The sequence below is a fragment of the Thermococcus sp. JCM 11816 genome (assembly GCF_055396515.1).
The window spans coordinates 436,327-492,200 of record NZ_AP043741.1 but is presented as its reverse complement, the minus strand read 5'-3'; the positions used below and the strand labels follow the sequence as shown (position 1 = coordinate 492,200).

The 55,874-nt window shown below is 51.9% G+C and carries 58 protein-coding genes (2 of these 58 only partly in view); 33 read left to right on the top strand and 25 right to left on the bottom strand.

Annotation, left to right across the window (positions count from 1 at the left end):
- The 14 genes from ACZ5TN_RS02745 to ACZ5TN_RS02680 all read left to right on the top strand — a co-directional run.
- On the top strand, positions 1-60 hold the end of the coding sequence (locus ACZ5TN_RS02745; RefSeq protein WP_011249589.1) for a methyl-accepting chemotaxis protein. It extends 2,184 nt beyond the left edge of the window; 60 of the gene's 2,244 nt are visible here — the last part of the coding sequence; its start codon lies off the left edge, out of view; its stop codon occupies positions 58-60.
- Between the two features lie 43 nt (positions 61-103).
- A complete protein-coding gene (locus ACZ5TN_RS02740) occupies positions 104-589 on the top strand; it encodes a chemotaxis protein CheD (protein WP_011249590.1) in 486 nt (161 codons plus the stop codon).
- Between the two features lie 17 nt (positions 590-606).
- Complete coding sequence (locus ACZ5TN_RS02735; protein WP_232500634.1) at positions 607-1,356, top strand: hypothetical protein; 750 nt, start codon at positions 607-609, stop codon at positions 1,354-1,356.
- 21 nt (positions 1,357-1,377) lie between these two features.
- On the top strand, positions 1,378-2,403 hold the full coding sequence (locus ACZ5TN_RS02730; RefSeq protein WP_464917083.1) for a CheF family chemotaxis protein: 1,026 nt from the start codon (positions 1,378-1,380) through the stop codon (positions 2,401-2,403).
- Positions 2,404-2,413: 10 nt separating this feature from the next.
- Positions 2,414-2,659 carry a KEOPS complex subunit Pcc1 gene (gene pcc1, locus ACZ5TN_RS02725; RefSeq protein WP_054840313.1) on the top strand — a complete coding sequence of 82 codons (246 nt, stop codon included), beginning with the start codon at positions 2,414-2,416 and terminating at the stop codon, positions 2,657-2,659.
- A 70-nt stretch (positions 2,660-2,729) separates the two neighbouring features.
- A complete protein-coding gene (locus ACZ5TN_RS02720) occupies positions 2,730-3,083 on the top strand; it encodes a prefoldin subunit beta (protein ID WP_011249594.1) in 354 nt (117 codons plus the stop codon).
- 43 nt (positions 3,084-3,126) lie between these two features.
- Positions 3,127-3,441 carry a DUF3194 domain-containing protein gene (locus tag ACZ5TN_RS02715; RefSeq protein ID WP_464917476.1) on the top strand — a complete coding sequence of 105 codons (315 nt, stop codon included), beginning with the start codon at positions 3,127-3,129 and terminating at the stop codon, positions 3,439-3,441.
- Positions 3,442-3,476: 35 nt separating this feature from the next.
- A complete protein-coding gene (locus ACZ5TN_RS02710; RefSeq protein WP_464917475.1) occupies positions 3,477-3,797 on the top strand; it encodes a nucleotidyltransferase domain-containing protein in 321 nt (106 codons plus the stop codon).
- Positions 3,798-3,878: 81 nt separating this feature from the next.
- The gene (locus ACZ5TN_RS02705) at positions 3,879-4,862 is read left to right on the top strand and encodes a DHH family phosphoesterase (RefSeq protein WP_464917082.1); all 984 of its coding nucleotides are present in this window, start codon (positions 3,879-3,881) and stop codon (positions 4,860-4,862) included.
- Positions 4,863-5,189, top strand: a complete 327-nt coding sequence (locus ACZ5TN_RS02700; RefSeq protein ID WP_054840310.1) for a hypothetical protein — start codon at positions 4,863-4,865, stop codon at positions 5,187-5,189.
- Positions 5,190-5,229: 40 nt separating this feature from the next.
- Positions 5,230-6,414: a tetratricopeptide repeat protein gene (locus tag ACZ5TN_RS02695; protein WP_464917081.1), complete on the top strand. Its 1,185-nt coding sequence runs from the start codon at positions 5,230-5,232 to the stop codon at positions 6,412-6,414.
- Positions 6,320-6,997: a tRNA-binding protein gene (locus ACZ5TN_RS02690; RefSeq protein WP_464917080.1), complete on the top strand. Its 678-nt coding sequence runs from the start codon at positions 6,320-6,322 to the stop codon at positions 6,995-6,997. The genes ACZ5TN_RS02695 and ACZ5TN_RS02690 overlap by 95 nt, the downstream gene beginning before the upstream one ends.
- 128 nt (positions 6,998-7,125) lie before the next feature.
- Entirely contained in the window at positions 7,126-7,650 is a 525-nt protein-coding gene (locus tag ACZ5TN_RS02685; protein ID WP_011249601.1) for a ferritin family protein, read from the top strand.
- Positions 7,651-7,740: 90 nt separating this feature from the next.
- Positions 7,741-8,550, top strand: coding sequence for a ZIP family metal transporter (locus ACZ5TN_RS02680; protein ID WP_464917474.1), 810 nt, complete (start codon positions 7,741-7,743; stop codon positions 8,548-8,550).
- A gap of 105 nt (positions 8,551-8,655) precedes the next feature.
- Here ACZ5TN_RS02680 and ftsY read toward each other — a convergent pair whose 3' ends face one another.
- From ftsY to ACZ5TN_RS02660, 4 genes are all read right to left on the bottom strand, one after another.
- Complete coding sequence (ftsY, locus tag ACZ5TN_RS02675; protein WP_464917473.1) at positions 8,656-9,684, bottom strand: signal recognition particle-docking protein FtsY; 1,029 nt, start codon at positions 9,682-9,684, stop codon at positions 8,656-8,658.
- A gap of 67 nt (positions 9,685-9,751) precedes the next feature.
- On the bottom strand, positions 9,752-11,005 hold the full coding sequence (locus ACZ5TN_RS02670) for an RNA-guided endonuclease InsQ/TnpB family protein (RefSeq protein WP_464917079.1): 1,254 nt from the start codon (positions 11,003-11,005) through the stop codon (positions 9,752-9,754).
- Entirely contained in the window at positions 10,998-11,627 is a 630-nt protein-coding gene (locus ACZ5TN_RS02665) for an IS607-like element ISTko1 family transposase (RefSeq protein WP_054840307.1), read from the bottom strand. Before ACZ5TN_RS02665 ends, ACZ5TN_RS02670 begins: the two co-directional genes overlap by 8 nt.
- 109 nt (positions 11,628-11,736) lie before the next feature.
- Complete coding sequence (locus ACZ5TN_RS02660) at positions 11,737-12,195, bottom strand: hypothetical protein (RefSeq protein ID WP_464917078.1); 459 nt, start codon at positions 12,193-12,195, stop codon at positions 11,737-11,739.
- A 183-nt stretch (positions 12,196-12,378) separates the two neighbouring features.
- On the opposite strand from ACZ5TN_RS02660, the gene ACZ5TN_RS02655 reads away from it, so the two are divergent.
- The 4 genes from ACZ5TN_RS02655 to ACZ5TN_RS02640 are packed head-to-tail and all read left to right on the top strand — an operon-like array spanning position 12,379 to position 17,176.
- Positions 12,379-13,671: a BMP family ABC transporter substrate-binding protein gene (locus ACZ5TN_RS02655; protein ID WP_464917077.1), complete on the top strand. Its 1,293-nt coding sequence runs from the start codon at positions 12,379-12,381 to the stop codon at positions 13,669-13,671.
- 39 nt (positions 13,672-13,710) lie between these two features.
- Positions 13,711-15,237, top strand: a complete 1,527-nt coding sequence (locus tag ACZ5TN_RS02650) for an ABC transporter ATP-binding protein (RefSeq protein WP_011249609.1) — start codon at positions 13,711-13,713, stop codon at positions 15,235-15,237.
- Positions 15,234-16,268, top strand: a complete 1,035-nt coding sequence (locus ACZ5TN_RS02645) for an ABC transporter permease (protein WP_464917076.1) — start codon at positions 15,234-15,236, stop codon at positions 16,266-16,268. Before ACZ5TN_RS02650 ends, ACZ5TN_RS02645 begins: the two co-directional genes overlap by 4 nt.
- Positions 16,265-17,176 (top strand): ABC transporter permease, encoded by a 912-nt coding sequence (locus tag ACZ5TN_RS02640; RefSeq protein WP_011249611.1) that lies wholly within the window; start codon positions 16,265-16,267, stop codon positions 17,174-17,176. Before ACZ5TN_RS02645 ends, ACZ5TN_RS02640 begins: the two co-directional genes overlap by 4 nt.
- Positions 17,177-17,182: 6 nt before the next feature.
- On the opposite strand, the gene ACZ5TN_RS02635 is transcribed toward ACZ5TN_RS02640, so the two are convergent.
- The gene (locus ACZ5TN_RS02635) at positions 17,183-18,184 is read right to left on the bottom strand and encodes a metal ABC transporter solute-binding protein, Zn/Mn family (protein ID WP_464917075.1); all 1,002 of its coding nucleotides are present in this window, start codon (positions 18,182-18,184) and stop codon (positions 17,183-17,185) included.
- A 96-nt stretch (positions 18,185-18,280) separates the two neighbouring features.
- On the opposite strand from ACZ5TN_RS02635, the gene ACZ5TN_RS02630 reads away from it, so the two are divergent.
- Positions 18,281-20,413 carry a CGP-CTERM sorting domain-containing protein gene (locus ACZ5TN_RS02630; protein ID WP_464917074.1) on the top strand — a complete coding sequence of 711 codons (2,133 nt, stop codon included), beginning with the start codon at positions 18,281-18,283 and terminating at the stop codon, positions 20,411-20,413.
- Positions 20,414-20,427: 14 nt separating this feature from the next.
- Here ACZ5TN_RS02630 and ACZ5TN_RS02625 read toward each other — a convergent pair whose 3' ends face one another.
- Together ACZ5TN_RS02625 and ACZ5TN_RS02620 are read right to left on the bottom strand one after the other, a co-directional pair.
- Entirely contained in the window at positions 20,428-20,724 is a 297-nt protein-coding gene (locus ACZ5TN_RS02625) for a hypothetical protein (RefSeq protein ID WP_048053674.1), read from the bottom strand.
- A 12-nt stretch (positions 20,725-20,736) separates the two neighbouring features.
- Complete coding sequence (locus tag ACZ5TN_RS02620) at positions 20,737-21,384, bottom strand: phosphoribosyltransferase (protein WP_011249615.1); 648 nt, start codon at positions 21,382-21,384, stop codon at positions 20,737-20,739.
- Between the two features lie 219 nt (positions 21,385-21,603).
- Between ACZ5TN_RS02620 and acs the strand changes: the two genes are divergently transcribed.
- A complete protein-coding gene (gene acs / locus ACZ5TN_RS02615) occupies positions 21,604-23,001 on the top strand; it encodes an acetate--CoA ligase alpha subunit (protein ID WP_011249616.1) in 1,398 nt (465 codons plus the stop codon).
- Positions 23,002-23,043: 42 nt separating this feature from the next.
- Here acs and ACZ5TN_RS02610 read toward each other — a convergent pair whose 3' ends face one another.
- Positions 23,044-23,601: a hypothetical protein gene (locus tag ACZ5TN_RS02610; protein ID WP_232500608.1), complete on the bottom strand. Its 558-nt coding sequence runs from the start codon at positions 23,599-23,601 to the stop codon at positions 23,044-23,046.
- Between the two features lie 301 nt (positions 23,602-23,902).
- Between ACZ5TN_RS02610 and ACZ5TN_RS02605 the strand changes: the two genes are divergently transcribed.
- Positions 23,903-24,610 carry a metallophosphoesterase family protein gene (locus tag ACZ5TN_RS02605; protein ID WP_464917073.1) on the top strand — a complete coding sequence of 236 codons (708 nt, stop codon included), beginning with the start codon at positions 23,903-23,905 and terminating at the stop codon, positions 24,608-24,610.
- On the opposite strand, the gene ACZ5TN_RS02600 is transcribed toward ACZ5TN_RS02605, so the two are convergent.
- The 5 genes from ACZ5TN_RS02600 to ACZ5TN_RS02580 all read right to left on the bottom strand — a co-directional run bounded on the left by ACZ5TN_RS02600 (position 24,607) and on the right by ACZ5TN_RS02580 (position 30,465).
- Positions 24,607-24,942, bottom strand: coding sequence for a PRC-barrel domain-containing protein (locus tag ACZ5TN_RS02600; protein WP_011249619.1), 336 nt, complete (start codon positions 24,940-24,942; stop codon positions 24,607-24,609). The two genes, ACZ5TN_RS02605 and ACZ5TN_RS02600, sit on opposite strands and share 4 nt — an antisense overlap.
- Before the next feature lie 85 nt (positions 24,943-25,027).
- Positions 25,028-27,535, bottom strand: coding sequence for a CDC48 family AAA ATPase (locus ACZ5TN_RS02595; protein WP_464917072.1), 2,508 nt, complete (start codon positions 27,533-27,535; stop codon positions 25,028-25,030).
- A complete protein-coding gene (locus ACZ5TN_RS02590; RefSeq protein ID WP_464917071.1) occupies positions 27,532-28,290 on the bottom strand; it encodes a hypothetical protein in 759 nt (252 codons plus the stop codon). The genes ACZ5TN_RS02595 and ACZ5TN_RS02590 overlap by 4 nt, the downstream gene beginning before the upstream one ends.
- Before the next feature lie 78 nt (positions 28,291-28,368).
- On the bottom strand, positions 28,369-29,382 hold the full coding sequence (locus tag ACZ5TN_RS02585) for a deoxyhypusine synthase (RefSeq protein ID WP_464917070.1): 1,014 nt from the start codon (positions 29,380-29,382) through the stop codon (positions 28,369-28,371).
- A 36-nt stretch (positions 29,383-29,418) separates the two neighbouring features.
- Positions 29,419-30,465, bottom strand: coding sequence for an FAD-dependent oxidoreductase (locus ACZ5TN_RS02580; protein ID WP_464917069.1), 1,047 nt, complete (start codon positions 30,463-30,465; stop codon positions 29,419-29,421).
- A gap of 172 nt (positions 30,466-30,637) precedes the next feature.
- On the opposite strand from ACZ5TN_RS02580, the gene ACZ5TN_RS02575 reads away from it, so the two are divergent.
- The 4 genes from ACZ5TN_RS02575 (at position 30,638) to ACZ5TN_RS02560 (ending at position 35,398) form a co-directional block, all read left to right on the top strand.
- Positions 30,638-31,444: an SDR family oxidoreductase gene (locus ACZ5TN_RS02575; RefSeq protein ID WP_464917068.1), complete on the top strand. Its 807-nt coding sequence runs from the start codon at positions 30,638-30,640 to the stop codon at positions 31,442-31,444.
- A gap of 55 nt (positions 31,445-31,499) precedes the next feature.
- The gene (locus tag ACZ5TN_RS02570; protein ID WP_464917472.1) at positions 31,500-31,904 is read left to right on the top strand and encodes a nucleotidyltransferase domain-containing protein; all 405 of its coding nucleotides are present in this window, start codon (positions 31,500-31,502) and stop codon (positions 31,902-31,904) included.
- Positions 31,905-32,403: 499 nt separating this feature from the next.
- Positions 32,404-33,741: a radical SAM protein gene (locus ACZ5TN_RS02565; RefSeq protein WP_464917067.1), complete on the top strand. Its 1,338-nt coding sequence runs from the start codon at positions 32,404-32,406 to the stop codon at positions 33,739-33,741.
- Positions 33,734-35,398: an ABC transporter ATP-binding protein gene (locus ACZ5TN_RS02560; RefSeq protein WP_011249627.1), complete on the top strand. Its 1,665-nt coding sequence runs from the start codon at positions 33,734-33,736 to the stop codon at positions 35,396-35,398. The genes ACZ5TN_RS02565 and ACZ5TN_RS02560 overlap by 8 nt, the downstream gene beginning before the upstream one ends.
- Before the next feature lie 53 nt (positions 35,399-35,451).
- On the opposite strand, the gene ACZ5TN_RS02555 is transcribed toward ACZ5TN_RS02560, so the two are convergent.
- Positions 35,452-36,324, bottom strand: coding sequence for a zinc metalloprotease HtpX (locus tag ACZ5TN_RS02555; protein WP_464917066.1), 873 nt, complete (start codon positions 36,322-36,324; stop codon positions 35,452-35,454).
- Positions 36,325-36,459: 135 nt separating this feature from the next.
- On the bottom strand, positions 36,460-38,106 hold the full coding sequence (gene thsB / locus ACZ5TN_RS02550; protein WP_011249629.1) for a thermosome subunit beta: 1,647 nt from the start codon (positions 38,104-38,106) through the stop codon (positions 36,460-36,462).
- A 488-nt stretch (positions 38,107-38,594) separates the two neighbouring features.
- Between thsB and ACZ5TN_RS02545 the strand changes: the two genes are divergently transcribed.
- Positions 38,595-39,260 carry a Kae1-associated kinase Bud32 gene (locus ACZ5TN_RS02545; protein WP_464917471.1) on the top strand — a complete coding sequence of 222 codons (666 nt, stop codon included), beginning with the start codon at positions 38,595-38,597 and terminating at the stop codon, positions 39,258-39,260.
- 50 nt (positions 39,261-39,310) lie between these two features.
- On the opposite strand, the gene ACZ5TN_RS02540 is transcribed toward ACZ5TN_RS02545, so the two are convergent.
- The 3 genes from ACZ5TN_RS02540 to ACZ5TN_RS02530 all read right to left on the bottom strand — a co-directional run bounded on the left by ACZ5TN_RS02540 (position 39,311) and on the right by ACZ5TN_RS02530 (position 43,359).
- Positions 39,311-41,041 carry a MutS-related protein gene (locus ACZ5TN_RS02540; protein WP_464917470.1) on the bottom strand — a complete coding sequence of 577 codons (1,731 nt, stop codon included), beginning with the start codon at positions 41,039-41,041 and terminating at the stop codon, positions 39,311-39,313.
- Positions 41,042-41,119: 78 nt separating this feature from the next.
- On the bottom strand, positions 41,120-42,121 hold the full coding sequence (gene gyaR / locus ACZ5TN_RS02535) for a glyoxylate reductase (RefSeq protein WP_464917469.1): 1,002 nt from the start codon (positions 42,119-42,121) through the stop codon (positions 41,120-41,122).
- A gap of 47 nt (positions 42,122-42,168) precedes the next feature.
- Positions 42,169-43,359, bottom strand: coding sequence for an aromatic amino acid transport family protein (locus ACZ5TN_RS02530; RefSeq protein WP_464917065.1), 1,191 nt, complete (start codon positions 43,357-43,359; stop codon positions 42,169-42,171).
- Between the two features lie 149 nt (positions 43,360-43,508).
- Here ACZ5TN_RS02530 and cobB point away from each other — a divergent pair, with 149 nt between their 5' ends.
- The 6 genes from cobB to ACZ5TN_RS02500 all read left to right on the top strand — a co-directional run bounded on the left by cobB (position 43,509) and on the right by ACZ5TN_RS02500 (position 48,640).
- Entirely contained in the window at positions 43,509-44,282 is a 774-nt protein-coding gene (gene cobB / locus ACZ5TN_RS02525) for an NAD-dependent protein deacetylase (RefSeq protein ID WP_464917064.1), read from the top strand.
- 36 nt (positions 44,283-44,318) lie between these two features.
- On the top strand, positions 44,319-45,047 hold the full coding sequence (locus ACZ5TN_RS02520; RefSeq protein ID WP_011249637.1) for a TIGR02253 family HAD-type hydrolase: 729 nt from the start codon (positions 44,319-44,321) through the stop codon (positions 45,045-45,047).
- A complete protein-coding gene (locus ACZ5TN_RS02515; RefSeq protein WP_011249638.1) occupies positions 45,004-45,585 on the top strand; it encodes an ASCH domain-containing protein in 582 nt (193 codons plus the stop codon). The genes ACZ5TN_RS02520 and ACZ5TN_RS02515 overlap by 44 nt, the downstream gene beginning before the upstream one ends.
- A gap of 175 nt (positions 45,586-45,760) precedes the next feature.
- Positions 45,761-46,255, top strand: coding sequence for a phosphatase PAP2 family protein (locus ACZ5TN_RS02510; protein ID WP_464917063.1), 495 nt, complete (start codon positions 45,761-45,763; stop codon positions 46,253-46,255).
- On the top strand, positions 46,239-46,700 hold the full coding sequence (locus ACZ5TN_RS02505) for a COG2426 family protein (protein WP_464917062.1): 462 nt from the start codon (positions 46,239-46,241) through the stop codon (positions 46,698-46,700). Before ACZ5TN_RS02510 ends, ACZ5TN_RS02505 begins: the two co-directional genes overlap by 17 nt.
- Positions 46,700-48,640: a molybdopterin-dependent oxidoreductase gene (locus tag ACZ5TN_RS02500; RefSeq protein ID WP_464917061.1), complete on the top strand. Its 1,941-nt coding sequence runs from the start codon at positions 46,700-46,702 to the stop codon at positions 48,638-48,640. The genes ACZ5TN_RS02505 and ACZ5TN_RS02500 overlap by 1 nt, the downstream gene beginning before the upstream one ends.
- Here ACZ5TN_RS02500 and ACZ5TN_RS02495 read toward each other — a convergent pair.
- The 7 genes from ACZ5TN_RS02495 to ACZ5TN_RS02465 all read right to left on the bottom strand — a co-directional run bounded on the left by ACZ5TN_RS02495 (position 48,610) and on the right by ACZ5TN_RS02465 (position 55,593).
- Positions 48,610-49,689, bottom strand: coding sequence for a DUF835 domain-containing protein (locus tag ACZ5TN_RS02495; RefSeq protein ID WP_011249642.1), 1,080 nt, complete (start codon positions 49,687-49,689; stop codon positions 48,610-48,612). The genes ACZ5TN_RS02500 and ACZ5TN_RS02495 overlap by 31 nt on opposite strands.
- 95 nt (positions 49,690-49,784) lie before the next feature.
- A complete protein-coding gene (locus tag ACZ5TN_RS02490; protein ID WP_464917060.1) occupies positions 49,785-50,489 on the bottom strand; it encodes an ABC transporter permease in 705 nt (234 codons plus the stop codon).
- A complete protein-coding gene (locus ACZ5TN_RS02485; RefSeq protein ID WP_054840292.1) occupies positions 50,486-51,187 on the bottom strand; it encodes a fluoroquinolone export ABC transporter permease subunit in 702 nt (233 codons plus the stop codon). The genes ACZ5TN_RS02490 and ACZ5TN_RS02485 overlap by 4 nt, the downstream gene beginning before the upstream one ends.
- Positions 51,184-52,035: an ABC transporter ATP-binding protein gene (locus ACZ5TN_RS02480; RefSeq protein ID WP_011249645.1), complete on the bottom strand. Its 852-nt coding sequence runs from the start codon at positions 52,033-52,035 to the stop codon at positions 51,184-51,186. Before ACZ5TN_RS02480 ends, ACZ5TN_RS02485 begins: the two co-directional genes overlap by 4 nt.
- Positions 52,036-52,107: 72 nt before the next feature.
- On the bottom strand, positions 52,108-52,767 hold the full coding sequence (locus tag ACZ5TN_RS02475; RefSeq protein ID WP_464917059.1) for a helix-turn-helix domain-containing protein: 660 nt from the start codon (positions 52,765-52,767) through the stop codon (positions 52,108-52,110).
- A gap of 71 nt (positions 52,768-52,838) precedes the next feature.
- The gene (locus ACZ5TN_RS02470) at positions 52,839-54,161 is read right to left on the bottom strand and encodes a TldD/PmbA family protein (RefSeq protein ID WP_464917468.1); all 1,323 of its coding nucleotides are present in this window, start codon (positions 54,159-54,161) and stop codon (positions 52,839-52,841) included.
- A 10-nt stretch (positions 54,162-54,171) separates the two neighbouring features.
- Positions 54,172-55,593 (bottom strand): TldD/PmbA family protein, encoded by a 1,422-nt coding sequence (locus ACZ5TN_RS02465; protein WP_464917058.1) that lies wholly within the window; start codon positions 55,591-55,593, stop codon positions 54,172-54,174.
- A 132-nt stretch (positions 55,594-55,725) separates the two neighbouring features.
- Between ACZ5TN_RS02465 and ACZ5TN_RS02460 the strand changes: the two genes are divergently transcribed.
- Positions 55,726-55,874, top strand: the 5' portion of a protein-coding gene (locus ACZ5TN_RS02460; protein WP_011249651.1) for a MazG nucleotide pyrophosphohydrolase domain-containing protein. Its footprint extends 145 nt past the window's final position; only the first 149 of its 294 coding nucleotides appear in the window; the start codon lies at positions 55,726-55,728; its stop codon lies off the right edge, out of view.

Below are 55,874 nucleotides of genomic sequence, written 5' to 3'. Positions count from 1 at the left end.
GACGAACTCAAGAAGATCGTTGACGAGCTCCGTAGGCAGACGAGCAACTTTAGGCTCTGAGATCTCCCTTCATCCTTTTATTGTTTGAACGGTGGTGACAAGAGTGGAGGTCAAGGTCGGCATCGGGGACTACGCAGTGGCTAAGAAGACCGGGATAATAAGCACGTACGGGCTAGGTTCCTGCGTGGGCATCACCCTATACGACCGTCTGAACAGGGTAGGCGGCCTGCTTCACGCGCTCCTCCCTGAGAGCGCCCGCTACGGTGGCAGAGGAAACCCAGCAAAGTACGTGGACACCGGGCTGGAGCTCCTGATAAAGGATATGATGAAGCTGGGTGCATCGCCGAGAAGGCTTGAGGCAAAGCTCTTCGGGGGGGCGCACATGTTCACCAACGTCAGCAACGAGAACCTAATGGTAGGGAAGAAGAACGTTGAAGTTGCAAAGAGGGAGCTCAAAAAACGCGGTATAAGGCTGGTCGCTGAAGACACTGGTGGAAAGGGTGGAAGAACCATATACCTGGACGTCAGCACTGGGAAGGTTAGGATGAGGAAAGTCTCAAACGGTAAGGTTATCGAGGCCGTGTTTTAGGGGGTGGTATCTTGGACGTGATAACACTGGTGGTGCTCCTAATAGGCATCGTCGTTGCAGTTGGTATCTCGGCGTTCCTGGTAAGCCGGATGATGCAGTCTTACACCAGGGAAATCTACCAGGTTCTTGAGAGCACCATTGCGGAGTCCAGAAGTGTGGCACCAGTTCAAACGGCTCCCGAGGTGACGGAGGGGGCAAACGAGAGCGAACTTAAACTCAAAACCCCACAGAAGACCAAGGTCACCAAAAATGAGGAAGAACTACTTGAACAGCTTAGGAGCATCATAAACGAGAGGATGGGGAAGATACTCGACGAGGCGAAGGAAAAGAAGAAGCGCATACTCACTCTGCTGGACTTTGCGAGGGGTTATGCCCTCGGATACGTCACGGAGGACGACTACAACGCTTTTCTCGTCAAAGTGCTCAACGAGCTTGAGGAGTTCAAGAGGCTCTGGCTCATGAAGTTTCCGGCCAAGAAAGACAAAGAACAGCTTGAGCTTATGATCACATACGTCTCAAAGACAAAGCTTCCGCTGGCTATAAAGACCAAGGACAAGGGTACTATTGTCCTGAAGCACGAGGAAGCGTTGATAAAGATGACTGAGTACATAAACAGCGCCGTCAGCATCCTCGACGACCTGATCGAAAAGCGCGGCGGAGACCCGGCGGTTACTCCACTGGAGATAAGACTGAGCAACGAGGTACGGAAACTTCAGGAGAAAGTTAAAAAACTTGAGGCCCGTCTTGAGGAGTTGAGTGCTATATGAAACTGAAAGAGGATGAGAGCTATGACAATCGCCCAGGTTAGGGTCAAGGCTACCATACAGTCAACTTGGAAGGGATCGACCTCAATAAAGTGGAGGGACGCGATGGCCTACTTGGAAAACGACAGGATTACTCTGAGGTACCTTAGAATGGGCCAGGTAGTTGGTGAGGACGTGTTTCCATTTTCTTCATTAATAGACATCGGTATTAAAATACCGGATGAGCTTAAGCTCGATCCCCAGCTCCCGCATTTTGGGATGAAGTTCTACGTTCCTGGCTCCGGGGAGAAGACCCTCGTTCTGACCATCGGGAGTAACCTTCTGATTTATGATGAGAAGGCCTTTAAGACTTTCATTCACAGAGTGTTTGAGGTTCTGATCAACGGGGTTAAAGTTAAGCTCCTTCTCGCGAGGATGCGCGGCGGTGCGCTCAACATGGACGCCAAGTGGGAGGATGGTACACTCCGTATTGTAACCGTGAGATCAGTTAGGAAGAACAGGCGCGAGAGGAACATCATAGTCCTGACTTCCGAAGGGAAGCCCGTACCCCTCTTTTCCGATATGGAAGACCTAGACATAGAAGAGATAGAGATGGACAACAAAAAGGTCGAGGCCTGGAAAATAAAGCACTTCTATGAGAAAGAGAGCGTCGTTTCATACCTCTTTGTTGAGGACAAGAAGATCCGCCTTTACATTCTGAGGTACCTTCTCACATACAGGAAGGATTACGTTGAGCTTTTAATAAAGGCCTCCGAAGAGTTCCCAACGATCAAGGCAGAGTTCCAAGAGGAGCTTGAGAGGGAGCTCAAGGAACTCGGTGGACTCGATGAAATGGAGCAGCAGGTCCTCATGGCCCTCTACTCTGGTATGGATCCTCTAACCCTCCACGAGATGTTTGGAATAAGTGAGAAAGAGATAGAGGACATCTATGATCGTCTAATAGATAAGGGGCTCCTCAAGCTGGTCATGATAAGGAAGGTAGTTGACCTAACCAGAGACGGAAGAAAGCTCGTCAACAAGCTTATGAAGTACAACATGGGTGTCATGTGAGGGGATCTTAATGAGGAACCCAATAGAGGCTGTAATTGAACTGGAGTTTCCCAATGAGGAAGTCGCCAGGGTGGTTTACGAAAGTGTCAGGATAGAGCACGATACCGTTCCATACAGGAGGACGAAAGGTGAGTTCGTTCTCGACGGAAGGAAGATAAGGCTCAAGTTCATCGCGGAGGACAACTCGGCCCTAAGGGGAACTCTCAACTCCTACCTGCGGTGGATAAAGGTGGCTATGGACTCCATTGAAGTCTGAGTTTCTTCACCGAAACTATTTAAAGCCCCTCCCTTATTCTCACAGGGATTACGATTACGGAGGTGTTGGTATGCAAAACATTCCGCCGCAGGTTCAGGCGATGTTGGGCCAGCTTGAGAGCTACCAGCAGCAGCTCCAGCTCGTCGTTCAGCAGAAGCAGAAGGTACAGCTTGAGCTCACCGAGGCCAAGAAGGCCCTCGATGAGATAGAGAGCCTTCCCGATGATGCCGTCGTTTACAAGACCGTCGGCACGCTCATCGTCAAGACCACCAAGGATAAGGCCGTTGCGGAGCTGAAGGAGAAGATAGAGACCCTTGAGGTTCGCCTGAATGCCCTTGAGAGGCAGGAGAAGAAGCTCAACGAGAAGCTCAAGGAGCTTACCGCCCAGATACAGTCGGCCCTGAGGCCGCCGACAGCTGGCTAACCCTCTTCTTTCTTACAGATTATTTCCGTCAGCGGTGATGACTATGGAGAGCGAGGGAAGGAGAGTAGTCCACATAGGCCTGCCGGAGCTTACCGAGGAGCAGATAATCGAGGTAGGTGAGCTCGCACAGAGAGTCGTGATAAAGCACGTCTTTGATGCCCTCAACAGGAGCGACGTGAAGGACATAGAGGTAACGACGAGGATAAACAGGGGCGAGACCCTCGACCTTGAGCTTGAGGTCTACCTCGAGGTTCCAGTTTTCGTGAAAGTTGACGTGGAGAGGCTGATTGACGAGGCGGTCGAGAAAGCCTACGCGGCCGTTGAGAAAAAGCTGAGGGAGATCGCAGGAAAAGGTTAAATCACCAAAAGGAGCAAATTACACTGGTGTGTGTTATGGATTACCGCAAAATAGCCAAGGAATTCGCAGAGGAAGTAAAAAACTCTCTTGGAGACCTGGTTAAAGATGTGATACTCTTCGGCTCCGTGGCCAGGGGAGATTATAGAGAGGAGAGCGACATTGACGTTCTCATTGTTGTTGATGCCGACCCATGGGAGATTCAAAAGAAGGTTTCTGAATTAGTTGTGATGTACCTCTTGGAATACGGGACATACATCTCGGTTAAAGTCGTGAGCGTCGAGGAGTTTGAGTTCATGAAGAACATCAACACCGCGTTCTATACCAACATCCGCAGGGAGGGAGTTTCGCTTGGTTAGCGACGAAGTCGCCCTTCTCATGGAACATGCCTACGCTAGAAGGTTCGTGGAGAGAGTGGAGAAAGCCCTGGAGGAGTTGAAATGAGGGGCAAGATAAAGCTTAGACGCTTCCTTGAGACAGCTGGGGACAAGTCGTTCCTTCTCCTCTGCCACCACAACGCCGATCCCGATTCCCTCGGCTCTGCAATAGCGTTTGCCCGTTTTCTAAAGGCGAGGGGAGTTGAAAGGGTTAGAATTGGCGTCGCCCAGAGCGTTTCCTCCTACGCGAAGAGACTTCTCAGGCTTTCTCCCGTTCCTATTGAGAAGAACCCCTCCGTTGATGAAGACGTAGTTGTTATATTCGACACATCTTCCCTCGAACAGCTTGAGCCGATTGAGATTCCAAAGGATAAGTTTACAATCTTAATAGACCATCACGTCGAGAAGAAGAACCCGATAACAGCAGATATTTCTGTCGTTGATTCAACGCGAACATCCACGGCTGAGATCGTATGGGAGCTCTTTAAGTACCTTGGGTTTGCCGATGAGCCCTCTGTTAAAGCCCTCCTTGCCGGGATAGTGACCGATACTGCCAACTTCAGGTTCGCGAACTCGAAAACGTTCAAGTCCGTATCCGAGATGCTTGAGGCTTTTCCGATTCAGATGGGAGAGATTTTCCAGCTGGTTGCCCCGGTGAACGACGAGAACATTGACCAGGCAAAGAGAATGGCCGTGCTGAAGGCCTGCCAGAGGATGGAGATAAGGAAGTTCAGAAAGTACATAATAGCCGTCTCAAAGGTTTCGGCCTACGAATCCCTTGCCTGCAAGGTCTTCCTCCAGCTTGGGGCGGATATAGCCATCGTTGGGAGCGAGAAGAACGGCGTCAGGATTTCCGCAAGGGCCAGGGAAAGCCTCGTCAGGAAGGGTCTCCACCTCGGGAAGATAATGGAAAAAGTAGGGCCAATCATTGACGGCTCGGGTGGGGGGCACGCAGGAGCCGCTGGAGCGAATGGCAAGAAGAACCTTGATGATGCAATCAAGCTGATACTTAAGGAGATTGAGAAGTTTTTGAGGGAGGTGGGTTGAGTGGCCAGATGCCCTCTCTGTGGAAAGGCCCTCGATTGGGCAGAGCTGATAAACCAGATGCTCGAAAAGGGTGTTAGTGAGGACGTTTTCAAAGACAGAGATAAGTTCATGGAGACCTTCAACGACTTCGTTTTCAAATGCCCTCACTGCGGTGAGGAGTTCTATGGAAGAAACCTTCCAGCTTCGGAAGCCGAAAAGGTGTTCGAGCTGTTGAACGACTTCAAAGGCTCAATAGATTGGGACAACAAAAGGGTACGCCTCAGGCTCAACAGCCTTCTGGCGCTCGATTCAATGCTCGAGAACTGGAACAGGAAGATGAAGGGTTAGGCTTTTAGGCTCTATGCATATTTTCTTCTTGGTGGTTTCTGTGGAAGCTGTAAAAAGGTACCTCTCACGAAAGGACTTCAAGAGCGCACTCAATTCTGCACTTAAAATTGAGGATAGCTTTGAGCGTCTTCTTGCACTCCTGAGAATCTTCGATGAGTTCCCGAGAGAGGAGGTTCTCTCCGAGATGCTCCAAGCCCTTGAGGGCATCGAGGACAAGAGGGAAAAAGCGCTCGCCTATTCCATAGTGGGGAGGGCCTTCTATCAGCTCGGACGCGAGAGCGCAGGGGAGAGGTACATGATACTGGCGGTTTCCCTCGCCAGGGAGTTCTCCTCCCCCAGGATTAGAGGAGAGCTTCTGGCGGGCATTGCCAGAAACCTTGCCATCTCAGACAGGTATAGAGACGCTTATCTGCTCTTCTGGGAGGCCGTTGAGACCCTCCAGTCTGCGAGGGGCCTGTCTTCAGCAGTCCTGTCATCCCTTCTCAGCGTCGCCAGGCTGATTGAAAAAACCGCCGATGAGATAAACGCTCCCATCGCCCTCGACTACTATCGCCTGGCAAAGGAAGTATATGAGTCCCTATTCTTCAACCTCCAGGCAAAAGAGCTTTCCGAGAAAATAGAGCTTATAGAAGAGGTTCTCCGCAGGGGAAAAACCGTTGTTGATTCCCTCGTGGAGAAGGGAGACGTTGAAAAGGCAGTAGACTTAATCCGATTCTTAGACCTCAGGGAGAGGGCCTCGGAAATGCTGAAGCTCAGCTACTGGCTCTTCCTCCACGAGAGGCCGGACCTCGGAAGGAGAGTCTTTGAAGACGCCATGAACCTCATACTCGTTGGAAAGTTCAGACCCTCCGACGAGGAGCTTTTCAAAATAGCAAAGAGAATGCTCCGCATCGGCCTCGTCGAAGAGCCGCTTGTCCTCGCGGGCATCATTGATGACTCCCACCTCGCCTCTGAGCTTTTAGGAGAAGTGGCCATCGCCTACAGGCGGATGGGAGAGCTCTCAAAGGCCCGCTCGATAGCGGAGGGAATTCCCGACGAAAGTGTTAAGAACCGCGTTTTGAAGGCACTGGAAGGTGGTGAAGATGTGGGACACGAGCAAGGATTACCGCTTACTGGTCGCGGAGAAGAGCGTGGAGCTGTTCCTGAAGACGATAGAGGGAGCGAAGTTCAAGGGGAAGTGGGACAAGAAGAGGACAATCCAGCTGGCGAAGGAGATGATTCCTGAGATACAGGCCATGCGCTACAGCTACATTGATCCAAAAGAGCTAGTCGATACACCCCAGATGAAGGCCCTGAAGGAAAAGGCCCTCGGGATAATCGAAGCTCTTGGCGGGGAGGACTGGCACCACAAGTTTCTCAGCTTAGCGGACAAGAGCGAGCGCGAGAAGGTAGAGGAAGCCGTTGCGAAAGTTCGCTTCTTCCTGAATACGATCCTTGGCCTTGACAGGAGACTGGCCTTAGGGAAGATAAACGACCCCGTCATAGCGGTGGACATCAAGGTCGGAGAAGTCATGAGCGTCGCAAAGCACCCGAACGCTGACCGCTTGCTGGTTACGAACGTCAACATCGGCGACAGGGCGATAACAGTCGTTACAAACGACCTCACCGTTAAGGAAGGCAACCGCGTTGCCGTTGCGCTGCTACCACCAGCAAACTTCCGCGGAATAGTGAGCGAAGGTATGTTCTTAGGAGCTGGGGAGGGCGTTTTGAAGGACGTCAAGGGTGAAATCGGCGGCCTTCCGAAGGGAATCCCGCTTGAAGCCCTCAACGAGACGAGGAACATCGTCGAGGCGTTTTTGAAGGGGTGAAACCTTTTCTTTCTTTTTATTAGGAGATTTAGTTTTGGTTGTTCTCAGATCACTCAAAAAGGAAGGTTTAAGAGGGTTGAAGTCTATAATGAGATTTGGACTGTTGCTTGACGAATGGGGTGATAAATATGGTTCCGCCTGAGCTGGAAGAGGGGCTTCCCCTCGAAAAGATGAAGGACTTCTCCCTTGAGGAGCTTCTTGGGATGGCCATCAAGGCCGAGATAGGCGCGAGAAAGTTCTACGAGAGCCTTGCCGAGAGGATTGACATCCAGGAGCTTAAGGAAAAGATAGAGTGGCTCGCCGGAGAGGAGAAGAAGCACGAGGAGCTTTTGAGAAAGATCTACGCCAATATGTTCCCTGGGAAGGAGGTTGTCTTTCCCAAGGAGCACATAGGACCGGAGCTCCAGCCCGTCGCGAGGAAGCTTAACGGCGTGCAGGACATCATAGATCTCATCCGCTGGGCCATGAAGGCCGAGGAGATAGCGGCGCAGTTCTATGCGAAGCTTGAGGAGATGGTTGACACCGAGGAGAAGAAGAGGCTCATGCGCTACCTCAGCGATATGGAGTGGGGCCACTACTACAACCTGAAGGCCGAGTACGAGCTCCTCCTTGACTGGGAGATGTACGGTCAGATGATGCACGTTGGGCCGTGAGCCCTTTCATCTTAACTTTGAACGCTAAACGCGATAGAGCAAAAGATTTATAAAATTCGACAATCCCAATGTTTTTAGGTGAACCTAACAATGCTGGAAGGATTCATAGCGAACCTCTCATCGTGGCTGCTGAGCATCTCCGGCGGCAGCCTGATAATGGTGGCAGTGTATGCAGGTGTATTCGTGGCGGTGATGACTACCCTCGGTGCCCTTCTTGCCATCTTCGCCAACAGAATGCCGGACTGGGGAGTGGACGTCAGCCTCTCCTTCGCCGCTGGAGTCATGATAGTGGCAAGTTTTACAAGCCTGATACTCCCGGCCATAGAATCAACGGGTACTTTCACACCGGCGGGCATTGGAATCCTGCTTGGGGTCATACTCATTTACCTTATAGACCGATTCATTCCCCACGAACACCTCGTTAAGGGCTACGAGGGGCCGAAGGAGTTCAAGGAGAAGCTTCGCGTCGTTTGGCTTATCGTCTTAGCGGTTATCATCCACAACCTCCCTGAGGGGATGGCAGTCGGGACTTCGCTCGTCTACGACCTGAAGACGGGCCTCATAACGGCGATAGCCATTGGAATCCAGGACTTTCCGGAGGGAACCGTCGTTTCTCTCCCGCTGGCGACCCTCCAGAAAAAGCGCCTCATGCCCATAGTGATGGGTGCACTTAGCGGCGTGGCAGAGATGGTGATGGTCATCCTCGGTGCGTTCCTCTTCACTGTCTTCCACTCGCTATTGCCCTACGGACTTGGAATGGCCGGCGGGGCGATGCTCTACGTTACAGTGAAGGAAATGATACCCGAGATATACAAGAGGGAGGAGAACGAGACGCTGGTCACTCTCGGCTTCTTCCTGGGGTTCTACGTGATGCTGTTCCTCGACTCGATGCTCGGCTGAGTAAGTGCATTTGTTTTTTCTCTTCTCCTGAGCCTTACAGCAAAATCTGAGAAGTTGGATGATAGAAAAGAGCGGAATAATTTTCAGGGGCTAAAAGACTAAAAATCAGTCCTCCCCGAAAATCCTATCCACGAACCACTTCTCGTCGAAGGGTCTGAGGTCTTCGTAGCCCTGTCCAACGCCGACGAAGAGTATGGGCGCGCCGATTGCATGGCTTATGCTCAAGGCTGCCCCTCCCCTCGCGTCTGCATCGAGCTTGGTGAGTATAACTCCGTCTATCCTCACGGCCTCGTTGAACTGCTTGGCCTGTTCGACAACGGCGTTGCCTCCGAGCGAGTCCCCAACGAATATCACCAGATCGGGCTTGGTGACCCTTGCTATCTTCTTCATCTCGTCCATGAGGTTCCTGTTCAGTTCGTTTCTTCCAGCCGTGTCTATCAGGACGACATCAATTCCCCTCGCCTTTGCGTGCTGGATGGCGTCGTAGGCAACCGCGGCAGGGTCTGCGCCGTAGTCATGCTTGATGACCTTGACGCCGACCCTCTTCGCGTGCTCTTCAAGCTGTTCTATAGCACCCGCCCTGAAGGTGTCGCTGGCAGCTATTACAACGCTGAACCCGTTCTTCTTGAGCCAGTGGGCGAGCTTCGCTATGGTGGTTGTTTTTCCAGAGCCGTTGAAGCCGACGAAGGCTATGACGAAGGGCTTATCCTCTTTCGATTTTATCATCTGGAGCAAGTCGATTTTCTTTTCGGGAGTCAAGATTTCGAGAATAGCCTCTTTCAGGGCTTCCTCTATAATCTTACCTTTATTCGTACCTATCCTGACTTTTCTCCCCACGAGCTTTTCCTTTATCTTCTCGCGGAGGGCTTCGACGGTCTCAAGGGCAACATCGGCCTCAAGGAGTTCAATTTCAAGCTCGTCGAGGGCATCTTCGATGTCCTTCTCCTTTATCTCCACCTGGAGGAGTCTTCCAAGGAATCCGGGTTTTTCTCCCTCTGTCTCTGTGGACTCCTGAACAGCCTTCTGTATTTCTTCCCCAGCCATTGGAGCCTCAACGGCCTTTTCTTCCTCTTCTATTTTCTCCTCAACCTGCTTTGTGAACTTTTTGAGCTTCTCCCTTAGCTTTCCGAACATCTTCACCACCGGTTGGAAAGGGTGTATATCATTATATATGACTATCGGGGTCTGTCCGTCGTGAGTTTTAGGGAGGAACGTGAGTGAACCTCCCTCCATTTAAATCAACCCTCACGACGGACTTGGGCTTCATCACGTTCAGTTCCCCTCTGGGTTCATTGGGGAGCAAATCATCAAGCTCAGCCCCGCTCAGGGCGACCCCAAGTCCCCGCACGAAAACGTTGAACGAACCAACAAACTGCCTGTCAGCCTCAAAACCACAGTTATGACAAACCACCCGCCCGTTTCGGGACTCCAACCAACTCCCACACACCGGGCAGGTGGACGAAGTGTAAGCAGGATTAACAAACTCGACAGGAACACGATAGGAAAGCTTTCCAACGATTTTCTTCCAAGTAGCACGGGAGAGCTTCCTGTTGAACTTCCTCGAACCGTTCTGGAGCATTTTGAACTTGTTTAAATCCTCGAAGACAAAAACTGCATCAGGGAACTCTCTTGAAAGCTGGACTGCAAGCTTGTTCAAATAATCCTCAATCCTGTTCCTTCTCCTCGTCCAGTATTTTTTAAGGAGAACTCCAATCCTCTTTGGAGCTTTCCGCTGAACGCTCTTCAGCCCGTCAATAATCCTGTCATAAGTCTCGACAATCCTGTGTAGCTCGCTCAAGTCCACCCTAATCCAGCCTTTTTCAGGGTGAAAAATATCGAGGCTCGTTAAGTTACTATCAATACCGATTTTGATTCTTCCAGAGAACTCGACTTCTTTTGAGAACGTTAGTAGAACGTCGTTCTCCCTGATTATTAGTTCACCGACCTTCCAGTCCTTAACCCTTTCATAGAACCACTCCTTTGAGAAGTCCAGCTCGAGGTATTCCTCACGAGGCTTAACTGTGATTCGTATCCTTGAGCCTTCAACCTTCATTAGAGTTGTTTTCACCCTCATGAACTTTCTCTTAACGACTGGCTTCGCTCTTTTTCTCTTCCCTTTGAGGTAGTTCCCTCTCCAGCTTTTGAGGATTGAATAAGCGGTCTTTATAGCAGAATCAACGTAGTGCTTGGCGAAAGGCCAGTCCTTGAGGAGTTTGTTCCTTAATTCTCGCTTAAACTCATTCGACTGTGGAAAATACGGGATTAGGCGGGTCGTCTCATAGTAGTGATAATTCCTGCTTCCAACGGAATACCTGTGCGTGACTTTCTTCTCTCTCCAAGTCGTGTTCTCCGATATTTCATCAATTGCCCTCTGGAGAAGTCTTTGGTATTCTTTTAGGAACGAATTAACGTTCCAGTTGTGAGACATTCTGTATGTGAGAACAAGTTTAGTCATTCTCGACCTCCTCGATTAGTTTTTTCACGCCCTTCTTGAGCTTTTTGTATTTGTGAGAACGCATTCCGTAGAGCTTTCCAGCGAAGTGCGAGATTATGGTTATCAAGTCTTCAATGAGTTCTTCTCGTGGGGGTTTTTCTTTCTCGTTGATTACGATTATCTCTGAACCGTTTTCCTTGAAGAAGAATTCGAGAGTTTTGAAGCCAAAGCGGGTGAGCCTATCTGGATGTGTGATGATGACTTTTGAGACTTCTCCTTTTGCGACGAGTTCGAGGAGCTTGCGATAATTTTTCCTCTTCTCGTTCAATCCTGAACCGATGTCTTTGAGTATTTGGACTTGCCAGCCTCGTTCTTTTGCGTATTGCTTGATAGCTTCAACCTGTCTTTCCAAGTCGTCTTTTTGTGTGTGGCTTGAGACTCTCGCATAGCCAATGATTAGGCCTTTTTCTTCGCTTATGCCGAGAAGTCTTTTTATTTCGCTTTCTGGTATTCTCCTTCGCCCGCCGGGTGTTCTAATGGTTTTGATTTTCCCTTCCTTATCCCATTTTTGGATTGTTTTTGGATGAACTCCGAGGATTTCGCTCGCCTGCTTAACCGTGTAAAGCTTCTCTTTCACTACCATATACTCACAATTAATCACAAAAACATTTAAAGTTTTTGGTTAAGAGAAATAGTTAAAGAAGGCCTCAGCGATAGCTGGTGTCCTCACCGCTCGGACCCGAAGCCACTCATCACGGGCCTCTTCTCCGGATGAAATCCTTGGACTCAACCACTCTGCCATTTTCAATGCGGTACAGCTTTATAACCTCTGCCCCAAGGGTCTCCCTGCGGTAGGCGAGGAGGTAGTCTATGAAGTTCCGTATCTGATAGCGGGTTATTGAGTCCCCGACGTATTTGGGCTCATAGAGAAGGATGAGCTTGTCCCGATTTTCTTCTAGCCAACCGTAAAGCTTTTTCCGTTCTTCTTTCGAGCGAGAGAGCGGGTTTAATATTAGATACGCATCAAAGCCTGGATTCTCAAGGGGGTCGCCGATGAAGACATCTCCATCAACAACGAACGGAAGTCCTTCCGCCAGAATTTTGTATCCCTCTCTAGCCCACTCATTGATGAATATCCTCGCTATTCTCCGAGGGCTTCCCGTCATCAGGATTCTCCCCGATTTAAGATAAACGAGATCACTCAGCTTCATTCCAATCGGGAGTTACTCCTTGAACATAGTTAAAAAGGTTTTCTAGCACATAAAATATATTCTAAAAACGCTTCAAGTTATTGGAAAATCGTCAAGAATCTTTCAGAATACCTTAACAGACCACAAACTATATATTTCCCCCTAGACCCACACCATAATGACAAACCTTTCAGGGGTGTTCCCATGAAGAAAGCTGTCTTTGCCCTGTTGTTGATAGGGCTTGTGGGATTCAGCGTAGTGGCCAGCGGCTGTATCGGCGGTGGCGGAGGCGGATCCGAGAAGATAAAGATTCTGTACACGTACACGGGGTCCTTTGGAGACGCGGCCAAGGGTAAGCAAGCGACTCAAGCACAGCTTCAGCAGGGGGCCTGGGTGATCTACCAGGTTGCTGGAGGAACGGGTCTGGGCGTTTTTGAAGCCATTAACGATTATCTCAAGGCTAACAACAAGAAGATGGGTCCCCCGTTCGCTATTGGTGTTGATTCAGCCCAGGATTGGATCAAACCCGGTGCAATAATAGCCAGCATGATGAAGCGCGTTGATGTCGGTGTTTACAACGCCGTCAAACAGGCAGAAGAAAACAAGTTCGAGGGTGGCGTCGTTGAGCTCGGTCTCAAGGAGGGTGGCGTTAAGCTCTCCACAATAGACGATGTAAAGGCCATGTTCAACGCCCTCCCCGAAGACACCAAGAAGAAGAAGCTCCAGGAACTTGGCTTCAACAGCGAAGATGAGCTCTTCCAGTTCCTTGAGGAGACGAGAAACCAAGTTCCCGACTGGATATGGCAGGCCGTTGATGAGCTTCAGAACAAGATAATAAACGGGGAGATAGTTGTCCCCAAGGCCACAAATAAGGACCAGATAGAGCAGCTCAGGAACGCCGAGGACTGGGCGGCTATGGAGAACCTCGCCAAGGAATGGGCAAAGAACGAGCCCAAGGCACAGACCTACTTCAACGAGACCCTCAACCAGAGGAAGAACACCAAGAAGATAGCGATCGTTTATGATGTTGGTGGCAGGGGTGACCTGAGCTTTAACGACATGGCCTACCTGGGCGCCTCAAGGGCCGCAAAGGACTTCGGACTTCAGATTACTGAGCTCCAGAGCAACAGCGAGAACGACTACCTCCCCAACCTCAGGAGCCTTGCCAAGAGCGGTGAGTACGACATAATCATCGCAGTCGGCTTCATGATGACCAACGCCGTAAAGCAGGTCGCTCAGGAGTACCCGAACCAGAGGTTCGTCATTATAGACGGCTACGATCCAGAAATGCCACACAACGTCCAGATGGTTCTGTTTAAGGAGAACGAGGGATCTGCCCTTGCGGGGGCTCTGGCTTCGCTCATAGCCCTCAACGACGGCAAAGATACCATCGGAATAGTCCTCGGCATGGAGATTCCGGTCCTCTACAAGTTCGAGGGAGGCTACCGCTTCGGTGCTTACTGGGGACTTGACTACTACGAGAACCACAAGAAGTGAACCCTTTTCTTTTTCTCTTTCCTTGGTGGGGGTGATAGCATGGAAGAAAAAACGCCGATACTTGAGATGAGGGACATCGTCAAGGTTTATCCCGACGGCACTAAAGCCCTTCACGGGGTTACCGTTCAGGTTTATGAGGGCGAGATACTTGGTCTCCTCGGTGAGAACGGTGCTGGAAAAACGACTCTTATGAAGATCCTCTTTGGAATGCTCAAACCAACAAATGGTAAAATCTTTCTCAGGGGGAAAGAGGTTCGGTTTAAAAGCCCCGCCGACGCCATAGCGAACGGTATCGGCATGGTTCACCAGCATTTCACGCTCGTTGATGTTTTTACAGCCCTAGAGAACATTATCCTAGGTATGGAGGGTCACGGCTTATTCTCCAAGATAGACCTAGAAAAAGCGCGTGGAGAGATCAAGGCCCTCATGGACGAGCTGAACTTTCAGGTCCCCCTCGATGTCCCAGTGGAGAACCTCCCCGTCGGCGTTCAGCAGAGGGTCGAGATACTGAAGATGCTCTACCGAAACGTGGACATACTGATCCTCGACGAGCCCACGGCTGTTCTAACGCCAATAGAGGTCAAGGAGCTCTTCGCTGTTCTAAGGAAGCTAAAGGCCCAGGGCAAGACTATAATCTTCATCAGCCACAAGCTCAATGAGGTCATGGAGATAACGGACCGCGTCACAGTTATAAGAAAGGGCAAGGTGATCGGGACTGTTAAGACGAGCGAGGCAACTCCTCAGCTTCTAGCGAGAATGATGGTCGGCAGGGACGTAGTCCTTAGAATACAAAAGCCTCCAAAGGAGCCTGGAAACACGGTTCTTAAAGTTGAGAACCTGTGGGTCAAGGGAGATCGCGGAGAGGAAGCCGTAAGGGGAGTTTCCTTTGAGGTCAGAGCGGGGGAGATATTTGGAATAGCGGGTGTTGAAGGCAACGGTCAGAGCGAACTGATAGAGGCCATATCTGGCCTTAGGAGAGTCGAAAAGGGTAGGATATACCTCAATGGAGTCGACATAACCGGCAAAAGTCCCAGGGATCTCTACGACATGGGTTTTGCACACATACCGGAGGATAGAACCCACATGGGGCTCGTAATCGAGATGAGCGTAATGGAGAACTCGATTCTCGGAATGCACTGGAGAAAGGAGTTCTCACGTGGCTTTGGGCTTATAGACTGGGGCAGGGTCAAGAAACACGCTAGTGAGCTTATAGAGGAGTTTGAGATAAGTGCCCCTGGTGTAAATGCACCAGCGAAGAGCTTAAGCGGTGGAAACCAGCAGAAACTCATCGTTGCCAGAGAAGTCAGCAAAAAGCCAGAGTTTATAATCGCGGCACAGCCTACAAGAGGCGTTGATGTGGCTTCAACCGAGTACATCAGGAACTACCTCGTGAAGCTCAGAAACGAGAACAAGGCGGTTCTCCTCGTCTCGGCTGATCTCGACGAGGTTCTCCAGCTGAGCGACAGGATGGCAATCATGTACGAGGGGCAATTTATGGGGGTTGTTAAGCCCGAGGAAGTTACCGAGGAGCAGATCGGCCTTATGATGGGAGGTGTGAAAGCATGAACGTCAAAGGGTACTGGAAGCCCCTGGCAGAGAGTATCCTGGCAATCCTGATAGGGGCAGTGATAGGGGCCATAGTCCTCTGGCTAAGCGGATACAGCGCCAGTTCTGCGTACTACTGGCTTATAGTTGGCTCCCTCGGTTCTCTCGACGGCATAGCCGAAACCCTGGCAAAGTCCGCCCCGATAATGCTCACGGCCATAACGTTCGCGCTGGGCGCAAGAACGGGTCTTTTCAACATCGGTGCAGAGGGATCCGTTTACTTTGGGGCAATCGCTGCGATAATAACAACGCAGTACATTCCCAACCCACTCATGGGGCTCCTGGCGGGTCTGATAGTCGGCGCGCTCTGGCTCCTCCCTGCCGCGATCCTCAAGGTTTATCGGGGGGTCCACGAGGTCATATCGACAATAATGCTCAACTGGATAGCCCTCTATCTCGTCAGCTGGCTGGCTGTAAGCGTCTACTACAATCCGAGGGATCCGAACAGTACCCTCTCGATTCCCCCGAGCGCTAGGCTCCCGCTCTTAATGGAGGGCACGAGCCTTTCCCTCGCCTTCATAATAGCCGTATTCACCGCTATAATTGTGTATGTGATAATGTGGCACATGAAGCTGGGCTACGAACTCAGGATAAGCGGACAGAACCCGAGGGCCGCCGAATACGGCGGAATCAGTCCAAAGAAGGCTACGATATGGTCTTTCCTGCTCGGGGGTATGACCGCGGGTCTGGCAGGGGCCGGGATTGTGATGGGAACACCTCCGAGCTACGCTATAACCCAGGGATTGGCCAACATCCAGAACTACGGCTTTGATGGAATAGGCGTGGCCCTCGTGGGCAGGAATCATCCACTTGGGATAATATTCTCTGGAATCCTCTTCGGTGCATTGAGCGCCGGAGCGACCGCAATGCAGCAGCATGCCCACGTTCCACTCGAGATGATCAAGGTCATTGAGGGAATAATCATCATTGCCGTGGCGGTTCCTGGTCTCTACGACCTGACAACCAGGTGGTTCAGGAGGGAGAGGGCATGAACGAGACGATGATAATAAGCCTCGTCCTTGGTTCCCTCTCAGCAATGGTTCCAATAGCACTGGTCAGCATAGGGGCGACGATAAGCGAGAGGGCTGGCGTGGTCAACATCGGATACGAGGGAATCCTGATGTTCTCGGCCTTCTTTGGAACGATGATAGCCGAGTGGGCCGGCAATGGATGGGTTGGACTCCTGGGAGGAGCGCTGGTTGGACTCCTCCTCGGTGCACTACATGGTTTCCTGACGGTCTACCTTAAGGGTGACCATGTCATTCCTGGAATCGGCCTGAACCTCTTAGGCTACGGTAGCGTGGCCTTCGGAATAATGGCCTATTGGGGAACGGCAGGACAGCATCAAGTTCCCGACACAGTCAAGGTCGAGCCGCTCTGGAGGGACGCATTCGGCAACTCACTGAGCCCAATGGTGGTGATAACCATAGCAATAGCCATCGTCTCCTGGTGGGTTCTGTTTAAGACCCCCTTTGGGTTGAGGATCCGCTCCGTTGGAGAGAATCCCGAAGCCGCCGACGCCCTGGGAATAAACGTTGAGCTGTACCGGTTCACAGCGGTTTTAATAGCCTCCGCCTTAGCGGGAGTGGGGGGAGCATACCTCAGCGTGGACTGGCTCGGGACGGTTACCAAGAGCATAGCAGCCGGAAGGGGATTCATAGGACTGGCGAACATGGTGTTCAGCAACTGGAACCCGCTGGTAGCCCTTGGTGGGGCGTTCCTGTTCGGTTTCTTTGACAACCTGTCATTCTACATCCAGAACAATCCCTGGCTTGCTGGAACGATACCGTGGCAGTTCATAGCGACACTCCCCTACGTGGTTACTCTCCTGGTGGTCGCGGGAATAATAGGAAAGGCAAAACCGCCGAAGGCGGACGGAAAACCGTACAAGAGGGAGTGATGCCCTTTACTTTTTCATTATTACCCCAAGGGCAGTCCCAAGCACTATCCCCGTGAGCAGCGAAAGCAGGATGTACCGTTCGGTGTTTGTTCCCGTTTCTTTTCTGGTTTCCTGAGGTGTTTCTCTGAGGCTTTCGCCTTTGAGGGCCTCTATGATGGCAGCTGTATTCTTCACCAGCCAGTCCGTATAGTTGCCTGAGCTCCAGAAGACGGTTATCCCAGCGAGCGGCTTCCCGCTCTTCTCGGCCAGCTCCATCATGGCCTTCTTCATTTGATCCGGACTGTCGAGGCCGTAAACAAGGATGTCTGCCCCCTTGGCTTTCTCAACGAGCGTGTCAACACCCTTGGCCGGGACTTCCTCCTCAGGCTTCAGGGCCTCAACGGCCTTAATTCCAAGCCACTCAAGGGCGTACTGGTCGGGCGGCATCTGAATGACTGCGGTGGCGTTTGAGTTGATGAGGGCCCTGTACGCCTCAACTATCCCCAGGACTCTTGCTTTAAACGCCTCAAACTGGAGCAGGTACTCGTTTTCCCTTGCAGGATCAGTTTGAATCAGTGCTTCCTCTGTTGCCTCTGCTATCGCAATGGCGTTGTATGGGTCGAGCCAGACGCCGTGTGGGTTGTCCTTCTCGTTGTACCAGTGCTCCTTGAGGTATCTGAAGCCGTATTTTTTGTAGTCGTCCACGAGGAGTATCTTTCCAGCAATCTCGCCGTTCTCCTTGAGTTCCACCATCCGCTTCTCGACCGGAAGGTGGCCACCGGTGGTCACTATCACACTGGCCCTCTGGACGAGTTCAACCTGCTCCGCTGTCATCTGGTAGTCGTGGGGGTCGACGCCGGGGGGTATTAGGACCACTACGTCAACCCCAGGGAAGGCCTCCCTGACTATCGAGCCAAGCGGCCCTATCGTGGCCACTACCAGTGGCTTCTCTCCGCTGGCCGTTGCTGGGGGAAAGAAGAGCCCGCTTAGAGCGATTACAACGGCTACAATTACCAGTGCCCTGCGCATGTTAGATCACCCTAATCCACCATAGCGCCCCCCCTTTAAAAGCCTTCCACAAAAAACATAAAAACTTCAGTTTTTCAATTTATACTCGGTGATAACATGAAGAAAGTATTTGCTGCAATAATAATTCTGGCAATACTGGGAATTAATTCAACCCTTGCCGCGCCCGTTGAGAACGGCACTGTGTACATAAGCGAGAACGTAAAGGTTCAGATACACCCAAACGAGGAACTTCTTGGAATAGTCTACTACCTGGCTTTCGGCAACGACACCTTTGTTATAGACAGGGGGGACTATATAGACGAAGTGGAAGCCCATTTCGGGAAATACAGGAACTCAACGGCTGTGATTCTCCTTAGGGACTACCTCTCACGTTCTAATAGATTTACATGGAAGGACACGTACTTAGCCCGAATTGAGATGCTGCTCGTACGCTGTTCAGAGCCCCCGGAGCTTAAGATACCCGAATATTTGGAAGAGTATTATTCTGAAGAGGATGTACCAGAGTATTACCGCGAGTATTTCAACTGGTTTAAGAACGAATTCCTGCCGGCCCTGAGAGAGTTTGCCAACGAAACCGACTTCATGGAGTTTTACAGGACTCATCAGGATTACTACATGGAAGACCTAAGGCTCTACGGAGGAGCTCTTTCACTCATTCCGCCCGACGAGTTTATGGAGGAGCACGCCGGTGTCTCCAACGTCACGTACGTCTTCTTCCACCCGTATCTGGTTGCCATCCATGGCCACAGCCTGACAACCACGGAAAACAACAGGACGGCATGGGGGGCTGCGGGATTCCTTCCGCTCGTGAGGAGGGACCCTCAGAGGACGGTGTGGAGCTACAAAACCGCCCGCGACACCATGATGGGACTCCCCCTCAACAGGGACCTCATAAACAGCACCGGCCTCGACGAACTGCTCTATCTGAACTTCATCTACCACGAGCTGGGACACGACGTCACCATTCCTGTACTAAACACCCTGGACCTGTATACCTACTCTTACGTGATAGACGCCGCGAGGGACGATATGCCTTACCTCACCACCTACGACGGTCACTATGTCGGCCTTACTATGATCTACGAGGGCTTTGCGGATGCTTGGGCAGATTACGCCATAAGCCACGTCAACCACAACTACACCCTCCTTGCGATGCAGATGCAGAAGGCGTGGGGAGAGTTCTGGGTCGAATGGCTTTACAACGAGATTCAGAGCTGTGCTCTCGACGTTAAAAGCGGGGAGCTCAAAAACATCTCCGTCTGCGTTCCCCGCGCGCTGGAGTCCCTTGAGAAGTTCGCGTCCCCCGAAAACGTCACCAAGGTATACAACCTTGAGGTGCCGGTTACCCCCGTAAGGGCCCTCGATAAAGGATGGTTTGGTAACAGAGTCGTTGTAATCTATGGAACGGCCAACCTAAGCCCAACTGAAAGTAGAAACATCAAAAGCTTCGCCGATGAGGTTGCGGAAATCCTGAGGAAATTCTACAGAAGAAACGGCGGAATAGACGACGTTGTAGTCAAAGCCGACGTGAACGTTACCCCTTCGGATTTAAGTTCCCACCTTGTACTAATCGGAACCCCCTCGACCAACAGGATCGTTGACATCTTCGACGACTACTTCCCGATTCGGCTTGAGAGGGCCGGCGAGGGATGGAGAGTAATCCGCGAGAACAACGTCACCAGTTTCCTCCTCCTTGACGAGGAAAGCCCCCTCAGGGCAGTCTACGGCAATACCTCCGTCGCGGCTGGTGGGTTCCAGACGGTCGACAAAGCGGCCCTTTTGATGGCGTCCGTAAACCCATACAACACGTACTATTACGTGGTCTGGATCGCGGGAACGGACGAAAACATGACTAAGTTGTTCAAAAACCCCACCTACTACCTGAGCAGCTACGAGATATGGACGCCCGGGGCCATTGAGGTCGGGTTCTACAACAAACCCCTCGCGGAGAGGCTCAGCGAGTCGTTCAACGCAACCCTTCTATTAAGCCCGCAGACGACCACAACGACCACAACAACCGTCAGGACTGACACTACCACAGTGCCCGAAACAACCACTACGTCCGTCGATTCCTCAACCACAACAACTCCCACGACCTCGCCATCTAAAAGTCAAACAACGAGCCCGGTAGAGACTTCAAGAACTACCGCGACGGACAAAAACATGTGCGGACCAGCGGCCCTCGTTGGCCTAGCAATAATACCGCTTCTCATCAGAAGGAGAAGGTAAAGAAGTGGAAAAGTTCATTCCTTCTCTTTTTTTCCGTTTCCGTTGCTCTTGATGTGCGGCTTGCCGATGGCTATCGTGAATCCCTTGAAGCTGTCGTCCTTCCTGTGGAACTCTATCGCCAGGGGAAGGTCGTTGTCCTCGTTGAAGACTATCCTCACGATCCTAGCGCGGGAGTGGTCGTTGAGGTAGGTCTCCTTGAGCTCCTCGTAGTTCTCTATTACCTCGTCGATGCTCTCGCTGTGCATTTCGTATATCTCGCGGGAGTAGACGCTGTGGTTCTTGATCTCCTCAACCTTCTTCTCCCTGTCCAAGCTACCACTCCCTCAGGCTTTGAGCCACTTCCCTTCCCTGAACTTAAAAACCTTCCTCATTTCAGCCATCCTGAGGGCCTCTTCGAGCTTGCCCTTCGGGACTTCGAGACCGTGGAGCTCCTTGAAGAGCTCGATTATCTCGTCGGTGCTTACCGCTTCCTTTTCCTCAAGAATGTTGCTCACGAGGTTTATCATATCCTCGACGAAGTTCCACGGGAAGACTATCCAGGCCCAGTCTATCTCCTCTCCGTAGTACTCGGGCTTAAAGCGGGAGCCTCTGATCGTCAGGAGTGTTGCAGTCCTGACTTCCGCAGGGCTCTTGCTCTCGACGTAGTTTTTGGCCAGCGTCAGGCTCTCACCAGTATCGCTGATGTCGTCGACGATGAGAACCTTTTTCCCACTGAGGTCGTAGTTCGTGCCGTACTTGAGCTTGGCCTTGCCGTCCGGAGTAGCGGTTACTCCCCAGTGCTCCACCTTGAGGCTTACAAGGTCTTTGATTCCCAGGTAGTCGCAGTAGAGTCTCGCCGCGACCCAGCCGCCCCTGGCGAGACCAACCACCACATCTGGCTTCCAGCCTTCTTCCAGAATCTTCCAGGCGCCTTCCTTCGCCCACCTTTCAATGTCTTCCCAAGAAGCGAGCCTTGCAGGAAACTTCTTCATTGGATTTCCCTTAACGGGGCGAGGTGAATGTTATATTTAAGGTTTTTGGATAACGTGAATTGCCATGGATGTGACTATTGTGTTCTGGGGCTCTAATGGAGGGTGTTGTTTGGCTGGGTTTTGAACAGTCGCCGATTTTCCTATCGTCAAAACGAGAAGAGAAACGTTTTAACTGCTTTTACAGACGTAAAACTGTGAATGTCATCAGAGGTGATAAAAATGGCTGACCCCAAGATAGAGGCACTGTTCAGGCCCAAGAGCGTAGCAGTTATAGGCGCTTCTGGAAAGCCTGGGAAGATAGGATACGCAATTATGAAGAACCTCGTCGATTACGGATACGAAGGAAAGATATACGCCGTCAACGTTAAGGGCGGCGAAATTGAGATCAGCGGAAGGAAGTTCCCCGTCTACAAGAGCATTCTCGATGTTCCCGACGAGGTTGATATGGCCGTCATCGTTGTCCCTGCCAAATTCGTTCCGCAGGTCGTTGAGGAGTGCGGCCAGAAGGGCGTTAAGGTTCTCCCGATCATAAGTTCGGGCTTCGGTGAGCTCGGTGAGGAGGGCAAGAAGGTTGAGCAGCAGCTCGTCGAAACTGCCCACAAATACGGCATGAGGATTCTCGGCCCGAACATCTTCGGTGTCGTTTACACTCCCGAGAAGCTCAACGCAACCTTCGGTCCGACCGACGTTCTCCCAGGCCCGCTTGCCCTCATCAGCCAGAGCGGTGCCCTTGGAATAGCCCTTATGGGCTGGACAATCCTTGAGAAAGTCGGTCTCTCCGCTGTAGTTAGCGTTGGAAACAAGAGCGACATCGACGACGCTGACCTCCTCGAGTACTTCAAGGAGGATGAGAACACAAGGGCAATCCTCATCTACATGGAAGGTGTCAAGGACGGAAGGCGCTTCATGGAAGTGGCCAAGGACGTCAGCATGGTCAAGCCAATAGTCGTCATCAAGGCGGGAAGGAGCGAGCGCGGTGCTAAAGCAGCCGCTTCCCACACTGGTTCACTCGCCGGTAGCGACAAGGTCTTTGACGCCGCCTTCAAGCAGAGCGGCGTCATAAGAGCCTACACCATTGGAGAGGCCTTCGACTACGCGAGAACCCTCAGCAACCTGCCCGAGCCCGAGGGAGAGAACCTCGTCATCCTCACCAACGGCGGTGGAATAGGCGTTATGGCTACCGACGCGGCAGAGGAAGCCGGTCTGCACCTCTACGACAACCTCGAAGACCTCAAGGTCTTCGCCAACCACATGCCACCGTTCGGCTCCTACAAGAACCCCGTTGACCTCACCGGTATGGCCGGTGCCGAGAGTTACGAGGGTGCCATAAGGGACGCCCTTGCCAACCCGAACATGCACAGCATAGCGGTTCTCTACTGCCAGACCGCCGTCCTCGACCCGAGGGACCTCGCCGACATAGTCATCCGCGAGTACAACGAGAGCGGCAGGAAGAAGCCGCTCGTCGTTGCCATCGTAGGCGGTATAGAGGCCAAGGAAGCCATCGACAGGCTCAACGAGGAAGGAATACCTGCCTACCCAGAGCCGGAGAGGGCAATAAAGGCTCTCGCGGCGCTCTACCGCTGGAGCAGGTGGAAGAAGAAGCAGAAGAAGGAGTGATCTCCTTCCCATTCATTTTTTGGTCTTGAGACACCACACGTATCACTCGTAGACGAGTTTTAGATTTTTGGTTGTGTTCAGTAACTCATCAGCAAGTTCCTCCGGGATATCTCGCGGATCACCGTATTTCCCAATCTTTCTTGCTATGCGAGAAATCTCCCTAAAGGTTTCAATATTCGTCCGGATAGTCTCGGTCCTATTGACTCCCCTCTTGGAGCGTATGTCAATAAAGAATCTTTCAAGGTTCCCGAAGGCCCTTCCAATCTTGTAATACTTGAAATACCCCTCGTATAACTCATAGCTTAAGAAGATGAAAACCCTCTCAACATGCCTAGCCATAAGGTAATAAGCACCCGCGTATTCGACTATCTCATCTTCGGAAGCATTTTTCTCAAGGAGATCCTCAAAGGCTCTATCCATGTAACCAAACTCAAAGATATCCTCGGCTACTGTCAAGTACACCCTACCCCAGCTCTCCTCACGAACCGTTCTGGAGAGTTTCAGGTCTTCCTCAGCTTTGTGCCACGAGTACGTGGTGAAGAGGGCAACCAAAACCAACGCACCAATTGCTAGAGCACATAGTCTCTTCAATGAACTCACCTAATAACATATAGGCTCAAATGCTTATTAATGTTTCAGATATTGTGGTATAGTCATGTTCCCAGATCCCCAAAGATTTCAGAGGCTTCAAAATTCATACAACTATGGCTATACACGGAGGAAACGAAACCTATGAACCATACGGGAAACATTCGACGGGAAGAGCTTGTGTTCAGCATAATCCCGCTCTGGATGTTCGTTTACGGCCTCATCAATGCACCACTCTAGTTGTAATAGCTCCACTTCCATGGTCTCGAGATAACATATAAATTCCAATAGCATCACTTAAAACGGTGATACCATGCTCATCGCCCTAATCTCAGACATCCACTCCAACTGGGAGGCCCTTCAGGCGGTGTGGAAAGAGGTAAAGCACGCCGATGTGATACTCTGCATGGGGGATCTCGTCGGCTATGGGGCGAGTCCGAACGAGGTCGTTGAGTTCACCAGAAAGCTGATGGAGAAGAGGACTTTTCTCTGCGTCCGGGGCAACCACGACAACGCGGTGGCATTTGGGGCGGACTGGGGGTTCAATCCCTACGCGAGGGAAGCAGTTAGATGGCACCAGTGGGTTATGAAGAGCGAGAACATAGAGTTCCTCAGAAGACTTCCAGTGAGGCAGCTTTTTACCGACGATGCTGGCAGGACTTATCTACTCATTCACGGCTCCCCGAGGGCACCTCTGGATGAGTACCTCTTCCCATGGCTTCCAGAGAGCGAGTTCAGGGCTGTTCTTACCTACATCAGGCAGGACGACCTTCTGGTGGGTCACACTCACATTCCGATGCTCAAAGTCATAGAAGGACGAAGAATAATTAACCCAGGCTCCGTAGGCCAGCCGAGGGACGGGGACTGGCGGGCAAGCTACGCCATCATAGACACAAGCGAAGAACCCCCAGAGAACGTGGAGTTCCACAGGGTGGAATACGATGTGGAAGAAGCGGCAAGAAAAATAATCGAAGAGGGCCTTCCAAGGTTCCTGGCAAATAGGCTGTTTGAGGGCCTTTAACCCTTTCTTTGAAGGCCGCCGCCAAGCCTCTTCTCCCGTGCAGTTGCAGTCACGCTTGGAAGGTGCTTGAGCTTTGACTTAACGGCCAGTTTGCTGGAGTCTATTATTATGACTTCACCAATGCTCTTCACTGCACTGATTGGGATCAGAAGGAGTCCTTCCTGGTCCGTGACAAACTCGCTGACGTCGAGATCCTCGTCGGGCTCTGCAACGATGACGAGTATTTCCCCTGTCTCCTCATCGAAGCTCAGGTCGTAGACCCATCCAAGCCTTATTCCCGTGTCGGTTATCAGCTCAACGTCCCTAAGTTTTGATGCCATTATCTTTACCATTATCAGCCACCTCTGGAGTTGTTCCCACCGTTATTGGGCATCGGTGTATAAAACCTTTTCCAAAATAATAATAAAGGTGGGAGCGTCAGAAGGTATAGTAGTCTGGGCCACTCCTCTCCTTCCCTGCCTGCTTCTTTCTGTTCTCCTCAAAGCTCCTGTAGTACTCCATCATGTACGGCGTGACGCTCGGTTTGACCTTCTTCATGGCCATCTCGAAGTCCTTCTTCGACACCTTCAGCCTCTCAAGGAACTCCTCGGACTCGCTTTCAACCACCTCGCGTGGGAGCCCCCTCATTATCCTGCGCATCGCTATCAGGGCCGCCTCCCTGACGAGCGCGGCTATGTCCGCACCCGTGTAGCCTTCGGTCTTCTTGGCGAGCTCCCTAAGGTCAACATCACCTGCAAGCGGTACTCTTCTGGTGTGGACTTTGAATATTTCGAGCCTGGCCTTCTCGTCTGGCGCTGGAACGAGTATCAGCCTGTCGAACCTTCCCGGCCTGAGGAGTGCTGGATCAATAATGTCCGGCCTGTTGGTTGCACCAATGACGACCACGCCGCTGTTCTCCTGAATACCATCCATCTCGGTGAGCAGCTGGTTAATCAGCCTGTCAGTGACCCTGTCCCCCTCGGATCCCCTGGCCGGTGCTATTGCATCGATCTCGTCTATGAACACCACCGTCGGAGCAGCCTGGCGAGCCTTCCTGAAGATTTCCCTAATCCTCTTCTCGGTCTCACCGACCCACTTTGAGAGAACCTCTGGCCCCCTTATCGCTATGAAGTTGGCCTGGCTCTCGTTGGCTACTGCCTTGGCGAGGAGAGTCTTACCCGTTCCTGGCGGGCCGTAGAGGAGTATTCCCTTCGGCGGCTCAATGCCGAGCCTCTCAAAGGCCTTGGGGTACTTGAGCGGCCATTCTACTGCTTCTCTGAGCTCCTGCTTGACATCTTCAAGGCCCCCGATGTCCTCCCAGCGGACGTTCGGGACTTCGATGAGCACCTCTCTGAGGGCGCTTGGCTCAACCATCTTGAGGGCCTCGTAAAAGTCGTCCCTTCTAACGCGGAGCTCCTGGAGAACCTCTGGTGGGATTCTCTCCTGCTCGGGGCTTATCTTGCCCTCTTTGATGAGCCTCCTGAGAACGACCATGGCCGCTTCTCTTGCAAGGGCAGCTAAATCAGCACCGACGAAGCCGTGCGTAACTTCAGCCAGCTCGTCGAGCATTTTGTCTATCAGCCTGTTCCTGACCTCGGAGTATATTTCGGCGTCCTTTTTGAGGGCCTCCTTGACTTCGCTCTCGTTCTTTGCGTTCTCAACTTCGGCAATGATTTTGTCTACTCTTTCAGCATCAAAGTTGCCCTTTTCCCTTATCTCGCGGAGCACCCTAAGGACGGCCTCTTTGTCGTAGTCCGGTTCGAGGGGCATTCCTCTGGTGTGGATCTGGAGTATCTCCTTCCTGCCCTGCTTGTCGGGAACTCCTACCTCAATCTCCCTGTCAAACCTTCCAGGTCTCCTCAGGGCCGGGTCGAGTGCATCAGGTCTGTTGGTAGCGGCAATGACTATGACCTTTCCGCGGCTCTTGAGACCGTCCATTAGCGTGAGCAGCTGGCTGACAACCCTCTTCTCGACCTCTCCAACGACCTCTTCTCTCTTGGGGGCTATCGCGTCTATCTCATCAATGAAGATTATGCTCGGGGCGTTCTCCTCGGCTTCTTTGAATATCTCCCTCAGCCTCTCCTCGCTCTCGCCGTAGAACTTGCTCATTATCTCTGGGCCGTTGATGGCTATGAAGTGGGCGTTTGCCTCGTTGGCGACGGCCTTCGCCAGGAGAGTCTTACCCGTTCCTGGCGGCCCGTAGAGGAGCACTCCCTTCGGCGGTTCAATCCCAAGCCTCTCGAAGAGCTCCGGGTGCTTGAGCGGAAGCTCGACCATCTCGCGGATTTTTTGAATGGCGTCGCTGAGGCCGCCTATGTCCTCATAAGTGACCTCAGGGATGCTCTCCTCCTTGACTTCAACGGCCTGCGGGAGCACCTCGACCTCGGTGTTGTAGGTTATCTGGACGATGCCTTTTGGAACTGTGTTTACCACAACGAACTTCAGCTCACCGAAGCCTATTGGCATGGCCTCAAAGAACCCTCTGAGCAGCTCGTCAAAGGGTGAATAAACCGCTTCGTTTTGTCCTCCCGCTACTATGAGGTCGCCCTTGACGACGGGCCTTCCGAGGAGGTTCTGCTTTACAATCTCCCCAGGAATCTGGATGAAGACTCCCTTCTGGGCGGGTGCCAGAACGACCTTTTTGGCCTCCTGGACTTCCGCCCTGGAGACCGTGACGTAGTCCCCTATGCTCACTCCCGCGTTTCTCCTGATGTAGCCATCCATCCTGATTATGTCAAGCCCCCTGTCGTCTGGGTGGGCGTTTGCAACTATCGCCGCCGTAACTCTCTCTCCCTTGAGCGCAACTATGTCACCTGGCTCAACGCCGAGCTTTCTCTGGTACTTTCTGTCAAACCTGACTATCCCCCTTCCAACGTCCCTTTTCAGGGCCTCCGCGACGCGGAGCTTAATCTCGTCAACCCTCTCATCTTCTTTACCGAATATCATCTTGAACGCCCCCTCCTGTGAATTTCTATCGCCTCCTCAAGCGTGAGGTTCCCGAGCGCAACCTCCCTGGCCAGCCTGGAGGAAATCGTAATGTTTCCGCTCAGCTCGCGGCTCCTTCTTTTTATATGCTCTATCTCCTTCTTTGTGGGTTCTTTTACCTCCAGAACGTCGCCTATGGTGGTCTCCCTGCCTTCCCTGAGTCCGATGTTTATGGATGCAACGATATCAACCACTGAGGAGCTTTCAACCCCGCCGACCTTCGGCGTTGTTCTGGACTCATTCACAATGATTATTGGGTAGTCATACCCGAGTACTTCCCCGAGGGCTTTCAGCATCATTGTCCTCTGCCTTTTTGCCCCATTGCCGACCTTCAGCTTGGCGGTCGGGTATTTCTCAATCAGTCCCACTACAGGTTCGACGTCTTTGGGGCTTTTAAGCCTGTGGACCTCTATAACCCTTCCGTCGGCGACGACGCTCATTCCAGGCCTGTCCCCCGGGTCTATGGCTATGAAGACGTTCTGGAAGCGCTTTCTCCCCTCCAGCCTGGCGAGAAGGTCGTCTATGAAGTTTTCATCCCTCACGATAACCTTAACAGGGAACTCAACCTTATCTTTCTCACCCGTGAGCACGACCTCAACATCGTAGGGAATCTTCTCGCCAACCCTAAGGCTCAGAAAGGGTATCCCATACTCCTTTAACACCTTGGTGGCGAGGTAGTAGACCCTCACGTCGCCTGTCATGATCGCTACTCTCATGGTCGAAAGTTAGCAGGGACGTTAAAAAACCTTTTCTGAGCTGTGGTTGTTGGGCAGATGGTAAAGAAGAAGGAGTTCTCAGGGGGCTTTCATCACCTTCCACACCAGCAGGGGGAAGACTAGCGTTGCATCCGCCCATATCTCGACGTAATCAGCCTTTGCCCTTATCTTGCCCCAGCTGACCCCTTCACTCGGAGGCGCGCCGCTCAGCGAACCGTCCCAGGGGACGGCCGTTGTGATGTAAATCGCGTAGTCAGTCCCTCCCCTGAAGAGGTTTGCGTTTATTATGGCGTGCTTTGGAAGTGAGCCGCCGAGGATTATCGAGGCGGTCTCCTTTGCTGTAACCGCCAGATTGTTGAGCTTCACGATGTCGTTGGCGATGTCTATGATGAGTTCTCTATCTCCTCGCTCCTCCTTGAAAAAGTAGAGCATATCCCCTATCGAGCCGTCTGTTATTGCCGGGCAGAAGATCGGCACGTTCCTCTTGTAGGCCCAGTAAATTACCGAGCGCTCCTTTTCTCTTCCAAGCTTCTCATCCATGTATCTTCCGAGCTCGTAGATGAACTCGCTCGCAGTCAGCGGCTTTCCGCGCTCCTTCTCCATCTCAAGAACGCGCTCGAAGAAGGGTATCATGTACTTCTCGAACTCGATGTAGCGGTCGTTGGGCACGAAGATGTTACCTATCCTGTTGATTCCCTTCTCACGCATCAGGGCGTCGTTCACGTGCCAGTCTCCGAGGATGAAGGGCTTCAGGGCCTTTATGAAGTCCTCTTCGATTCCCCCGGCGGTCGTTACAATGACGTCAACCTTACCCTCCTTCACGAGCCACGCGACCAGCTCGCGCAGGCCGGAAGAGATTATGTTTGAAGTGTAGCCGAGGAAAACCCTAACCTCTTTCCCTTCGGCGCGCCTCTTCTCTACCTTTTTCCAGATTTCGATGGCCTTTCCGAGGTGGGTCGCCTGGAAGCCTATCCGTTCATAGTAGTCGAGAACTTCCTCAAGGCTTGAAACGTCGTCCAGCCACGGCCCCTCTACTGGGATTCCCTCTACTTCTTCGCTCTCCTTGAGGACGATATCTTTCGGCTCGGTCATGGAAAGGGGTTGGGGGGAGAGTGTTTAAAGCTTTCGTCAGCACTTCCCGTTCACGACTTCGCTGATAAGCCTAGCAGCAACGGGGACTGGAAAGACCTTCTTGGGGGCTTTCTTTAGAAGCCACTCTTCAATTTCCCTTGCCCTCTCCTTTCCTTCCCTCATAGCAGTCCCAATGTTCCTTGGAGCCACAACGTCGCCCGCGAAGAAGATGCCTGCCTCCTCTAGAATTTCCTCGTTGGCGCAGACCACCTCCCTTATTGGGCTGGTCGGTAGCTGGCCAATGGCGTAGGCAACGATGTCGGCATCGAGTATGAAGCGCTCGTCAGTGGTTATGACGCTTCCCTCTTCGATTCTGGTCTTTGCGAACTCGACTCCCCGAACCCTTTCGTCTCCGATTATCCTCACGGGAGTTGCGAACTCTATGAACTCAACGCCCTCTTCAATGAGTTTTCTGATCTCGGTCTTCGCGTAGCTGTGCTCCAGTCCCCTCCTGTAGACCATCGTTATCTTCTCCGCTCCTAGAAGCCTGCCCTCGATGGCAACGTCAACCGCCGTGTAGCCTGCTCCTATAACCACAATGTGCTTGCCCTTGAGGTCGGGTATCCCCTCCCAGGAGTAGTAGCCTATCCTCGCCATCTTTATGTGGTGGAGCAGGCTGAGGGCGTCGTAAACGCCGGGAAGGTCGGCACCCGGTACTTTCAGTTTCCTTGGCCTCCATGCCCCGGTTGCTATCAGAATCGCGTCAAACTCTCCTAAAAGTCTCTCAAGCGAGACGAAGTGTTCCGCCCACTCGTCGCCCAGCTCCCTGGGAGAATCGTAGACCACCTTCGTCCTGAAGTGGAAGTTCACTCCAAGCCTTTCAAGGTCTCTAACCCCTCTTCTAACCGTCCTTATTGGTATTCTGGTCTCTGGGATTCCAAAGGCCACCATCCCTCCTCCTTCGGGCATCTTCTCGTAAACGTGGACTTCGTAGCCTCTACAGGCCAGATAACCAGCCGCCGACAATCCCGCCGGTCCTGCGCCGATGATCGCTATCCTGAAAGGCTTTGGCTCTTCCCTTTCCCTGCAGATGTAGAACCTCACTCAATCACCCCCAAGATTTTTTTAGAACCTCTGGTTTTTAACAAAAAGTTTTCAACTTTAAGGCATTTTTCATGAAAAGTTTGTACAAACGGCGAAAACTTCTCAAATTCGAGAAGCCTAATTCGTCGGATAGACGGACAAGGTTATTAACTACTTCCGCCAAGTGATTTCCATGAGCGTGGAGATAGACCTGAGGGGACTGAGAGTTATTGTCACTGCATCATCAAGGGGTATCGGCTTCAACATCGCGCGCGAACTCCTGAAGAGAAACGCAAGGGTTGTCATCAGCTCCAGGAATTCCGAACATCTCAAGATGGCCGAAAAAGAGCTGGCGGAGTTCGGAGAAGTCCAAACAGTTAAGGCAAACCTATACGACCAGCGGGAGCTGGAGAACCTCGTAAAAACTTCCTGGGAGCTTCTCGGTGGGGTTGATGCCCTAATCTGGAACGCCGGCAACGTGAGGTGCGAGCCCTGCCTCCTTCACGAGACAACCTATATGGATTGGCTTGAGGCGGCCGCACTCCATTCCGTCGCGCCAGGCTACCTCACGACGCTCCTAGTCCAGACCTGGCTGGAAAAGAAGATGAAGGGAACGCTCGTTTATCTCAACTCGGTCTCGGTGAAGGAGCCAATGCCTCCGCTGGTTCTGGCGGACGTGACGAGAGCTGGACTAATCCAGCTGGCGAAGAGCGTTTCGAGGACTTACGGGAAGAGGGGCATTCGGGCTTATTCTGTGTTGCTGGGAAGCTTCGACACCCCCGGTGCGAGGGAAAACCTGAGAAAACTGGCCGAGGAAAGGGGAGAACCCTTTGAGGAGACCTGGGAGAGGGAAGTCCTCTCGAGGACACCGCTCCACAGAACGGGCAGGTGGGAAGAGCTCGGCTCGCTGGTGGCCTTCCTGCTGAGCGAGGAAGCGGAGTACATGCTCGGCTCTACGGTCGTTATAGACGGAGCGATGACGAGGGCGGTGGACATTTGACGAAAGGCTTATTTTGATCAGTTCCAACTTTCAGAGGTGGGGGAAAGTGGTCAGTATGGAGGAGCTCCGCAGGGACTTCAGGGAGTTCAAAGACCTCTGCATGGGAATTCTTCTCTACGGCTCCCACATCAAGGGAGAAGCAACTGGGCGGAGCGATGTGGACGTTTGCCTTGTGAGACCGAAGCCAGGGACGTACGAGAAGGTTCTGGAAAGGCTCGGTGGTAAGTACGACGTCAAGGTTTTCGAGGAGCTGCCCCTCTACATTCAGATCGATATAATCAAAAACCACCGGGTAATCTATGGAGACGAGCTCGAACTTTCAGAGTACTTTTACAGGTTCAGAAAGCTCTGGAATGACATGGAGCACCGAATACGGGAGAACAGGTTCGAAAGCGTGAGGGAAAAGGCCAGACTGAGGAGGCGTGCCCGTGAGAAGGCAAAGGTACTTGGAAAAGCTTGAGAAATTGTAGGTGCTCTAAAGAAATTTAAATTTGGTTTTCGTAGAGATGTAGAGAAACCTAAGACACCTTAAAGAGGTTTTAGAGTGAATTCTTCTTTATAATTTCTTTCTTAGGAGATTAAATGGAACATCTAAAGGGGAAACCTTAAGATCACTAATCACATCTTAGTTCAGATTTTGTTTTCTATCAGATAAAATGAATCATATTTTTAGGTTTAAAACCTGAGGTTAATAACATAAGGTTCTCAAAAATATTTTAATTTAAGATGGATAATTGTAATTGCTGAGGCATGGGCCTGTGAAGCATGATGAACCTGCAAGGTGGTGAACATGAAGAGTCTAGATTTGAAGGCAATAATTCCGCCTGTGGCTCCGAGTGCTGGGGGCTCGGGCAACTACTGCTGCTGTAACAAAGTCAACACAAACTGAAGCCTTAGAACTTTATTTTTATTTTTTAATTAATCAACACGGCGTACTCATCACACATGGAGGTGTTATAATGTCTATGAAAGTTCACATACTATCAAAACAGATTAACGAAAATGAATATGTTGCATTCGATCCAATGAGTAAAACTGTCCTAATACTAAATAGGCAAGAAAAAAATATAATAGAAAAGTTCCAAAGAAGTATTCCGCTGTCTATATCTGAAAAATACATCCTTAAAGACATACTTGATTTCCTAAATGAGAAACGTGAAAATGCCCCCAAACAGCAATTTCCATTAGATGGATCCCCCAATATGATGGTATTAATGGTATCTCAACTTTGCAATATGAAATGCAAATATTGCTATGCTCATTCCGGTACATATAACACTCCTGGAGTTATGAAAGAAAGCATAGGAAAACGGGCTCTTGATATTGCAAACGATTTAGGAGTAACAAATATACAATTCTACGGAGGAGAACCTCTAATCAATTTTGAATTAATATCCAAGCTTGTTAAGTATGCAGAGAAACAGGGGTATAACTTTAAATATGGAATAATCACGAATGGAACATTGATAGGTAAAGAGATAGGCTATTTTCTAAAACAACATGATTTTGAGGTCACAATAAGTATTGATGGACCAAGGGAGATAAATGACTTAAACAGAGTATACTCCACAGGTAAGGGAACACATGATGATATCATAAAAGCCGTGAACTTATTGAATGATCTAGAAGTTCCTTTAGCCTTAGAGATCACATACGCCCGTAATTATATCGGCAAATATACCATATCAGAGATTTTGGATTACCTTAGCAATTATTCGAAGACTTTCATAGTAGGATATGTTCTGCCCACAGTGGATGGACATCGACAAGTATACGAACCAACCGAACAAGAAGTTGAAAACATGATGACAGAACTTGTAAATTACCTCTTTACAAAATGGGAAAATGGAATTCAAATACGAGAAATGGGAATCTGCATGGTACTTCGTGAGCTTTTAGACCCAGTCTATCATGTTAAAAAATGCATATGCCCTGAATTCCCAACTAGAATCACTGTATTTCACGATGGTAGTGTATACCCCTGCCACCAAGTGTATCTAGACAAACGTTTCTATCTAGGACATATAATGGACAGGGAGTTTAAGGATACATTACAGAGACAATTCAAAAACGCAGTGGATAATTTTGCGATGTCTAATCTTCATACAAATAATAACGAACAATGGATATTTAGTGTCTGTAGCTTTTGTAAAGCCCATCTAATGGAAGTTAGTGGTACTTACTATTTAAGATATCCAAATGCTTATCAAAAAGTACTAGAACATATCATGTATAACATAGTCACTAGAAACATGAGATCAGTCATACATACACTAGGGGGCACTATAATTGAGTAAAGCACTCCGCAGAGTTCTCCAGATTGGACTGGCTCACAAGAAATACGTGTTCCTCCTCATAACTTTGGGGGCAGTATCAACTCTCCTATCTGCAGCCGTGCCTTTTTACATTCAAAGCCTCATTGAAAACCTCGGCAAGATGAATACCGATGACATCCTGAAGAATATTGGAATTATACTCCTCCTGTACACCGCATCAACGATCGTCTACTTATACTCGGGCTTTGTTAGCAACTTCGCAGAAACGAAAGCTGCCGCATGGCTTAAAAGAAAACTGTTCATCTCAACTCTGCTCTCAGAGAACATCAACCCGGGTGATGCCCTCTCCCGAATTCAATCGGACACGGAAATCGTCGGTAGAATGGGAATGTCTCTAATCCCTGCCATCATTATAGAGGCATTTTCTCTAATCATTGGAGTGACGGTTATCTTTAGACTAAACCCATATCTAGGTGCCGTTACCCTCCTAACACTTCCGGTCTACGGTCTCTCCCTCAGGGCGTTCATTCATGGACTTAAGCTGGCCTCTTCAGAAGAAAGAAAGAGATACTCAGAGAGCGTTACCGCATTTAAAGAGGGAATAGACGGTAGGCTTGATATAAAGACCCTTGATGCGTTCGACTATCTTATCAAAAGGGTCTCAGAAAGGCTTGACCGTTGGGTCAATGCATCAAAAAGAGTTGCTTTTTACAGCACAGCCAGCTATGGCCTTCAGTCATATCTATCAACGATCCTACCACTTCTTGTCCTCCTAAGTGGTATAGTTTTTGTTAAGAATGGAATGGCCACCCTTTCGTCGGTGATCGCCACGTTTACATACCTCGGCAGAGTCTATTACCCAGTTGAGCGATTTGCATTCTTCTGGAGCAGTTATCACAGAGCCGTTCCCATAATTGAAAGAATATGGGAGTTCATTGAAATCGAACCATTCCTTGAAAGATCAACGTGTACTCCAGAAGATTGGGATATTGAATTGCAGGGTGTATCCCTATCCCGCGAAGGAAGTCAGGTTCTAAAGGAAATCTCCGAGAGAATTGCCTTTGGCAAAAACCTCGGCATAGTGGGTCCTTCGGGAGTTGGAAAAACAACGCTAGCCTTGATAATCTCGGGAATAATTAGGCCCACCAAGGGCAAAGTTAAGATCGGAAAGTGTCCACCCGAGTCCCTTCTTGGCAGGGAACTTATCTATGTTCCGTCACAGCCGTATCTCTTTGAGGGAACGGTTAGGGAAAACATTGCCCTCGGAAAAAATCTCACAGACAGCGAAATTGTGGAGATTCTAAAAACCGTTGAACTTGAGGAACTAAATCCCGATTTACCTATTGAAGAGGGCGGTAAAAATCTATCGTTAGGCCAGAGACAGAGGATAGCCTTAGCGAGAGCTCTAGCTAGAAATCCCAGGATCATGATACTGGATGAAGCCACTTCGGGCATGGATTCTGAGAGGGAGGCAAGGATCCTCCAAAGATTGAGAAAAATGGAGATGACCCTTATCATCATATCACACCGGCTATCAACGGTCAGGGACATGGAAGAGATATGGGTTCTCGATGATGGTAGAATACTATGCAGAGGTAGACATGAAGAGCTGTTCAGGAGTTGCGAGAAGTATCGTGAGTTATTCAAAGAGCAGGAGAAAGGCAAAGATGGTCTTTAATCAATTTATGCCCTAACCGGTAGCAAGTAATTCGAAAGGGTAAAAGGACAAAATCAGAAGTAAATCCCCATCTCCTCCGCTATCTTCCTGAGCCTCTCTATTCTCGCCTCGGTCGGCGGGTGGGTTGAGAAGAGGTTCGCTATGCTCATGCCCCTGAACGGGTTCACGATGAACATGTGGGCCGTTGCTGGGTTGCCTTCCCTCATCGGGCGGTAGTTAACCGCCTGCTCTATCTTCATCAGCGCGCTGGCGAGGGCGTGCGGCTTGCCGCTTATCCTTGCTCCACCCTCATCCGCTAAGAACTCCCTTGACCTGCTTATTGCTGCCTGGATTAGCATCGCCGCTATTGGGGCCAGGATAGCCACGAGTATAGCCCCAATGATGTCTCCGCTATCGTCCCTATCCCTTCCGAAGCCGCCGAATATCGCTATCCACCTGGCCCAGTAGGCGAGCTGCATTATCGCGCCTGCCATTGCGGCAGCGACCGTCCCTATTAGTATGTCCCTGTTCTTTATGTGGGTCAGCTCGTGCCCTATGACTCCCTCAAGCTCGTCCCTGTTGAGTATCCTGAGGAGTCCCTGGGTTACGGCCACTACGGCGTGCTTCGGGTTCCTTCCGGTTGCAAAGGCGTTGGGAGTCTCGCTCGGGATTATCGCCACTCTGGGCGTTGGAAGGCCGGCCCTCTGGGCGAGATCCCTCACTATCGCGTACAGCTCTGGAGCTTCGTACTCATCAACTATCCTAGCGTTGTACCAGCTCAGCACTATCCTGTCGCTGTACCAGTAGGTGATGAAGTTGAAGAACATTGAGAACAGGAACATTATGAACGCCACATTCGGCCCGCCGAAGAGGTAGCCTATCCCCATTAGCAGGCCAGTTAGGATCGCCATGAGCACTCCGGTTCTCAGCCACATCACGAGTCCCATGCTCTCTCACCCCCAGACTAAAATAACAATCGGGTATTAAAAGCTTTGGTCTGGTATCAATTGCCAGCCTCTATGCAGAAGTTCTTTCTTTGGGTTTATAATTCCTGCTGGAAGGAAAAGAGAAGTGAAAGGGCATCACATGCCCATGTCCATTCCGCCCATTCCGCCGGGCATTCCGCCGCCCTGGCCGCCTTCGGGCTTGGTGGCCTTCGCAGCTATGACATCGTCGATCCTGAGGATCATTATAGCTGCTTCGCTGGCGCTCTTGATGGCCTGCTTCTTGACGCGGAGCGGCTCGATAATGCCCTTCTCGAGCATGTCAGCTGGCTTGCCCTCGAATACGTCAATACCGATGCCGAGGCCCCTGTTCTTGTGCTCGCTGATGACCTTGACGAGCATCTCGACGGTGTCAAGGCCAGCGTTTTCAGCGAGGGTCTTCGGGATGATCTTAAGGGCATCGGCGAAGTTCTCTATGGCGAGAGCTTCCTTGCCGCCGACCTGCTTGGCGTACTCGTCGAGCCTGATGGCGAGCTCGATCTCTGGAGCACCGCCAGCTGGAAGAACGGCGCCGTCCTCCATGACGTCCTTGACTACCTTAACTGCATCCTCAAGGGCTCTCTCGACCTCGTCAATGACGTGCTCGGTTCCACCGCGGATGAGGATGGTGACGGCCTTCGGGTTCTTGCAGCCCTCAACGAAGATCATGTTCTCGCCCGCGAGCTTCCTCTCCTCAACGACCTCAGCGTAGCCAAGGTCTTCTGGGGTGAGATCCTTAACGTTGGTGACGATCTTGGCGCCGGTGGCCTTGGCGAGCTTCTCCATGTCGCTCTTCTTGACCCTTCTAACGGCCATTATGCCGTACTTGGCGAGGTAGTGCTGGGCGAGGTCGTCAATACCCTTCTGAACGAAGACGACGTTTGCACCGGTCTGGGCAATGTGGTCAACCATGTCCTTGAGCATCTTCTCCTCCTGCTCAAGGAAGCTCATGAGCTGGTCCGGGCTGGTTATGTTGATCTTCGCATCGGTCTCGGTCTTCTTGACCTCAAGGGCCTCATTGATGAGGGCAATCTTGGCGTTCTCGACCCTCTTGGGCATCCTCGGGTGGACAACTTCCTTGTCGATGACGACACCGCGGACGAGCTCGCTCTCCTCGACACCTTCACCGGCCTTCTTCTCGAACTTGATGTTGTCGAGGTCAACGACGTACTTTCCGTCCTTCTTCTCGGCGACCTGCTTGACGGCCTCAACGGCGAGCTTTGCGAGGAGCTCCTTGTGGCTCTCGGCGTTCTTTCCTGTGATTGAGGTGGCGGCTATCTTGAGAAGGGTCTCCTCGTCGTCCGGGTCAACCCTTATGGCTATCTCGTCAAGTATTTCTTGGGCCTTCTCGGCGGCGAGGGCGTAACCCTTGATGATTATGCTCGGGTGAATGTTCTGGTCGAGAAGCTCCTCAGCCTTCCTGAGGAGTTCTCCAGCGATGACGACGGCAGTGGTAGTACCATCACCGGCCTCCTTGTCCTGAGTCTTAGCAACCTCAACCATCATCTTAGCAGCCGGGTGCTGGAGGTCGATCTTGTCGAGTATCGTAGCGCCATCGTTCGTGACGACTATGTCGCCAAGGCTGTCTACGAGCATCTTGTCCATTCCCTTTGGACCAAGGGTGGTTCTAACAGTCTCGGCTATGATCCTGGCAGCGAGAATGTTGAGCCTCTGGGCGTCCCTTCCAACGTACCTCTGGGTTCCCTCAGGCAGAATAACAACCGGCTGTCCACTAAGCTGTGCCATTTAACATTCCTCCTATCGAATTGCTTTTTGCAGAAACGCTTCGTTAGTGCTCTATAAAAGCTTTTGGGTCAAAAAGTTCATAAAAATCGTCTAAAATTGAACAAATGACAAATAAATTCCAAAAAGCAGAGGAAAGAACTAAAACGTTGAAGGCCCATTAACAGTGGGTGAAAACCGTGAAGCCACGGGTCTATGAGCTCTCTCCTGAGGAAGTGAGGCAGGTTTTGGGAGTAATTGAAAGCTACGGCGTAAATGAGGTTGAGGTGGAGAATCTCGCCTCTTTTCTGGACGACATGATAGAGTCTCCCAAAGAACGGCTGGAGTACGCGCGCAGGCTTCTTAACGAGGGCAACGTTGATAAGGCCGTCCTTGTGGTTGGAGATGGAACTGGCACGCTCATCGTTAAAATTGAAAACGTTGCCGAGATAAGAGTTTTCGTCAGGGAATACGAGAAGTTGATGAGGGCATTGGGATTGCGGGGTGATAGGGTGAAGCTAATAGCCCAGGGGGCCGAGGCGAAGATATACGAGGCGGACTTTGAGGAGGTCTTTGGTGTTCCTCTGCTCAAAGAGAGGGTCATCGTAAAGCACAGGATTCCAAAGAGGTACAGGATCAAGGAGATAGACGTGAAGCTGAGGAAGGAGAGAACTGTAAGGGAAGCGAGAATCCTCCACAGGGCGAAGGAGTTCGGCGTGAACTGTCCCTACGTTTACGAAGTTGATCTGAGGGATATGAAGCTCGTGATGGAGTACATAGAGGGGCAGAGGCTCAAGGAGCTCCTTGAGAGCGTCCCGATGGAAAAGAGGCTTGAGCTGTGCCGCGAGGTCGGGAGACAGATTGGAAAGCTACACAAGGCTGGGATAGTCCACGGGGATTTAACGACTTCGAACATGATATTCAGGAACGGCAAGGTCTACCTGATAGACTTTGGCTTGGCCGACTTCGACTCGACGCTTGAAGCAAGGGGCGTTGACCTGCACCTTCTCAGGAGGGCGATGGAGAGCACTCACTACACCTGGTTCGAGAGGGGCTTCGAGGCCGTCCTTGAAGGCTATGCTGAAGTTCTCGGCGAAGAAGCGAGGAAAGAAGTCGAGGAGAAGATGAGGGAGATAGAGAGCAGGGGCAGGTACAGGGAGAGGAGCTGGTTTGGGTGAAGGGCCTCGAGAATGAAATGAAAGAGCAGAAGTGTATCCCATAACCGACTTCAGCTCTCCCTGAACTTCCTCAGAACCCTCTCGTATATCTCCTTTTCTGCACCTCTGGCCTTTCTCGCGAGCCTCTCGACGATCAGCTCGGGCGTGCTCCTTCCGAGCCTTCCAAAGACAGGCTGTCTGTCCACTATGAGGTTCAGGTTTTCGTCAAGGCCCTTGGCCTCAATCCCGTCAACCCTCGCGAAGGGCAGCTCTTTCTTGAGGTCTTCGCCCAGGTGGGAGACTATAACCACGTGGAAGCCCTTCTCGTGGGCAACCTTCAACAGCTCGCCGATTATCTTGACAGCAGCTCCAGGCTCGGTGATTGCTTCAAACTCGTCTATGAGGATAAGTTTGTTTCCTTTCCCACGGAGAGACCTCACAAACGACCTGAGGGCGGTCTCGAAGGCACCGGCACCGTAGACGCTCCTCTTCCGCCTGAAGAAGAACAGCTCGTCGAGGACTCCAACGCGGGCCCTCTCGGCAGGAACAGGAAAGCCCATGTGGGCGAGAATGGAAACCTGGGTTATCAGCTCGAGCAGGCTCGTCTTTCCACCGCTGTTGGCTCCGGTTAAGATAACGACGTTCTCTCCCCTCACGTTCTCCGCACCGGGGACGTCGAACCACTTCGGCTTTTCCCCGACGACGTAGCTAACCGGCTGCGGGTTCTCTATGAAGAGGTGCCGCCCGTTCAGGAAGGCTATCCCGCTTTCAGCTATCTCTGGAAAAGTGAAGCCCTCCGTGAATGCCTTCACCGCCTGAAGGAAGTCGAGCTCCCTGATTTTTGAAAGCTCCTCCCTGAGCTTTGGAAGGAGCGGTCTGACCTTCTCAGCTATCTCCCTCGCCTTCATGTAAACTTCAACCTTCAGCTCCCGCTCAAGCTCGGTTCTCAGGCCCTCAACGACCTCTGGCGGGATTCTCACAGGGTAAAGCTCCTCGCGCGAGAAAAGTTCCACGTGAAGGCCCAGAACCTTTGAAAGCTCGCCCTCGGCCTCGTTTATCATGTCGAGGATTTCCCCTTCAATTTCACGGAAGTGGGAGAAAATGGCCTCGTAGTTGCCCTCCCTCAGCTCGTTCAGGAACTTCACGAGGTCTCTGCCGGTGAGAGTGAGGCTGAACTTCTCAAGCTTCTCCTCTATTCTCTCGTTCAGTTCCCTCTCCTTCTCGGCTATGAGCTCATCCAGAGACCCCAGAAGCTTTTCCTTCTCAACGACTTTCCCAAAGGGCGCCAGGTATTTGAGAATCTCGCCGGCAACGCTGCCCTCGCCGGTCAGCTTCCCTATCTCCTCAAGGGCTTTGAGCGTCTCCCTGTTCTCCCAGAGCGGGAGAACGTAGAGCTCTGGAGCGACCTGCGATGGCAGTAGCTCGACGTCGATGCCGTAGCCGATCGTGCTCAGGACGAGCGGGTAGCCTTCAGCCTCTTCCGGGTTCGTCGTCACATCGCAAAGGCCGAGCTTTCTGGCCGTTTCCACTTCGGACTCGTCAACTATGAGAACCCTGTCGTGCAGGTAGTCTCGGGTGAATCGTATGAACCTGACCCTCTTTATTAACTCCTTAAGCCCCGGTTTAACTCTCCTGAGGGCCTCTCTCAGGTATTCCTGCCTCTTCAATATCTCCCCGCGGTTGTTAGTTGGAGAAAAGTTCTCAAGGTAATCGGAGCTCTCTTTGAGGACTAACCTGGACTTGATTTGAGAGGTTATATCCCTGTAAACTGCCCTGGCTTCCGGGTTGAGCTTCAGCGCCATACCGAAGAAGGTGAGCATCAGTCCTTATAAAACTGACCTGGCCGGTCGGATGGTCAATGTAAGAAAGGGGCAAAGGGTTCAGAAGCCGGGTTTTCTAACCTTCACCACTTCCTTATTCACGAGGGTAGGCGGTACTTCACCGTTCTTGAACGCTATGAGGTTCCTCGCGACCAGCTCTGCCATGCCCTCCCTCGCTCCGTAGGTCGCGCTCCCTATGTGCGGCGCCAGAACGACGTTCTTCAGGCTGAAAAGCTCCTCGTTGTAGTACGGCTCCTCCTCGTAGACGTCCAGACCGGCCCCTGCAATCCAGCCCTCTTTCAGGGCCTTCATGAGGGCTTTTGTATCCACGACCTTGCCGCGCGCTATGTTCACCAGTATGGCAGTCTTCTTCATGAGCCTCAGCCTTTCCTCGTTTATCATGTACTGGGTTTCCTTCGTCAGCGGCACCGCCAGGACAACGAAGTCGCTCTCCCTCAACAGCTCCTCAAGCGGCCTGAATTCGGCCCCAAGCTCCTTTTCAGCCTCTGGCTTCCTGCTCCTGGAGTAGTAGAGGATTCTCATACCAAAACCCCTTGCGCGCCTGGCAACTGCCTGTCCTATCCTTCCGAATCCGACTATTCCGATCGTCTTCCCGTAAACGTCGTAGCCGAGGAACCAGCGCGGATGCCAGGCGATTCCTCTCCTCTTCCACTCTCCGGAGCGGGTAAAGTTGTCGGCCTCTATCAGTCTTCTGGCCGTTGCTAGAAGGAGCGTCCAGGCAAAGTCAGCAGTGGCGTCGGTCAGGACGTCGGGCGTGTTGGTGACGTAGATGCCCCTCCTCGTGGCCTCTTCGACGTCTATGTTGTCATAGCCGACCGCGTAATTTGCCACTATCCTCAGCCTCGGAGCGGCGTCAAAGACCTCACTGTCAATCCTCTCGCTCAGCATTGTTACTAGAGCATCGACGTCCCTGACCTTCTCGAGTAGAACCTCCCTGGGTATCTCGCGCTCTTCAGGCCATACCTCAACCTCAAAGTGCTCCTTCAGCATCTCGATGCCGTTCTCGGGAATGGCACGGGTTATGAAAACCTTAGGCCTCATGTCCACCACCGTTTAACAGTTTGAAAAAGGGAATAAAAACGAAGCGCTCACTTTCTGTGTTTTATCCTGTATGCCAGCCACATGAGGATTGGGAGCACTATGAAGGCTATCATGTCACCCGTGTCCCCCGCGAGGGCAAGAACGTCGGCGAAGTTCCTGACACCTGCGAAGTAGACGATGGCAGGGGGTATTACAGTCAGAGCCCACGCAACGGGTCTCTTGAGCTTAACGAACTCCTCGTTGTTGCTCTGCTGGGCCAGCGCGATGCCGATGTAGCTGGTCGTTATGGCAAGGAGCGGTATCAGGTTTCCAATGAGCCACCCCAGCTTTCCGTAGAGGAGTTCCAGCCCCTGGGTCGCCATCTGTGGTGTATCCCTTCCGAAGACGAGCAGGAAGGTTGCCATGAATATCGCGTAGATAACGGTCGGGATTATGAAGGCCCACACCACTACCTTTTTGGTCTCCTCGTAGCTTCCAAGTCCCTTGTAAACGTCGGGAATGACCGTGTGGCAGCCGAGGGCGAAGATTGCAACACCAGTAATGCTCCAAAGGCCCGAGAGGTCAACGTAGAGACCCTTCTCAAGCTCTGCATGGGGCAGTATCATGATGGTCACCGCTATGAAGAGGAAGAGCATGACGAAGCTCATGGCCAGTTCGGTCTTTCCGCTCGCCTCAAGGCCTTTGTAGACGACTATTGAAGCCAGAACCCAGAATACCGCCGCTCCCACCGTATCGCTCACTCCGAACAGGCTCGAAATTACGTTCCCCATACCCGCTATGTAGGCAAGCACCGCACCGAAGCTCATTAGGGATATGCTGAGGTACATGAGCCAGCCGCCGGCCCTTCCGAGGATCCTCTGGGCCGCTGTGCTCATCTGCGCCCCGCCCATCTCGGCGGAGAACCTCAGGACGATCATAGCCGTCCAGAGCATCAGGAACATGACTCCAATTAGGACTCCGAGGGCAGGTATGAGGCCGACCTTGCTGGCGGCGTAGGGCAGTCCTAGGACTCCAGCCCCTATCTGCGTTCCAACGAGTATTGCCAGCGCTTCTCCCTTCGTTATGGGGGCTTTCTCAACCCTTATCGGGCTCGTTCTAAGTCCGTGGGTTCCCTTTTTCCTTCTGAGGCCCTGAATGAGCATGACCTTCTTCCTGCGCTGGGCGGCTATCCTCATTGAATAATAGCGCCCGCTTGAAGTGGGAACCTTCTTTCTCTCAACGCCATCTGAAATCGGCAACCTCTCACCTCCAGGATGAACGGATGGACACATTATATAAAGCCGCGCTCGGAATGGTGAAATCTCTTTCTAATATAATTCGACACGGCCATGAATACATCGGCTCCCTTGAGAGGAACTTTTTAAAAGGTCGAATCCAACACTCGACCATGCTGGGACACGCGGCCAAGCTCCTTGCAAGGGCGAGGTTTGCAATAGCATTTACGGGAGCCGGTATCAGCGCTGAAAGCGGCATTCCCACGTTCCGCGGCAGGAACGGCTTCTGGAAGACGTATCGGGCTGAAGAACTCGCCACACCTGAGGCTTTTAAGAGGGATCCGCACCTCGTCTGGGAGTTCTACAAATGGAGAATGAGAAAGATTCTGGAGGCGGAGCCAAACCCCGCTCATAAGGCCCTTGCAGAGCTTGAAAACCTGGGCGTTCTCAAAGCGGTGATAACCCAGAACGTTGACGACCTCCACAGGGAAGCCGGGAGCAGAAAGGTAGTCGAGCTTCACGGCAACATCTTCCGCGTCAGGTGTGTTTCATGCTCCTATCGGGAGAACCTCAAAGAGAGCGGCAGGGTCTTCGAGTTCGTCCGCGAAAAAGAGCTGCCCAAATGTCCCAAGTGCGGCTCCCTCTTAAGGCCCGATGTCGTGTGGTTCGGCGAGCCTCTGCCGAGGGAAGCGCTTGAGGAGGCTTTCTCCCTGGCGGAGCGTGCCGACGTCGTTCTCGTGGTAGGGACGAGCGGCGTCGTTTATCCCGCGGCTTACATCCCCTACATCGTGAAGGAGCGCGGTGGGAAGGTCATCGAGGTCAACGTTGAAAGGAGCGGGATAACCCCAATAGCGGATGTTTTCATCAGGGGAAAGGCAGGCGAGGTCATGCCCGAGCTCCTGAGGCGGGTCAAGGATATTATGGCAGAGAGGAATCACTACGGTTAAATACCCGTGTCCCGTAGAGAATGTGAGGGAGCGGTTATGATTAAGGCTGTCCTCTTTGATCTTGACGATACCCTTGTGGATACAACAAAACTCGCCGAGCTCGCGAGAAGAAACGCCGTTGAGAACATGGTGAGGCACGGGCTTCCCGTTGATTTTGATACCGCTTACAACGAGCTCCTTGAGCTTATAAACGAGTACGGGAGCAACTTCGGCAGGCACTTTGACTACCTGCTTAGAAGGCTCGACCTTCCCCAGAACCCGAAGTGGATAGCCGCGGGTGTGATAGCCTATCACAACACTAAGTTTGCCTACCTAAGGAGCGTGAAGAACGCCAGGAGGGTTCTGCTCGAGCTTAAACGTGAGGGCTATAAGGTGGCGGTCGTGACCGATGGAGATCCTATAAAGCAGTGGGAGAAGATACTCCGGCTTGAGCTGGATGAGTACTTCGACGATGTCTTCATCTCCGACTACCTCGGGGTTAAGAAACCCCACCCGAAGATATTCCTGAAGGCCCTCAGAAAGCTCGATGTAAAGCCTGAAGAAGCCGTTATGGTTGGAGACCGTCTCTACTCGGACATTTACGGTGCCAAAAACGTCGGGATGACGACTGTATGGTTCAGGTACGGTAAATACAGAGACAGGGAGATGGAGTACGTCGAGTACGCCGATTTCACAATCGAGAGGCTTGAAGACCTGCTCAAGATAATCAGGGGGTTAAACAATGAGGAGAAAGCCCGTTCAGATACGGAAGTTCATGCTGATTGACTCAGCCTATAAATCCCGCATACTGCGGGGCGATAAGGTCACCACGATCCGCTACGGCGACTACGAGGCGAAGCCAGGGAGCGAGGTCTATCTGGTCATAACGCCGAGCGACACCGCCGTTGCCAAGGTCAGGATAACCAAAGTGGAAAAGAAGAAAGTCAGGGAGCTCACGAACGAAGACGCCAAACTGGACGGTTTTTCGGACGTTAAAGAGCTCCTCCGTGAGCTTTCAAAAATCTACGGAGAGCTTCACGGCGACGATGAAGTTACCATAATAGGCTTTGAGGTGGTTAAGCGCTTCGAGGACGGAATCCCGCTCAAGTGGCTCAAGGGGTTAAACTACCGTGAGCCCGAGGAGATAGCGCGCCTCTACCTTGAAAACCAGGAAAAGCTGAACCTCAACAGGGAGACTGACTTCATACTGCGCAGGATTTACAACGAGGGACTTGGACGGGCTGTGAGGACGTTCGGACCGAAGAGGGTTCAGGGGGCGCTCCTGAAGGCCTATCACCAGCTCTACGCAGAGGGCTTGATTTAGGTTGGTGGCTGGTATGGAAAATAGAAAATTGCTATTCTACGTACTCAGCGGACTCCTCTTAATGATTTTCTTTCTACAGGTCGCGGGATACATGGATGAAATAAACACCCGCGTAGATTCTACTCTTCCACATACAAGCAGCTTTCCAATTGTTCTCATAACGGAAACAGCGGGAATGGCGGCTTTCCTGATTGTAGTCCTGTTCTTTGCCGCGTTAGATGTTAGGAAAACCGGGCATTTAAGTTATCCTACGGTTAGGTTAGTTCTATCCGGCATCATTGCCCTTGGTATAGTTGCCATTTTAAAGTCGACGTTTCAAACTCCGAGACCAAACGAGGCTGAGGTCTCGTTGCCTTTCCTCATGGCACTCAAAAACGTTGACTACTTCGCCTTCCCCTCTGGCCATACCGCGAGGGCCTCAGTTCTCGCTTCCTACCTTCAGGAACGCTTTCCAAGGTATGCCCCGCTCTGGTGGGCCTACGCTGTTGGAATCGCCCTTACGAGACTTCTGCTCCACGTCCATTGGTTTGGGGATGTCCTGTTCAGCCTTCTGCTGGGTTCCTGGACATATCTCCTCGTGGACTTAACCAGAGATTCATGGCTTCCAGTATATCAAAAAACCGTTAAACTGCTTGGACTGGAGGTGTTTGACGTTGAACTGGTTCGCTGAGGTCTTCCTGCTCTCGCTGATTCCGACTTTTGAGGGACGCTACGCCATAGTCTACGGCATTGGGAGGGGATACCCCCTATGGGGAACTCTCCTGGCGGCTACCCTTGGAGTTCTGCTTCTCTCAATTCTCCTCCCTGCTGTTCTACCCCTAATAGACAGGCTTATGCTCTGGCTTGAGAGAACTCCATTGAGGAAGATTGCTCGCCTCTATATCTATTACGTCGAGCGGGTAAGGAAGAAGGCCCACTCCTACGTCGAGAAGTGGGGTTTCATAGGTCTCACTGTTTTCGTTGCAGTCCCCTTGCCCGGAACCGGTGTGTGGACAGGGGCCCTAGCGGCTTATCTGTTCGGCATCGAGAAAAAGCGAACAGTTCCGGCCCTTATACTGGGTGGCCTTCTGAGCATGGGGATAACGATTGGGCCTGCACTGGGGGTGTTTGGATAATGCCGTTCAGCGTCTGCATGAGAGACTGCTACGATACCTGCTCGATATTGAGCGAATTCAAGGATGGAAAACTGTCAGTGGGGGGAAACCCCGAGCACCCGATAACGGCCGGCTTCCTCTGTCCTAAGGGCGCTCTCCTGCCGAAGTGGTTCCACTCGCCCGACAGGCTGAAGGCTCCCCTGATACGCACAGGGGGGAGGGGGAGCGGGGAGTTCAGAGAAGCAAGCTGGGACGAGGCAATAAACTTCGTAGCTAACAAGCTCAAGGAAACGATAGAGGAGTATGGAAGCGAGAGCGTTCTTGTCTACCAGTACGCCGGCGACAGGGGCGTTGTAAACTACGCCTTTCCACTGAGACTCTTTCACTACCTCAACACTGCAATGCTCGACTACGGCATATGCGACCGGGCCGGGCAGGAAGCTTTGAAGGACGTTTACGGAACCGCGATAGGTCTTGACCCTGAAGAGCTGAAGAAGCAGAGGCTAATAGTTTACTGGGGCGTCAACCCATTCTGGACGAACCTCCACGGCTTCATGCTGGCAAAGCGCTACAGCCTTGAGACTTGGACGGTTGACGTGGTGAGAACCGAAACCGCCAAGCGCTCCCACAGGTTCTTCCAAATAAGGCCCGAAACCGATGTCCTCTTCGCTCTGGGCGTTGCGAAGCTGATAATCGAGAACGAGCTCTATGACAGAGACTTTGTGAGGGAGAACGTCTACGGCTTTGAAGAATTCAAGAATTATGTAAAAACGTTATCGCTTGATTATGTAGTTAAAGAGACGGGGCTCTCACGTGAGGAGATTGAGGACTTTGCCTTCGGTTTCTCCGAGAAGAGGGGAGTAATCCACATAGGCTACGGCTTCCAGCGCTCCCTCTCGGGCGGTGAAGCTGTAAGGGCGATAGCCATCCTTCCCGCGCTCGTCGGCCACCCCTTTGGCTTCATCTACGACATGAAGACGATAGACAAGTCCTACGCTGAGGGTGCTTTCCTAAGGACTAAACCCGCCAAAAGGATTGCCCAGGTGAAGCTGGCTGAGTATATCGAGAAGGGCGAGATAAAGTTCCTCTACATCTACAACTCGAATCCCCTCGCGAGCCTGCCAAACCAGAGGAGGCTCAGGAAGGCCCTTAAGGAAAGCGACGTTTTTGTGGTTACTCACGACATCTTCCTCACGGACACAGCCCTATACTCCGATGTTGTTTTACCTGCCAACACGTTTTTCGAGCGGCTTGACATAGCCGACAGCTACTACCACCGCTACGTTGCCCTGAACGAGCCGGTTGCGAGGCTCTACGGTAAGTCCAACAGTGAGGTTACGAGGCTTCTCGCAAAGGCCCTCGGCATCCAAAACCCCCACCTACACGAGAGCGATGAGGAAGTGATAAGAAAAATCCTCGAACTCAATGGCCTGAGCTGGGGGGAGCTGAAGAGAAAGGGTTTCATTAGAGTTCCTGAAAAGCCGCGCAGATGGAAAACGCCGAGCGGAAAGATAGAGTTCTACTCCCAGCGAGCCGTCGAGCGCGGTCTCTCTCCGTTCCCCGAGTACAGAAAGCGGGAAGGCAAGTATCCGCTGAAGCTCCTAACGCCTACCTACCGCATGACGATAACGAGCCAGTACCACAACACCTACGGGATGATTGACCCCAATCTCTACATGAACCCGGCCGACGCGGAGAAGAGGGGAATAAAGGACGGCGATGATGTTGAGGTCTTCAACGACAGGGGGAAGATAAAGACCACCATAAAGATCACCGAGGACCTGCCGAGGGGTGTCGTCCTCCTCTACAAGGCCTTCTGGGTTAGGCTCCTCGGGTGGAATGCAAACTTCCTTACTACGGACGAGACGGCCGAGGAATACGGGAACGCTTCAGCATACCATTCGACGTGGGTGGAAGTGAGAAAAAGAGCTCAGAACTCGAACTCTTCAAACTCCCTCTGAATTATTTTCAGCTGCTTCTCCGAGAACGCCCGTGGTTCTAACAACAGCACGAGAGTTCCACCCTGGGATATAGCGAAGTCCTTAAGCGAGAGGAGGAACTTCAGGGTGCTCTCAAAGCCGTTCTCTAGGACGAGATACTCGAAGCCGTCGAGCACAACAAGCGAGTGGCCGCTATCTAAGTATTTCTTCACTATATCAACTAGGATTCCAATATCCGTTGGAGAAACGGCTATGATGTTATCAGACACCTGACCTTTGGCTGCCTTCGTGACCCAAAAGACCTGAAACAAAGGCCTGAGATCTTTTGGAGGGTCTCTGGTTATTAAAACACCGTTTCCTGTTTCCTGCATAGTTCTAATAAGGCGTTCTACGGTATCTTTGCTGGTCGTGTAAAAAGCTCCCCGCGGAATTTTGATTATCGGCATTTCTGGTGGATTTATCGTGAGGAAAGAGTACGTTGTTATTCCAACGAGCATCATAAACCTGGCAAGGGCACCGGCACCGTAGAGGTAGCCGGAAACCGTCTTGATTTCGTGTGTGACTGGAAAGGTTACGTTTATAACCCCCAATAAAATCGCCCCGGCAGGAAAGAGAACTGCAGTGCTCTCCTTCCAGATGCTCTCCTTGAAAAGTACATAGCCTAGGAATATGAGCGACACACCAAGAAGCACTAGGGGATAAGCCATTATGTAAAAATCCCCAAGTCCGGCGAGGGTAGCGAGCACGACGTAAGTTATGCCACTCGTGGAGACTAGAAGAAGAATGAGTTGTCCAAAAAATTTCCTCAGGACACCAAGAAACGACAGCGAAGCCAATAAGAAAAACATCCCCTCTACGACGGCCATGAGTGACATTACAACGGGCAGGGCTTCGATTTTGGGAACCCATCCAAGAGCCTCAAGAATGCGCTTCTGACTTATTGCCCCCAAGAAGTCGAACCACAGGGCTATGCTCAGGAACAGCATCTCGGATTTCTTGTTCCTGGCCCACTTATACGTGGCCAGTCCCCACGTTGCGAGCCGTGTAATTAAGTTTACAACCTCTATCACGAATGCTCACTCCGTATTTTATTATCTATTCTGAAAGAGATAAAAGTTTCGCAAGTTCATGCAGTCAGTTTGAAGTTCATGGGGAAATAATACCCTCAAAGCACCCTTCTCCTGAACAGCAACACCAGGGGTACCAGCCATGCCAGATGGACGGCGAGGGCTATTGGAAAGTCGCTGTAGTCGTTGGTAGGTATTCCCTCGAAGACTTTGTAGAGCCAGTAAGTTGGAAGGAACGCCGTGAACCTGCTCCAGTCCGTTGAGAGGTTCCGCCACACGACAACGAGCTTTATCACCGGCGGAAGCATTAGGAGCCAGCCGAGGACTTTGCTCACCGTCAAAGCCTGCATCCTCGATTCCGAGAACACCGTAATTAACAGCCCGTAAATCCAGACTTCGAGCAGGAAGAGTGCAATCAAAGCTAGAATACCTTTTTGAGGAATCTCAATGTCGAGGATGTATGGTGCAGCGGCAGTCAGGAGGGCAGTTACTATCGAGGCCCAGGTCAGCCTGTATGCCAGGAAGGCCTCGCTGGATATTGGAATCACCTTAAGTGCCTGTATCGTCTTGTCCTCCTTCTCGTCGGCCATCATAAAGCCGGGTATCATGCCGAATATCATTGGTATGAATATCAGGCCCAGGAGGGCCAGGAGGGGATAATAGACCCCGATGCGGTCTTTGAAGTAGCGGACGATGAGGAGGAGGACGAGTGTCATTACAACGCTGTACAGGAGCATCGGGTCCCTCCTCAGGAGCCTGAGGTCGGTTCTGTAAATTGTCCCAAACTTCCTCACAAAGCTCATCTCAACCCCTCCACGGCGTACTTGTAAAACTGGATTTTAGCCGCGTAATAGGCCACAGCCGACCAGAGGAGCAGAGCCACCCCCGAAAGCGCTAAGGTGTCACTTGAAACCTCCACGAACGGCGCCTTGAAGAAGTAGAGCGCCGGGTAGCTTGGTACAAGGTAGAGGACTTTCCAGAGCGGGTGCGTTAGGTAGCCGTGGTAGTGGGCGAAGGGCAGGAGCGAGACCACCAGAACTGCCATTATCGGGATGAAGTAGTCGTCCAGGTCGCGGTATTTTGCAGATATAGCTATCCCGAGGAGGGTGTAAACCGCGGAGCACAGGAAGACCCCCGCGATGACGTAGGGAAGCCCGTTGAGTGAGCGCGTTCCCACGGCCATTATGAGAATAGCACCAATCACCGAGAGAACGCTCATTATGATCGTTTTTGCCAGAATGTAACTCCTCCACTCTATCGGCGTCACTGCCAGGGCACTTATCGTCCCGTCCTTTTTCTCCGCGAATATCTCAGTGCCAACGAACATGAAGCCCACCAAACCCGGCTCGAAGAGTAGGAATATAGGCACCATCGTCGGGAGGTACTGCTCTGGAAACGCCAAGAGCATCAGGCCGTAGGCCAAACCTATCAGCACGTATATCGGGTAGACGAAGCTCCTGAACCCGACGATTACGCTTGTCTTCAGCAGGTTCTTCATCATACGAGCCGCCTCCCCGTCACCTTGAGGAATATCTCCTCCAAGGTCGGCTCCTCCGTGTTGATCCGCCTTATCTCGTGGTTCCTCAGGATATTCAGGAACTCCTCGTTCTGGCCGATGCCCTCAAGCGGGAACTCCGCGGTCTTAACGCTCCCGTTCTCAACGTACTCGACCTTCACGAGCCTCTTCCCCATCTTGACCTTGAGCTCGCCTGGGTTATCAACCAGCCTTACGGAGCCGTCGACGATGAAGGCAACCCTGTCGCAAAGCTCATCGGCCACGTACATGTTGTGGGTGGTGAGAAAAATCGTCTTCCCGCTTTCCCTCATCTCGAGGAATAGGTCTTTGAACTTTCTCGCACTCGCTGGGTCGAGGCCCTCAAGCGGCTCGTCGAGGAAGAGTATGTCGGGGTCGGGGAGAAGGGCCCTCGCGATGTCGAGTTTCTTCCTCATGCCCTTCGAGAAGCCAGCAACGAGCTGATCAGCCTCCTTGTCGAGCCCGACCATTTTGAGGACTTCCATCGGGTCGAGGTGCTTCTTGTAGAAGCTCGCGAAGAACTCGAGGTTTTCGAGGGCAGTCAAGCGGGAGTAAACCGCTGGAAACTCGAATGAGACACCGATTCTGTTGTAGTAGTCCTTGCCCCACTCGCGCAGGTCTTTTCCGAGAACTTTGGCCGTTCCTTCATAGTCCCTGATTATCTTGACGAGGATTTTGACGGTGGTCGTCTTTCCAGCCCCGTTCGGACCGAGAAAGCCGTAGATTTCGCCCTCCTCGACCTCGAAGCTTAAGTTTTCCACACCCCTAACATCGCCGTAGTACTTTCTAATATTCTTAACCTCAATTACAGGCATGCTTTCACCAATTTAAAATAGGGCTTTGAAGTAGTTATAGTTACCCCCGCACATGTGCGGTTGAACTTTTGCTTATTCGATTATTCCTTCCAGAACCTTCTTCAAACCCTTCCTAAGGTGCTCCTTCACGGTTGATGGACTTAGGCCGAGCATCTGGGAGAGGTCCCTAAGCGTCACGCGCTTAGGACTATCAAAGTAGCCGCTTTTGTAGGCCACCAGAAGGGTCTTTAGTTGTTTTTCTGTGAGCTTTGAGAATATGCCCTCCTTTGGCGTGTAATCTTCTATGCTAGCGACCTCCGCATTGTAGGTTTTCTTAATGGCCGATATAACTTCAGGGACCAGGTTCTCCTCACACACGACGTAGAGAAAGCTCTCCTCGCGAGTCATCGTGCCCTTCTCAAATATTAAAAAGCCTCTTTTCTGGAGCTCAAGTATGTCAAAGGCTTCTTCTGCGTTAGGGTGTCTTGGGAGCTTTGCACGTGTGTACAGGTAGTAATGGCCGTTTTTTAGGGGTATCAGCTTGACGTCCTCTACATAAGGAAGGTTCCTCATTCGATTTACGACATCTTGGGGGTTAACTTCTTCTTTGAACTTCAATTCCACGAGCTTTATGATTTCGTCACCGACCATGAAGTGCGTGTCCCCGTATGCCCACTCAATCGCCTCTATAAACCATTTAAAGTCCGAGAACACATCCGAAGAATTGAGAAACCTGAACTTTATCCGCTTCATGGGTCATCACTTGAGACACGCTGTTCTTGCGATTTTAAGTCTTACCGAAAAACAAAGAAAAATGAAAAGCCTCACTTCGTCGCCCTCGTTATGCCCACATCCTTGACGAGCACGTAGGGCGTCGATACTGGCGTGTTTACCTCCCACCAGTGGATGTGGTGGAGCTCCTTTCCGAGGGCGATGACGCTCTCAAGAATCCTCTGGAGGTTATCGCTTACGCGAATGTTCCTTATCGGCTTCAGCTCGCCGTTCTCAACCAGGAAGATGCCGTCCCTCGGGATCGTTGAGAAGTCGCCAGCAACGTAGTTCTGGAAGCGCGTGTACCAGACGTTGGTGATGTAGATGCCCTTCTTCACCTCGCTGAAGAGCTCTTCCTTCGAGTAGTCTCCAGGTTCGAGGACGATGTTCCAGGCGTGCGGCATCACCAAGCCGGCATTGGCGGTTGTCTCGGTTTTATACTTCCTGGCGAGGCTCGTGTTGAGGAGGAACGTCTTGAAGGTTCCGTTCTCGATTATAGTCGTTTCCCTCGTTGGGACGCCCTCATCGTCGAACTTCCTCGTTCCGTAGCCGTTGGGCAGGTTCCCTATGTCCTTGATGGTTACTCCGTCAGCGGCGACCTTCTGCCCAAGCTTGTTCACGAGGAAGGAAAAGCCAGCTTCGGCGGCATAGGCGGAGGTCATGAAGCTCATGTAGCTGAGCAGGTTGGCGAAGGCCAGCGGGTCGAATATGACGTCGAACTTCCCTTCCGGCCCCTGCTCCGGGTTTCTGGCCAACCTTGCTATCTCTCCCGCCTTCCTTCCGGCGCTCTCGGGGTCGAACTTCTTGAGCACCCTCACGGAGTTCGTCCCGTGGCCGCTCTCGAGGTCGCCTATGAAGGCCCTGACGCTTATCTCTATCCCAGTCCCCTCGTCGAAAGCTTCCACTCCGTTGCTCGTGGTCAGGTAGAGCTTGTTGTGGTCTGTGTAGAGGACTCCAGCAACTCTCTTCGCCCCTTCCTCAAGGGCCGCGTTTATTGCCCTCTCAACGTACTCGTTCGGTTCATCGAGCTCGACTATCGCCCTGTCAAAGGTCTCTGGAATATCCTTGTACTCGAAGGGCCCCTCGGCTATGCCGTAGTAGTCCTCCTTTGGAGACATGCCCTTCATGTTCGAGAGGAGCGTTTTCAGAGTCCTCTCTATGTTCTCATTGCTCAGGTCGGTTATGGTAGTGCTCGCTACCCTCTTCTCCTTTTCGACGAAGAGCTCGACCTTCCTCTCGTGCCAGTTTTTGGCGACGGTTATCTCGTTGTTGGCAAAGCGAACCTGTCTCCGGTTTGTTTCATAGCTCAGGACAACGACGTCGCCGAAGCCGAGCTCCTTCGCCCTCTTAAGGATGAACCCGTTAACGTCGAACATCTTCACCACCTCACGGCCTCCTAAGCGGAATATCCCGCAGTCTCGCGTGCGCTCCGCCCATCCAGACGGGAACTCCCTGTCCGGGCTCGCCCTTGCCGCAGGTTCCCGGGTAGAACTCAACTTCCTTTCCTACGGCATCAACGCTGCTCCACAGTGCCCTCGTCGTTATCTCAAGGATGGGTCTCCTGACCGGGTGCTTTATCTCGCCGTTCTCGATGAGGTAGGCCTCCCTTCCGATGTACCTCTGCTGGTAGCGCCTGTCGTCTATGTTCCACTCGTTGAAGCTCACCATGTAAACACCGAGCTTGATGTCTTCAATCAGCTCCTCGAAGGAGTGGTCGCCCGGAGCCAGGTAGGTGTTCGCCATCCTCACTATCGGCTCGCGGTTGTAGTTGATCGCCCTGGCTGAGGCGTTTGAGCGCTGGCCGAGCTTGTAGGCGTACTCCCTGTTGGTGAGGAACTCGTTTATGATTCCGTTCCTTATGAGGTACCTCGGACGGGCCTTAACGCCCTCGTCGTCGTAGAGGTAGAATCCCCAGCTGTTCGGGATAGTTGGGTCTTCTATGACTGTAACGACGTCGCTGCCGATTCTCTCCCCGAGCATGTCTGGTTTAACGAAGCTCTCCCCCGCCTGCGCCGCTTCCCTTCCGAAAATCCTGTCGGCCTCGTACGGATGTCCAACGCTCTCGTGGACTGCTATGCCAGCCACCTCGGGGCTTATCACGAGGTCAACCTTCCCCTCGGGCGGCTTCTGTCCCTCGTAAATGAGCCTCTTAAGGGCCATTACGTCCTTAACGGCCCACTTCCAGGGTTCGTCCTTCTCTAAGAGCTCAAGACCGCCAGAGAAAGCCCTCTGAACGAAGGGCGCCTGCTCCATCTGGCCGTTCTCAAAGACCACGAGGTTGTAGGTGAGAGACACTCTCGGGATGTAGCTCTCAACGAAACCACCGTCGCTGTGGGTTATTATCTTGTGCCACATCCAGTCGGAGTAGCGGAGGAAGCGCATCGGCACGTTCACACCCGTTCCCTTCACTTCCTCCTCGACCTTCTTGAGGAGTTCAAGCTTCTCCTCCGGCGGTATGTCCCGGAAGTCCTTCCTCATCTTGACTTCGTAATAGACCTCGTGGAAGTCCTCCTCGGAAAAGCGTATAGGTTCGTTCCTCACCTTCGAGGCGGCTTTTGCCAGCTTCACGGCCTTTTTCACGGCCTCTGCAACGCTCTCTTTCGTCAGGACGTTGGTTGATGCAAAGCCCATGCCGCCGTCAACGAGAACCCTTATCCCTATGCCCCTGTCCGCGAGAATCCCGAGGCCCTCCGCGTTACCGTTCTTCATTACTAGCTCAGTACCATTCTTTTCTTCAAAACGCGCTTCGGCGTAGTCCGCCCCCAGTTCGAGGGCCTTTTCAACGGCAAACTCTACAAGTTCATGCATGCACATCACCCCAGTTTACTGCATAGAATAGTGCCCTCCGAAGTATAAAAATCTTTCCGCTTCGATTTGTGTCGAAATGTTGCACCCGTTTGGTTTTTAAGGCCGCTGATGAGATGCCGCCAGGTGGTGAAGATGGAGATACGCGAGTTCCAGGGGATGATACGTGATATCTACTTTCACAAGGACTCGAAGAGAGGCATTGAGAGGACTTTCCTCTGGTTCGTTGAAGAAGTCGGTGAGCTGAGCGAGGCGATAAGGAAGAGAGACAAGGAAGCCATGGA

What these genes read in the sequence shown, in the direction of transcription:
- ACZ5TN_RS02730 (WP_464917083.1), top strand. Translation starts at nt 1,378, where the DNA reads ATGACAATCGCCCAGGTTAGGGTCAAGGCTACCATACAGTCAACTTGG.
- pcc1 (WP_054840313.1), top strand. Translation starts at nt 2,414, where the DNA reads ATGAGGAACCCAATAGAGGCTGTAATTGAACTGGAGTTTCCCAATGAG.
- ACZ5TN_RS02720 (WP_011249594.1), top strand. Translation starts at nt 2,730, where the DNA reads ATGCAAAACATTCCGCCGCAGGTTCAGGCGATGTTGGGCCAGCTTGAG.
- ACZ5TN_RS02715 (WP_464917476.1), top strand. Translation starts at nt 3,127, where the DNA reads ATGGAGAGCGAGGGAAGGAGAGTAGTCCACATAGGCCTGCCGGAGCTT.
- ACZ5TN_RS02710 (WP_464917475.1), top strand. Translation starts at nt 3,477, where the DNA reads ATGGATTACCGCAAAATAGCCAAGGAATTCGCAGAGGAAGTAAAAAAC.
- ACZ5TN_RS02705 (WP_464917082.1), top strand. Translation starts at nt 3,879, where the DNA reads ATGAGGGGCAAGATAAAGCTTAGACGCTTCCTTGAGACAGCTGGGGAC.
- ACZ5TN_RS02685 (WP_011249601.1), top strand. Translation starts at nt 7,126, where the DNA reads ATGGTTCCGCCTGAGCTGGAAGAGGGGCTTCCCCTCGAAAAGATGAAG.
- ACZ5TN_RS02680 (WP_464917474.1), top strand. Translation starts at nt 7,741, where the DNA reads ATGCTGGAAGGATTCATAGCGAACCTCTCATCGTGGCTGCTGAGCATC.
- ftsY (WP_464917473.1), bottom strand. Translation starts at nt 9,684, where the DNA reads ATGTTCGGAAAGCTAAGGGAGAAGCTCAAAAAGTTCACAAAGCAGGTT.
- ACZ5TN_RS02670 (WP_464917079.1), bottom strand. Translation starts at nt 11,005, where the DNA reads ATGACTAAACTTGTTCTCACATACAGAATGTCTCACAACTGGAACGTT.
- ACZ5TN_RS02665 (WP_054840307.1), bottom strand. Translation starts at nt 11,627, where the DNA reads ATGGTAGTGAAAGAGAAGCTTTACACGGTTAAGCAGGCGAGCGAAATC.
- ACZ5TN_RS02660 (WP_464917078.1), bottom strand. Translation starts at nt 12,195, where the DNA reads ATGAAGCTGAGTGATCTCGTTTATCTTAAATCGGGGAGAATCCTGATG.
- ACZ5TN_RS02655 (WP_464917077.1), top strand. Translation starts at nt 12,379, where the DNA reads ATGAAGAAAGCTGTCTTTGCCCTGTTGTTGATAGGGCTTGTGGGATTC.
- ACZ5TN_RS02650 (WP_011249609.1), top strand. Translation starts at nt 13,711, where the DNA reads ATGGAAGAAAAAACGCCGATACTTGAGATGAGGGACATCGTCAAGGTT.
- ACZ5TN_RS02645 (WP_464917076.1), top strand. Translation starts at nt 15,234, where the DNA reads ATGAACGTCAAAGGGTACTGGAAGCCCCTGGCAGAGAGTATCCTGGCA.
- ACZ5TN_RS02640 (WP_011249611.1), top strand. Translation starts at nt 16,265, where the DNA reads ATGAACGAGACGATGATAATAAGCCTCGTCCTTGGTTCCCTCTCAGCA.
- ACZ5TN_RS02635 (WP_464917075.1), bottom strand. Translation starts at nt 18,184, where the DNA reads ATGCGCAGGGCACTGGTAATTGTAGCCGTTGTAATCGCTCTAAGCGGG.
- ACZ5TN_RS02630 (WP_464917074.1), top strand. Translation starts at nt 18,281, where the DNA reads ATGAAGAAAGTATTTGCTGCAATAATAATTCTGGCAATACTGGGAATT.
- ACZ5TN_RS02620 (WP_011249615.1), bottom strand. Translation starts at nt 21,384, where the DNA reads ATGAAGAAGTTTCCTGCAAGGCTCGCTTCTTGGGAAGACATTGAAAGG.
- acs (WP_011249616.1), top strand. Translation starts at nt 21,604, where the DNA reads ATGGCTGACCCCAAGATAGAGGCACTGTTCAGGCCCAAGAGCGTAGCA.
- ACZ5TN_RS02605 (WP_464917073.1), top strand. Translation starts at nt 23,903, where the DNA reads ATGCTCATCGCCCTAATCTCAGACATCCACTCCAACTGGGAGGCCCTT.
- ACZ5TN_RS02600 (WP_011249619.1), bottom strand. Translation starts at nt 24,942, where the DNA reads ATGGTAAAGATAATGGCATCAAAACTTAGGGACGTTGAGCTGATAACC.
- ACZ5TN_RS02595 (WP_464917072.1), bottom strand. Translation starts at nt 27,535, where the DNA reads ATGATATTCGGTAAAGAAGATGAGAGGGTTGACGAGATTAAGCTCCGC.
- ACZ5TN_RS02590 (WP_464917071.1), bottom strand. Translation starts at nt 28,290, where the DNA reads ATGAGAGTAGCGATCATGACAGGCGACGTGAGGGTCTACTACCTCGCC.
- ACZ5TN_RS02585 (WP_464917070.1), bottom strand. Translation starts at nt 29,382, where the DNA reads ATGACCGAGCCGAAAGATATCGTCCTCAAGGAGAGCGAAGAAGTAGAG.
- ACZ5TN_RS02575 (WP_464917068.1), top strand. Translation starts at nt 30,638, where the DNA reads ATGAGCGTGGAGATAGACCTGAGGGGACTGAGAGTTATTGTCACTGCA.
- ACZ5TN_RS02570 (WP_464917472.1), top strand. Translation starts at nt 31,500, where the DNA reads ATGGAGGAGCTCCGCAGGGACTTCAGGGAGTTCAAAGACCTCTGCATG.
- ACZ5TN_RS02565 (WP_464917067.1), top strand. Translation starts at nt 32,404, where the DNA reads ATGTCTATGAAAGTTCACATACTATCAAAACAGATTAACGAAAATGAA.
- ACZ5TN_RS02555 (WP_464917066.1), bottom strand. Translation starts at nt 36,324, where the DNA reads ATGGGACTCGTGATGTGGCTGAGAACCGGAGTGCTCATGGCGATCCTA.
- thsB (WP_011249629.1), bottom strand. Translation starts at nt 38,106, where the DNA reads ATGGCACAGCTTAGTGGACAGCCGGTTGTTATTCTGCCTGAGGGAACC.
- ACZ5TN_RS02540 (WP_464917470.1), bottom strand. Translation starts at nt 41,041, where the DNA reads ATGGCGCTGAAGCTCAACCCGGAAGCCAGGGCAGTTTACAGGGATATA.
- gyaR (WP_464917469.1), bottom strand. Translation starts at nt 42,121, where the DNA reads ATGAGGCCTAAGGTTTTCATAACCCGTGCCATTCCCGAGAACGGCATC.
- cobB (WP_464917064.1), top strand. Translation starts at nt 43,509, where the DNA reads ATGCTGGGACACGCGGCCAAGCTCCTTGCAAGGGCGAGGTTTGCAATA.
- ACZ5TN_RS02520 (WP_011249637.1), top strand. Translation starts at nt 44,319, where the DNA reads ATGATTAAGGCTGTCCTCTTTGATCTTGACGATACCCTTGTGGATACA.
- ACZ5TN_RS02515 (WP_011249638.1), top strand. Translation starts at nt 45,004, where the DNA reads ATGAGGAGAAAGCCCGTTCAGATACGGAAGTTCATGCTGATTGACTCA.
- ACZ5TN_RS02510 (WP_464917063.1), top strand. Translation starts at nt 45,761, where the DNA reads ATGGCGGCTTTCCTGATTGTAGTCCTGTTCTTTGCCGCGTTAGATGTT.
- ACZ5TN_RS02500 (WP_464917061.1), top strand. Translation starts at nt 46,700, where the DNA reads ATGCCGTTCAGCGTCTGCATGAGAGACTGCTACGATACCTGCTCGATA.
- ACZ5TN_RS02490 (WP_464917060.1), bottom strand. Translation starts at nt 50,489, where the DNA reads ATGAGCTTTGTGAGGAAGTTTGGGACAATTTACAGAACCGACCTCAGG.
- ACZ5TN_RS02485 (WP_054840292.1), bottom strand. Translation starts at nt 51,187, where the DNA reads ATGATGAAGAACCTGCTGAAGACAAGCGTAATCGTCGGGTTCAGGAGC.
- ACZ5TN_RS02480 (WP_011249645.1), bottom strand. Translation starts at nt 52,035, where the DNA reads ATGCCTGTAATTGAGGTTAAGAATATTAGAAAGTACTACGGCGATGTT.
- ACZ5TN_RS02475 (WP_464917059.1), bottom strand. Translation starts at nt 52,767, where the DNA reads ATGAAGCGGATAAAGTTCAGGTTTCTCAATTCTTCGGATGTGTTCTCG.
- ACZ5TN_RS02470 (WP_464917468.1), bottom strand. Translation starts at nt 54,161, where the DNA reads ATGTTCGACGTTAACGGGTTCATCCTTAAGAGGGCGAAGGAGCTCGGC.
- ACZ5TN_RS02465 (WP_464917058.1), bottom strand. Translation starts at nt 55,593, where the DNA reads ATGCATGAACTTGTAGAGTTTGCCGTTGAAAAGGCCCTCGAACTGGGG.